This is a genomic window from Pseudomonas sp. 91RF (assembly GCF_003576265.1).
Taxonomy (GTDB): Bacteria; Pseudomonadota; Gammaproteobacteria; order Pseudomonadales; family Pseudomonadaceae; genus Aquipseudomonas; species Aquipseudomonas kribbensis.
The window spans coordinates 342,405-382,795 of sequence record NZ_QWFC01000048.1; the positions used below are offsets into that span (position 1 = coordinate 342,405).

At 60.3% G+C, this 40,391-nt stretch carries 39 protein-coding genes and 2 rRNA genes (1 of these 41 only partly in view); 19 read left to right on the top strand and 22 right to left on the bottom strand.

The genetic code is table 11. The annotated features are described in order from the left end of the window. Positions 1 to 1,883, top strand: the 3' portion of a protein-coding gene (locus DXT77_RS26445; protein ID WP_119429773.1) for a response regulator. Its footprint begins 871 nt before the window's first position; the window shows 1,883 of its 2,754 coding nt (coding positions 872-2,754); the start codon falls outside the window, past its left edge; the stop codon is at positions 1,881 to 1,883. Between the two features lie 83 nt (positions 1,884 to 1,966). After that, positions 1,967 to 2,956, top strand: a complete 990-nt coding sequence (locus DXT77_RS26450) for a 2-hydroxyacid dehydrogenase (protein ID WP_119429774.1) — start codon at positions 1,967 to 1,969, stop codon at positions 2,954 to 2,956. 13 nt (positions 2,957 to 2,969) lie between these two features. On the opposite strand, the gene DXT77_RS26455 is transcribed toward DXT77_RS26450, so the two are convergent. Further along, positions 2,970 to 3,413, bottom strand: a complete 444-nt coding sequence (locus DXT77_RS26455; RefSeq protein ID WP_119429775.1) for a hypothetical protein — start codon at positions 3,411 to 3,413, stop codon at positions 2,970 to 2,972. Between the two features lie 133 nt (positions 3,414 to 3,546). Here DXT77_RS26455 and DXT77_RS26460 point away from each other — a divergent pair, with 133 nt between their 5' ends. Next, positions 3,547 to 3,981 carry a hypothetical protein gene (locus DXT77_RS26460; RefSeq protein ID WP_064598653.1) on the top strand — a complete coding sequence of 145 codons (435 nt, stop codon included), beginning with the start codon at positions 3,547 to 3,549 and terminating at the stop codon, positions 3,979 to 3,981. Beyond that, positions 3,981 to 4,385, top strand: coding sequence for an META domain-containing protein (locus tag DXT77_RS26465; RefSeq protein ID WP_085710985.1), 405 nt, complete (start codon positions 3,981 to 3,983; stop codon positions 4,383 to 4,385). The genes DXT77_RS26460 and DXT77_RS26465 overlap by 1 nt, the downstream gene beginning before the upstream one ends. Positions 4,386 to 4,424: 39 nt before the next feature. Here the strand turns inward: DXT77_RS26465 and DXT77_RS26470 are convergent, their stop codons facing one another. After that, the gene (locus tag DXT77_RS26470; RefSeq protein ID WP_114884832.1) at positions 4,425 to 4,892 is read right to left on the bottom strand and encodes a TlpA disulfide reductase family protein; all 468 of its coding nucleotides are present in this window, start codon (positions 4,890 to 4,892) and stop codon (positions 4,425 to 4,427) included. A 114-nt stretch (positions 4,893 to 5,006) separates the two neighbouring features. On the opposite strand from DXT77_RS26470, the gene arsC reads away from it, so the two are divergent. Genes arsC through DXT77_RS26485 form a run of 3 tightly spaced genes read left to right on the top strand, consistent with a single transcriptional unit; the run spans position 5,007 to position 6,380 of the window. Next, positions 5,007 to 5,360 carry an arsenate reductase (glutaredoxin) gene (arsC, locus tag DXT77_RS26475; protein WP_119429776.1) on the top strand — a complete coding sequence of 118 codons (354 nt, stop codon included), beginning with the start codon at positions 5,007 to 5,009 and terminating at the stop codon, positions 5,358 to 5,360. Further along, entirely contained in the window at positions 5,357 to 5,953 is a 597-nt protein-coding gene (gene wrbA, locus DXT77_RS26480) for an NAD(P)H:quinone oxidoreductase (RefSeq protein WP_114884836.1), read from the top strand. Before arsC ends, wrbA begins: the two co-directional genes overlap by 4 nt. A gap of 1 nt (position 5,954) precedes the next feature. After that, the gene (locus tag DXT77_RS26485; protein WP_119429777.1) at positions 5,955 to 6,380 is read left to right on the top strand and encodes a DUF2069 domain-containing protein; all 426 of its coding nucleotides are present in this window, start codon (positions 5,955 to 5,957) and stop codon (positions 6,378 to 6,380) included. Between the two features lie 99 nt (positions 6,381 to 6,479). Here the strand turns inward: DXT77_RS26485 and DXT77_RS26490 are convergent, their stop codons facing one another. Both DXT77_RS26490 and ttcA read right to left on the bottom strand, forming a co-directional pair. Further along, positions 6,480 to 7,154 (bottom strand): DNA-3-methyladenine glycosylase I, encoded by a 675-nt coding sequence (locus DXT77_RS26490; RefSeq protein WP_119429778.1) that lies wholly within the window; start codon positions 7,152 to 7,154, stop codon positions 6,480 to 6,482. 132 nt (positions 7,155 to 7,286) lie between these two features. Next, positions 7,287 to 8,111: a tRNA 2-thiocytidine(32) synthetase TtcA gene (gene ttcA, locus DXT77_RS26495; protein ID WP_064598661.1), complete on the bottom strand. Its 825-nt coding sequence runs from the start codon at positions 8,109 to 8,111 to the stop codon at positions 7,287 to 7,289. Between the two features lie 289 nt (positions 8,112 to 8,400). Here ttcA and DXT77_RS26500 point away from each other — a divergent pair, with 289 nt between their 5' ends. Together DXT77_RS26500 and DXT77_RS26505 are read left to right on the top strand one after the other, a co-directional pair. Beyond that, positions 8,401 to 9,003, top strand: a complete 603-nt coding sequence (locus tag DXT77_RS26500; RefSeq protein ID WP_085710991.1) for a Yip1 family protein — start codon at positions 8,401 to 8,403, stop codon at positions 9,001 to 9,003. 157 nt (positions 9,004 to 9,160) lie between these two features. Then, positions 9,161 to 9,655 carry a SprT family zinc-dependent metalloprotease gene (locus tag DXT77_RS26505; protein ID WP_007957760.1) on the top strand — a complete coding sequence of 165 codons (495 nt, stop codon included), beginning with the start codon at positions 9,161 to 9,163 and terminating at the stop codon, positions 9,653 to 9,655. Position 9,656: 1 nt separating this feature from the next. On the opposite strand, the gene DXT77_RS26510 is transcribed toward DXT77_RS26505, so the two are convergent. Both DXT77_RS26510 and DXT77_RS26515 read right to left on the bottom strand, forming a co-directional pair. Beyond that, positions 9,657 to 10,838, bottom strand: coding sequence for a CaiB/BaiF CoA-transferase family protein (locus DXT77_RS26510; RefSeq protein WP_119429779.1), 1,182 nt, complete (start codon positions 10,836 to 10,838; stop codon positions 9,657 to 9,659). A gap of 158 nt (positions 10,839 to 10,996) precedes the next feature. Beyond that, positions 10,997 to 12,331, bottom strand: a complete 1,335-nt coding sequence (locus tag DXT77_RS26515) for a dicarboxylate/amino acid:cation symporter (protein WP_085710993.1) — start codon at positions 12,329 to 12,331, stop codon at positions 10,997 to 10,999. Positions 12,332 to 12,684: 353 nt separating this feature from the next. Between DXT77_RS26515 and DXT77_RS26520 the strand changes: the two genes are divergently transcribed. Next, on the top strand, positions 12,685 to 13,683 hold the full coding sequence (locus DXT77_RS26520) for an AraC family transcriptional regulator (RefSeq protein ID WP_119429780.1): 999 nt from the start codon (positions 12,685 to 12,687) through the stop codon (positions 13,681 to 13,683). Between the two features lie 4 nt (positions 13,684 to 13,687). Here the strand turns inward: DXT77_RS26520 and DXT77_RS26525 are convergent, their stop codons facing one another. Both DXT77_RS26525 and DXT77_RS26530 read right to left on the bottom strand, forming a co-directional pair. Then, entirely contained in the window at positions 13,688 to 15,034 is a 1,347-nt protein-coding gene (locus DXT77_RS26525) for an ATP-binding protein (RefSeq protein ID WP_119429781.1), read from the bottom strand. Beyond that, positions 15,031 to 15,708, bottom strand: a complete 678-nt coding sequence (locus tag DXT77_RS26530) for a response regulator transcription factor (protein ID WP_085710996.1) — start codon at positions 15,706 to 15,708, stop codon at positions 15,031 to 15,033. Before DXT77_RS26530 ends, DXT77_RS26525 begins: the two co-directional genes overlap by 4 nt. A 207-nt stretch (positions 15,709 to 15,915) precedes the next feature. Here DXT77_RS26530 and DXT77_RS26535 point away from each other — a divergent pair, with 207 nt between their 5' ends. Together DXT77_RS26535 and DXT77_RS26540 are read left to right on the top strand one after the other, a co-directional pair. Beyond that, positions 15,916 to 16,707 (top strand): dienelactone hydrolase family protein, encoded by a 792-nt coding sequence (locus DXT77_RS26535; RefSeq protein WP_119429782.1) that lies wholly within the window; start codon positions 15,916 to 15,918, stop codon positions 16,705 to 16,707. Between the two features lie 84 nt (positions 16,708 to 16,791). Next, the gene (locus tag DXT77_RS26540) at positions 16,792 to 17,517 is read left to right on the top strand and encodes a 4'-phosphopantetheinyl transferase (RefSeq protein ID WP_119429783.1); all 726 of its coding nucleotides are present in this window, start codon (positions 16,792 to 16,794) and stop codon (positions 17,515 to 17,517) included. A gap of 6 nt (positions 17,518 to 17,523) precedes the next feature. Here the strand turns inward: DXT77_RS26540 and DXT77_RS26545 are convergent, their stop codons facing one another. Together DXT77_RS26545 and DXT77_RS26550 are read right to left on the bottom strand one after the other, a co-directional pair. After that, complete coding sequence (locus tag DXT77_RS26545) at positions 17,524 to 19,134, bottom strand: ATP-binding protein (protein WP_119429784.1); 1,611 nt, start codon at positions 19,132 to 19,134, stop codon at positions 17,524 to 17,526. After that, positions 19,131 to 19,853, bottom strand: a complete 723-nt coding sequence (locus DXT77_RS26550) for a response regulator (protein WP_085711000.1) — start codon at positions 19,851 to 19,853, stop codon at positions 19,131 to 19,133. Before DXT77_RS26550 ends, DXT77_RS26545 begins: the two co-directional genes overlap by 4 nt. Positions 19,854 to 20,587: 734 nt before the next feature. Here DXT77_RS26550 and DXT77_RS26555 point away from each other — a divergent pair. Then, on the top strand, positions 20,588 to 23,482 hold the full coding sequence (locus DXT77_RS26555) for a ribonucleoside-diphosphate reductase subunit alpha (protein WP_119429785.1): 2,895 nt from the start codon (positions 20,588 to 20,590) through the stop codon (positions 23,480 to 23,482). A 736-nt stretch (positions 23,483 to 24,218) separates the two neighbouring features. Here DXT77_RS26555 and flgE read toward each other — a convergent pair. The 6 genes from flgE to DXT77_RS26585 form a co-directional block, all read right to left on the bottom strand. Further along, positions 24,219 to 25,532, bottom strand: a complete 1,314-nt coding sequence (gene flgE / locus DXT77_RS26560) for a flagellar hook protein FlgE (RefSeq protein WP_119429786.1) — start codon at positions 25,530 to 25,532, stop codon at positions 24,219 to 24,221. A 30-nt stretch (positions 25,533 to 25,562) separates the two neighbouring features. Continuing rightward, entirely contained in the window at positions 25,563 to 26,291 is a 729-nt protein-coding gene (gene flgD, locus DXT77_RS26565; RefSeq protein ID WP_119429787.1) for a flagellar hook assembly protein FlgD, read from the bottom strand. A 15-nt stretch (positions 26,292 to 26,306) separates the two neighbouring features. Further along, positions 26,307 to 26,750, bottom strand: a complete 444-nt coding sequence (flgC, locus tag DXT77_RS26570; RefSeq protein WP_054593596.1) for a flagellar basal body rod protein FlgC — start codon at positions 26,748 to 26,750, stop codon at positions 26,307 to 26,309. Between the two features lie 3 nt (positions 26,751 to 26,753). After that, positions 26,754 to 27,161 (bottom strand): flagellar basal body rod protein FlgB, encoded by a 408-nt coding sequence (gene flgB / locus DXT77_RS26575; RefSeq protein ID WP_025112931.1) that lies wholly within the window; start codon positions 27,159 to 27,161, stop codon positions 26,754 to 26,756. Between the two features lie 242 nt (positions 27,162 to 27,403). Continuing rightward, positions 27,404 to 28,231 (bottom strand): protein-glutamate O-methyltransferase CheR, encoded by an 828-nt coding sequence (gene cheR / locus DXT77_RS26580; RefSeq protein ID WP_007960327.1) that lies wholly within the window; start codon positions 28,229 to 28,231, stop codon positions 27,404 to 27,406. Between the two features lie 47 nt (positions 28,232 to 28,278). Continuing rightward, positions 28,279 to 29,211: a chemotaxis protein CheV gene (locus DXT77_RS26585; protein WP_065258844.1), complete on the bottom strand. Its 933-nt coding sequence runs from the start codon at positions 29,209 to 29,211 to the stop codon at positions 28,279 to 28,281. Between the two features lie 82 nt (positions 29,212 to 29,293). Between DXT77_RS26585 and flgA the strand changes: the two genes are divergently transcribed. The 4 genes from flgA (at position 29,294) to DXT77_RS26605 (ending at position 31,922) form a co-directional block, all read left to right on the top strand. Beyond that, positions 29,294 to 30,055, top strand: a complete 762-nt coding sequence (gene flgA, locus DXT77_RS26590) for a flagellar basal body P-ring formation chaperone FlgA (RefSeq protein WP_119429788.1) — start codon at positions 29,294 to 29,296, stop codon at positions 30,053 to 30,055. A gap of 194 nt (positions 30,056 to 30,249) precedes the next feature. Next, complete coding sequence (flgM, locus tag DXT77_RS26595) at positions 30,250 to 30,576, top strand: flagellar biosynthesis anti-sigma factor FlgM (protein ID WP_085711005.1); 327 nt, start codon at positions 30,250 to 30,252, stop codon at positions 30,574 to 30,576. Positions 30,577 to 30,624: 48 nt separating this feature from the next. Beyond that, positions 30,625 to 31,092 carry a flagella synthesis protein FlgN gene (locus DXT77_RS26600; RefSeq protein ID WP_114884859.1) on the top strand — a complete coding sequence of 156 codons (468 nt, stop codon included), beginning with the start codon at positions 30,625 to 30,627 and terminating at the stop codon, positions 31,090 to 31,092. 95 nt (positions 31,093 to 31,187) lie between these two features. After that, complete coding sequence (locus tag DXT77_RS26605; RefSeq protein ID WP_119429789.1) at positions 31,188 to 31,922, top strand: flagellar brake protein; 735 nt, start codon at positions 31,188 to 31,190, stop codon at positions 31,920 to 31,922. A 75-nt stretch (positions 31,923 to 31,997) separates the two neighbouring features. Here the strand turns inward: DXT77_RS26605 and DXT77_RS26610 are convergent, their stop codons facing one another. From DXT77_RS26610 to DXT77_RS26625, 4 genes are all read right to left on the bottom strand, one after another. Continuing rightward, the gene (locus DXT77_RS26610) at positions 31,998 to 33,368 is read right to left on the bottom strand and encodes an MFS transporter (protein ID WP_119429790.1); all 1,371 of its coding nucleotides are present in this window, start codon (positions 33,366 to 33,368) and stop codon (positions 31,998 to 32,000) included. 68 nt (positions 33,369 to 33,436) lie between these two features. Then, positions 33,437 to 34,678, bottom strand: a complete 1,242-nt coding sequence (locus DXT77_RS26615; RefSeq protein ID WP_178083498.1) for a glutamine synthetase family protein — start codon at positions 34,676 to 34,678, stop codon at positions 33,437 to 33,439. Positions 34,679 to 34,897: 219 nt separating this feature from the next. Continuing rightward, a complete protein-coding gene (locus DXT77_RS26620; RefSeq protein ID WP_119429792.1) occupies positions 34,898 to 35,590 on the bottom strand; it encodes a sensor histidine kinase KdpD in 693 nt (230 codons plus the stop codon). After that, positions 35,587 to 37,191 carry a tetratricopeptide repeat-containing response regulator gene (locus DXT77_RS26625; RefSeq protein ID WP_085711011.1) on the bottom strand — a complete coding sequence of 535 codons (1,605 nt, stop codon included), beginning with the start codon at positions 37,189 to 37,191 and terminating at the stop codon, positions 35,587 to 35,589. The genes DXT77_RS26620 and DXT77_RS26625 overlap by 4 nt, the downstream gene beginning before the upstream one ends. A gap of 227 nt (positions 37,192 to 37,418) precedes the next feature. Between DXT77_RS26625 and DXT77_RS26630 the strand changes: the two genes are divergently transcribed. Together DXT77_RS26630 and DXT77_RS26635 are read left to right on the top strand one after the other, a co-directional pair. Next, positions 37,419 to 38,300, top strand: a complete 882-nt coding sequence (locus DXT77_RS26630; protein WP_256663046.1) for a lysozyme inhibitor LprI family protein — start codon at positions 37,419 to 37,421, stop codon at positions 38,298 to 38,300. A 377-nt stretch (positions 38,301 to 38,677) separates the two neighbouring features. Beyond that, positions 38,678 to 39,883, top strand: coding sequence for an ISL3 family transposase (locus tag DXT77_RS26635; RefSeq protein WP_119429793.1), 1,206 nt, complete (start codon positions 38,678 to 38,680; stop codon positions 39,881 to 39,883). A 127-nt stretch (positions 39,884 to 40,010) separates the two neighbouring features. Here DXT77_RS26635 and rrf read toward each other — a convergent pair. Together rrf and DXT77_RS26645 are read right to left on the bottom strand one after the other, a co-directional pair. Beyond that, a 5S ribosomal RNA gene (gene rrf / locus DXT77_RS26640) occupies positions 40,011 to 40,126 on the bottom strand. Between the two features lie 154 nt (positions 40,127 to 40,280). Beyond that, positions 40,281 to 40,391 (bottom strand): 23S ribosomal RNA (locus DXT77_RS26645); the annotation flags it as partial.

Below are 40,391 nucleotides of genomic sequence, written 5' to 3' on the forward strand. Positions count from 1 at the left end.
ACATGAGCCACGAAATCCGCACGCCGCTCAATGGCATTCTCGGTTTCACCCACCTGTTACAAAAAAGCGAGCTGACCCCGCGCCAGCTCGACTACCTGGGCACCATCGAAAAGTCCGCCGACAGCCTGCTGGGGATCATCAACGAAATTCTCGATTTCTCAAAGATTGAGGCCGGCAAACTGGTGCTCGACCATATTCCGTTCAACCTGCGCGACCTGTTGCAGGACACCCTGACCATCCTCGCTCCCGCTGCCCACGCCAAACAGCTGGAACTGGTGAGCCTGGTTTATCGCGACACGCCGCTGTCGCTGGTCGGTGATCCGCTGCGGCTCAAGCAGATCCTCACTAACCTGGTGAGCAACGCGATCAAGTTCACCCGCGAGGGCACCATCGTCGCCCGCGCCATGCTCGAAGAAGAACACGAAGACAGCGTGCAATTGCGCATCAGCATTCAGGACACCGGTATCGGCCTGTCGAACCAGGACGTGCGCGCGTTGTTCCAGGCGTTCAGCCAGGCTGACAACTCGCTGTCGCGCCAGCCCGGCGGCACCGGTCTCGGTCTGGTGATTTCCAAGCGCCTGATCGAACAGATGGGCGGCGAGATCGGCGTCGACAGTACCCCGGGCGAAGGTTCGGAATTCTGGATCAGCCTGAGTCTGCCCAAGACCCGCGACGATGCCGAAGACCTGCCCGCCGCGCCATTGCTCGGACGCCGGGTGGCGGTGCTGGAAAACCACGAATTGGCGCGTCAGGCGCTGCAGCATCAACTGGAAGACTGCGGGCTCGACGTCACGCCGTTCAATACCCTGGAAAGCCTGACCAATGGCGTCACCGGCGCCCATCAGACCGATCAGGCCATCGATCTGGCGGTGCTCGGCATCACCAGCAACGACATGCCGCCGGAACGCCTCAACCAGCACATCTGGGACCTCGAACACCTCGGCTGCCGGGTACTGGTGCTGTGCCCGACCACCGAACTGACGCTGTTCCATCTCTCGGTGCCCAACCCGCACAGCCAGCTCCAGTCCAAACCGGCCTGCACCCGCAAGCTGCGCCGGGCACTGTCCGACATGGTCAACCCGCGCCAGACGCGCAGCGAACCCGGCGAACCGCTGTCGAGCCGCGCGCCGAAAGTGCTGTGTGTCGACGACAACCCGGCCAACCTGTTGCTGGTGCAGACGCTGCTTGAAGACATGGGCGCCAAGGTACTGGCCGTCGAAAGCGGCTACGCGGCGGTCAAGGCCGTGCAGAGCGAAACCTTCGATCTGGTACTGATGGACGTGCAGATGCCGGGCATGGACGGGCGCCAGAGCACCGAGACGATCCGTCAGTGGGAAAGCGAACGGCATTGCACGCCGCTGCCGATCGTCGCCCTTACCGCCCACGCCATGGCCAACGAAAAACGCGCACTGCTGCAAAGCGGCATGGACGACTACCTGACCAAACCGATCAGCGAACGGCAACTGGCGCAGGTGGTACTGAAATGGACGGGACTGGCACTGCGCAATCAGGCACCGGACCGTGGCGGTGAAAGCCTCGTGGGGCATCAGGACCTGCCGGTACTGGATCACGAGGAAGGCTTGCGCCTGGCCGCCGGCAAGGCGGATCTGGCGGCGGACATGCTGGCCATGTTGCTGGCTTCGCTCGAGGCCGACCGTGAAGCCATTCGCACGGCCCGCGACAATCAGGATCAGAACGGTCTGCTCGAACGGGTGCATCGTCTGCACGGTGCCACCCGCTACTGCGGCGTTCCGCAATTGCGTGCGGCATGCCAGCGCAGTGAAACCCTGCTCAAGCAGGAAGACCCCAAGGCTGCCACCGCTCTGGATGAACTGGAGCGGGCGATCAATCGTCTGGCGGCGCAGGCGAAGATCAGCGCCTGATCCACGGCAATGCCGGTCAACGCCGACGCGGCTAAAGTGGTCGCGGGTGATTCACGCCCGCGTCGATGCTTCAGGAGGATTGCATGCGCACGATCGTTTTCAGCAGCCAGACCTACGACCGCGACAGTTTCCTTGCCGTCGACTGCCCGGCCGGCATCGAACTGCACTTTCAACCGGCCCGACTGAGTCTCGACACGGCACCGCTGGCCGACCGGCACGAAGTAGTCTGCGCCTTCATCAACGACGACCTCGGCGCTCCCGTGCTGGAACGTCTGGCGGCCGGCGGAACCCGGCTGATCGCCTTGCGCTCGGCGGGTTACAACCATGTCGACCTGAACGCCGCCAAACGCCTGGGGCTGGTGGTCGTGCGCGTTCCGGCCTACTCGCCCCACGCGGTGGCCGAACATGCAGTGGCACTGATTCTTGCGCTCAACCGCCGACTGCACCGGGCCTACAACCGCACCCGCGAAGGCGATTTCAGCCTGCACGGCCTGACCGGATTCGATCTGGTCGGCAAGACTGTCGGCATTGTCGGCACCGGCCAGATCGGCGCCACATTCGCGAAAATCATGCACGGTTTCGGCTGTGAGCTGCTGGCTTTCGACCCGTATCCGAACCCGGCCGTCGAAGCCCTGGGCGCGCGCTACCTGAGCCTGCCACAACTGCTGGAGCAATCGCAGATCATCAGCCTGCACTGCCCGCTCAACGAGCAGAGCAAGCACCTGATCAACCGTGATTCGCTGGCGCACATGCAGCCGGGCGCGATGCTGATCAACACCGGCCGCGGTGGCCTGGTGGACACGCCGGCGCTGATCGACGCCCTGAAGGACGGTCAGCTGGGTTATCTGGGGCTGGATGTTTACGAAGAAGAGGCGCAGCTGTTTTTCGAAGACCGCTCCGACCTGCCGTTACAGGACGACGTACTGGCGCGACTGCTGACCTTTCCCAACGTGATCATTACCGCGCATCAGGCGTTCCTGACCCGCGAAGCATTGGGCGCGATTGCCGCGACTACCCTGCATAACATCGCGACCTGGGCGGCGGGATCACCGCAGAACCAGGTCGAGGGTTGAAGCATCGGTTTATTCAGGACGGGGACAGGGAAGACGCGAGGATCAGCAGCCCCAGCCAGCCGAACCCGAAAAGCCGCTGCTTGAGGGAATGACCGCTGCGCAGCAGGAACCAGACAAAGATCATCGGCATCAGGAACGCCATGATCTTCAACCAGCCCTCGACCGGACGCACACCGTCGGCATTCAACCGAGGTTCTGCCGCTCGCCCGGCCTGTTGCCGGCGCCGGCGACCGGCTGCAGCGGGCATGATCTTGGGTTCCGGGGCAGGCGCGGGGGTTGCGACGAAAGCTTCGGGAACCGCCTTGTTCCGGGGCAGACTGCCAAAGGAAATCGTTGATCCACCGGAGTTCGCCCTGGCCGGCGCCTGCGCCTCCGTCAACGGAGCCCCGCAATGAATGCACGCCGTCGCTTCGGAGCTCACGCTCCGCTTGCATTCATAACATTCGATCAGCGCCATGTTCCGTTCCTTAGAGATGAAGGCGGCAGTTTGCCACGACTGTGGTGTCGATTTGAACCGGATCGAAGGTCGCACGTGCGCGTTAATCTGCAATCAAGCCCGTGCTAGCATGTCGCGCATATTTGGAGGACCCATGGTCGAACACGATTTCCGCTATACCCTGATGAACCCGCAACACACCCTCACCGAATGCCGCGCGCTCGTACCGGGCCGTTATCAGGTCACCGGCAACGGTGGCTCGATCCGTATCGGTGACGTGCTGGTCGTGACCCTCAAAGGCAGCAAGGACCTGTCCATGCGCCTGACCGTCGACACCGTCCGCCATCTGATCAACCCGCCAGGTCAATGGACCGCGATGACCACCGGCCCGGTGTTCGGCGAACTGGCAATCCACACCTGGCAGGTCAACTGCGACAGTTGCGCCAGGGAACTGAGCTTCGAATTCGCCGTGGACGCCAAACTGGGCAAGCCTGCGGAAAAACCGGCTGCCACCGCACGCATCGCAGAACTGGGCTGGAAAGCCGTCGGTGACAAGCACCTGTGCCCGAAATGCCAGGAGCCTGCATGATGAAACACCTGGCCCTGACCGCCGCTGTCGGCGCCGGCCTGATGGGCTGCGCCGCGGAGCCCGTGCAACTGCAACAGGACCGCAGCTACATTCTGGAATGGATCGGCGAGCGGCCACTGATGGATTACAGCCACCTGACCGTGACCCTCGGCGAAGATGGCCGGGCCTATGGCAATGGCGGCTGCAACCACTGGTTCGCGCCCTACACCCTCGATGGCGACAAGCTCAGCTTCGGCAAGATCGGCAAGACCCGCAAACTCTGCGCTCCCGCGCTGATGGAGCAGGAACAGCGTTTCCTGCAGGCTCTGGAGAAAGTCGAGCGCTGGGACGTTTCGCCCATCGAGCAGATGCGCTTCTGGCCTGCCGAAGGCAAGCCGTTGCGTTGGTGGCTGGAAGAAGGCTGAGCCTTCTGATCGTTCCCGCGCACCGCGTGGGAACGATCCTCAATTGGTTGCCTTCAACGCCTCAAGCTTCGCCATCACCCCCGCCGCCGTCTGCTCACCCATCAACTGTTCCCGTACCTTGCCCTTGTTGTCGATGATGTAGGTCACCGGCAAGGCCTCGCTGCGCGGCAGTTCGAACAGATCCGCCGGATCCTGCGCCAGCACGGTGAACTTGATGCCGAGCTTCTCGCTGGCACCTTTCAGTTCTTCACCCTGCACATTGTCGAAGTTGACCCCGAACACCCCGATTTTCTTGCCCTTGAGCTCTTCAGCCAGATGATTGAGTTCCGGGATTTCCGTGCGGCACGGACCGCACCATTCAGCCCAGTAATTGAGTACCACCCATTGCTTGTCCAGGCGCTCGGACGCGACTTTCTGCCCGTTCTGATCGATGCCGTAGTCGTTACCGCAGCCCCCCAGCATCAACGCCCCGATGATCGTCAATGCTGCTGCCAGTCGCCGTGTCATGTCGTGTTCCTTGTGAAAAATTGAATGCGCCTGCGACCCATCGCCTCCCAAGGTTCTGGATTGCGCGCTGCACAGTTAGAATAGCCGCCACTCTACGCAAGAAGCGACCCGCCCATGACCGATCTGACGCTTTATCACAACCCGCGCTGCTCGAAATCCCGCGGTGCGCTCGAACTGCTCGAAGCCCGTGGCCTGACGCCGAACGTGGTGCGCTACCTCGAAACGCCGCTGGACGCCGCGCAAATCAAGGCGTTGCTCGGCAAGCTGGGGATCAGCGCCCGGCAACTGCTGCGCACCGGCGAAGACGAATACAAGACTCTGAACCTGGCCGATGTCAGTCTCACCGAGAAACAATTGATCGAAGCCATCGCCGCACATCCGAAGCTGATGGAGCGCCCGATTCTCGAAGCCGGCGACAAGGCCGTGATCGGCCGCCCACCGGAGCAGATCCTGGAGCTGTTGCCGTGAGTGCGCCGTACATTCTGGTTCTGTATTACAGCCGCAGCGGTTCAACCAACGAGATGGCCCGGCAGATTGCCCGGGGTGTCGAACAGGCCGGCCTCGAAGCGCGCCTGCGTACCGTGCCAGCGATTTCGACCGAGTGCGAAGCCGTGTCGCCGGACATTCCGGATGAAGGCGCGCTGTACGCCACGCTGGATGACCTGAAGAACTGCGCCGGCCTGGCCCTCGGCAGTCCGACCCGTTTCGGCAACATGGCCGCGCCGCTCAAGTACTTCCTCGACGGCACCAGCAACCTGTGGCTGACCGGCGCGCTGGTCGGCAAACCGGCCGGCGTGTTCACGTCCACCGCCAGCCTGCACGGCGGTCAGGAGACCACCCTGCTGTCGATGATGCTGCCGCTGCTGCACCACGGCATGTTGATCACCGGCCTGCCCTACAGCGAATCGGCGCTGCTGGAAACCCAGGGCGGCGGCACGCCGTACGGCGCCAGCCATCACGCCGGGGCCGACGGCAAAAGCGGTCTCGATCAGCACGAAGTGGCGCTGTGCCGCGCACTGGGCGCACGCTTGGCCAGGACGGCCCAGAAGCTGGGGAACTGAGATGGCCAGAAAGCCGAAAGTCCTGCCCGCCGTCGAATGGCTGGAGCCCCGGGTGCGGGCAATGCGGGTGATCAGTCTGCTGTGCTTTTTCGGCCTGGCCGGACTGCTCGCCGCGTATTACCTGGTGTTCGCCGACCTGCATGGCGCACGGCCGTGGGTAATTCTGCTGATCGAGCTGATCCCGTGGCTGGTGCTGGCACCGGGCATGATCATGGGCAGCGCCCGCGGGCATTCGTGGATGTGCTTTGTGGTGAACCTGTATTTCATCAAGGGCGCACTGGCGGCGTATGACCCGAGCCGCCAGTTGTTCGGCGTGCTGGAGATGATCGCCAGTCTGGCGGTGTTCTGCTCGGCGCTGCTGTATGTGCGCTGGCGGTATCAGTTGAACCGCAAGCTGGCCGGCGAAGGCGAAGTCTCCGTCGCCTGACAGACCGCTATCGCCAGCAGGCTGGCTCCCACACTGGATCTGCGACGTTCACAAATCTTCTGTGGGAGCTAGCCTGCTAGCGATGCGGGCGACACGGTCTTAGTGATTGACGGTGTAGGCCAGCATCATCGAAATCTGGCTCATCGGCCGTCCGCCGCTTTCTTCATGCCACTGGTTGAACGCGTTCTGCACCGTCGCCAGATCCCGCAGACTGCTCGGCACCTTTTCGACGATCTTCTGTGCATTCAACGCCGCGACCACATCGTAACTCGGCACGAACGTGTCCTTGCCGACCATGCGCAGGAAGCGTGGCGCCGACAGCCCACCCAATTGATGGCCGTGCTTTTTCAGGTAGGTCCACAGGCCGACGATATCGGTCACCGGCCAGTCCGCCAGCAATGCGCCGAAACTGCCCTTCTCTTTCTCGACATCCAGAATGAACTGCGCATTGCGCGGCACGCTTTTGAGTTTGCCCAGGTGGCGGATGATCCGCGCGTCCTGCATCAACCGCTCAAGGTGTTCGGCGCTCATCAGCACGACTTTTTCCGGGTCGAACTTGAAGAACACTTCCTCGAAGGCCGGCCACTTGGCGTCCACCAGACTGTGCTTGAGCCCGGCCCGGAAAACCCGCAGGGCCATGGTCGAGAGATAACGGTCGTCGCTGATCTGGCGCAGTTGCGCCGGGGTCTTGGGAACGGGCAGATGGGCTTCCAGTTCAGCCGCCGAACCGAAGCGGTTCAGACAGTATTCGTGCAGCCACTTGTAATCGCGCATGCCCTCTCCTTTTGAATGAAACGAAAAACCAATGTGGGAGCCAGCCTGCTGGCGATAGCACAGTGTCAGTCACCCCTGTAGGGGCTGGCACACCGCAATCGCCAGCAGGCTGGCTCCCACAATGGGTACGACTTACAGGTTTACGACGTTGACGAAACGCGAAGCGGCGGTTTCATCAATCTTCAGGCTGGTGAAGTCGAACAGATTACGGTCAGCCAGTTGCGACGGGATCACGTTCTGCAGGCTGCGGAAAATGCTCTCGGTACGGCCCGGGGTCTTGCGTTCCCAGTCCACCAGCATTTCCTTGACCACCTGACGCTGCAGGTTTTCCTGGGAGCCGCAGAGGTTGCACGGGATGATCGGGAATTGCTTGAAGTCCGAGTAGGCCTGAATGTCTTTCTCGTTGCAGTAGGCCAGCGGACGGATCACCACGTTGCGTCCGTCGTCGGCGCGCAGCTTCGGTGGCATGGCCTTGAGGCTGCCGTTGAAGAACATGTTGAGGAAGAACGTCTCGACGATGTCGTCGCGGTGATGACCGAGGGCCATTTTGGTCGCACCGATTTCGTCGGCGAAGGTGTACAGCGTGCCGCGACGCAGGCGCGAGCACAGCGAGCAGGTGGTCTTGCCTTCCGGGATCAGTTCCTTGACCACCGAGTAGGTGTCTTTCTCGACAATGTGGTACTCGATGCCCAGCTCTTTCAGGTAGGCCGGCAGCACGTGCTCGGGGAAGCCCGGCTGCTTCTGGTCCATGTTCACGGCGACGATCTCGAACTTGATCGGTGCAACCTTCTGCAGGTGCATCAGCACGTCGAGCATGGTGTAGCTGTCCTTGCCTCCGGACAGGCAGACCATGACCTTGTCGCCGTCTTCGATCATGTTGAAGTCGGTGACTGCTTCGCCGGCCAGGCGGCGCAGGCGCTTTTGCAGTTTGTTCTGGTTGACCGTAAGAGTGCCCATGACGCGAAATCCGTGAGGTGTGACGAAAGGCGGGCATTTTACGCAAAAACACCGGGGTTGTGGCCACAGGTTGTCGCCCCCTCGAATGCCCGCCTGCACAGACCCCGACGCGATTACCCCGCCGGTTTACAGCGCGATTTGCTCTAAGACCCCAATACCTGTGCGGTTAAGACCTTCCTATACTGCGACATAAGGTCGCACGCAATCTGAAGACCTGTATTTGCTCGGCCACATTGGCCCGTAGGCGCTCCGCTGGGGGGCGATGGCAATAACGAGAGGAGTGACTGGCATGATCCATCACGTAGTGGGACTTTTTACCCACCCCGATCAGGAATGGAAGGAAATCCGTGGCGACCAAGAGGAAAGCATCAGCCACATGTACCTGACGCACACGCTGATTCTGGCGGCGATCCCCGCTGTTTCGGCGTTTATCGGTACGACTCAGGTCGGCTGGGTGATCGGCAGCCGCGCCCCGGTGATGCTCACCGTCGAAAGCGCGTTGTGGATGACCATCATGTCGTACCTGGCGATGCTCGGCGGGGTCGCGGTCATGGGTGCCTTCGTGCACTGGATGGCCCGCACCTATGACGCCAACCCGAGCCTGGCCCGATGCGTGGCGTTTGCCACCTATACCGCGACACCGTTGTTCGTCGGCGGGCTGGCAGCGCTGTATCCGCACATGTGGCTGGGGATGATCGTCGGCACGGCGGCCATCTGCTACACGGTGTACCTGTTGTATGTGGGCTTGCCGACCTTCATGAACATTCCGTCTGACGAGGGATTCCTGTTTTCCAGCTCGGTGCTGGCGGTGGGCCTGGTGGTGCTGGTGGCCATCATGGCGTTTACCGTGATTGTCTGGGGACTGGGCGTGGGGCCCGTCTACACAAACTAGCTGGCTGCAACGCCGAGAAGAACAAGATCCGCCAACACAGGCCGCCGCAAGGCGGCCTTCTCATGCCAGGGAAAAGCGCCACGACCATTCGGCAGTTCGGCGATACGCAAGGCCGGACGGTTGCGGCATACTCCGACTCTCTGGAGATCCATCAAGCATGCCCGAGCAACTCAATACCCGCGTCGAAGACTGTTTCCAACTCGCTGAATCCTTTTTCAAACGTCCTTTCAAACGCCCCGTGGTGAGCCTCAAGCTGCGCGGGCAAAAAGCCGGGGTCGCGCATCTGCACGAGAACCTGCTGCGCTTCAACCCGCAGCTGTACCGGGAGAACACCGAACATTTCCTCAAGCAGACCGTGGCCCACGAAGTCGCGCACCTGATCGCCCATCAACTGTTCGGCGACCGCATCCAGCCCCATGGCGAGGAATGGCAACTGATCATGCGCGGCGTCTACGAGCTGCCGCCGGATCGCTGCCACACCTACGAAGTCAAACGCCGCAGCGTGACCCGCTATATCTACAAATGCCCGTGTGCCGACAGCGATTTTCCGTTTTCGGCCCAGCGCCATAGTCTGGTGCGGCAAGGCCGGCGCTATTTGTGCCGACGCTGTCGCAACACCCTGGTGTTCAGTGGCGAGATGCGGGTCGAGTGAGTCAGGCGATCACTTTGGCCCGTCGCAATTCGGCAATGCGCTCAAAACTCAAGCCCAACTCCCCCAACACCTGATCCGTATGCTGCCCCAGCGCCGCGCCGATATGTCGCGGCGCCGGCAAGGCTTCGGAAAATTTCAGCGGGCAGGCAATCTGCGCCTGCGCCGAGCCATCCCCACGGGGCACCTGAGTCACCAGTTCCCGCGCCTGCAACTGCGGATGCTGCACCGCTTCGCTCAGGCTCAATACCGGTTCGACACAGGCATCGATCCCGGCGAACAGCTCGCACAGTTCGGCAAAGTCATGCTTCTCGAACTCGACCTTCAACGCGTCCTTGAGCCCACGTTGCTGCTCAGGCTTGGGTGACAAACCCTGGGCCGCCAGTTCCGGCCGCCCCAGCGCCGCACACAGTTGCTGCATGAAGGCCGGCTCCAGACTGCCCACCGACATCCAGCGCCCGTCGCGGGAACGGTAGCAGTCGTAGAAGCTGCCGCCATTGAGCATCTGATCCTCCCAGCCCGGCTCCTCGCCGCAGGCCAGATACCCGGCGCCAGCCATGGCGTTCAGGCTGAAGGCGCAGTCGGTCATGCTCACGTCCAGGTGCGTGCCTTGCCCGGTTTGCTGGCGAGAAATTACCGCTGCCAACAGGCCGATCACCCCGTGCAGCGAGCCGCCCGCGATATCCGCCACCTGCATGCCCAGCGGCAACGGCCCGCTGTCGGCGCGCCCGGTGTAACTGGAGAGACCGGCCAGCGCCAGATAGTTGATGTCGTGTCCGGCGCGATCCTTGTACGGCCCGGTCTGGCCGTAACCGGTGATCGACACATAAATCAGCTTCGGATTGACCGCCTTCAGCGCCTCGTAGCCCAGCCCAAGCCGCTCCATCACGCCGGGGCGGAACTGCTCCAGCACGATGTCGTAGTCCGCCAGCAACTGCTTCACCAGCTCCAGCGCCTCGGGCTGCTTGAGGTCCAGCGCCAGACTGCGTTTATTGCGATTCAGGTAGGCGTGGCTGGCCGAGATCCCGTGATCATGGGGCGGCAACACCCGCAGCAGATCGAGGCGGGTCGGCGATTCAATGCGCAGCACCTCGGCGCCCATGTCCGCCAGCAACAGCGAGGCGAACGGCCCCGGCAGCAGGGTCGAGAAATCCAGAATCTTCAGTGAGGCCAACGGTGCAGACATGGGCGATCTCCATCAACGATGCATGCAGCCTAGGCAGCCATGAACGATGGGGCAATTACCGGATGCGCCAGTTGCGCTGACCGTTGTGCTCAAATCGTGCACTTAAATCGCAGACATGAAAAAACCCGCCGAAGCGGGTTTTTCCATTCAAGCGATGCTTACTTCACATTGCTCGGGGTCGGGCCTTCGGCCACACCCAGGTCGTCTTCGTGACGCTGGTCGACAATACCGCGACCGCCCGAGGCCAGCTCGGCGTCCAGTACGTCGGTGTCCAGTTCCTTGACCCACTTGGCCACAACGATGGTCGCAACGGCGTTGCCGACCAGGTTGGTCAGGGCGCGGGCTTCGGACATGAAGCGGTCGATACCCAGGATCAGTGCCAGACCGGCCACCGGCAGGTGACCTACCGCCGACAGGGTGGCGGCCAGCACGATGAAGCCCGAACCGGTCACACCGGCGGCGCCTTTGGAGGACAGCAGCAACACCACCAGCAGGGTGATCTGGTGAGTGATGTCCATGTGGGTGTCGGTCGCCTGAGCGATGAACACGGCCGCCATGGTCAGGTAGATCGCGGTACCGTCGAGGTTGAACGAGTAACCGGTCGGGATCACCAGACCCACTACCGATTTCTTCGCGCCCAGACGCTCCATCTTGATCAGCATGCGTGGCAGTACCGACTCCGACGAGGAAGTGCCCAGCACGATCAGCAGCTCTTCACGGATGTAGCGGATCATCTTCAGCACGCTGAAGCCGTGCATGCGGGCGATGGCACCCAGCACGATCAGGATGAACGCCAGGCAAGTGATGTAGAAGCACGCCATCAGTTGACCCAGCTGCACCAGCGAGCCGACACCGTAGGCGCCGATGGTGAAGGCCATCGCACCGAAGGCACCGATCGGCGCGAGCTTCATGATCATGTTGATGATGTTGAACATCACGTGGGCGAAGCGATCGATGAAGTCCAGGATCGGCTTGCCGTAGGCACCCAGGCGGTGCAGGGCGAAACCGAAGATCACCGAGAACATCAGCACTTGCAGGATGTCACCGGTGGCGAACGCGCCGACGATGGTGGTCGGGATCACGTTGAGCAGGAAGCCGACAACGCTCTGGTCAGCGCCTTGCTGCACGTAGGTGGCGACTTTCGAGGCGTCGAGGGTGGCGACGTCGATGTGCATGCCATTGCCCGGCTGCACGATGTTGACCACGATCAGGCCGACCAGCAGGGCGATGGTCGAAACGATTTCGAAGTACAGGAGTGCATAACCGCCGGTCTTGCCGACCGACTTCATGCTCTGCATGCCGGCGATACCGCTGACCACGGTGCAGAAGATGATCGGAGCGATGATCATTTTGATCAGTTTGATGAACCCGTCACCCAGTGGCTTTACGGCCACGCCGAACTGCGGGTAGTAGTGGCCGAGCGCAATACCGATACAGATTGCGACGATCACCTGGAAATACAGGGATTTGTACAGTGGCTGACGAGTCGTCATTGCAAAGTTCCTCAAGAGTCCCGCGTGGCAACATCCATCTGTTGAACGCGACACTTGAATTGCGAACCCTCCTGCACTGGAGGGATTTGTTGTGTCGAACGGCGCTTGCCCGGACCGGCTCGGCGCACGCTTCTGTCGCTCTTATCGCAAACGCCGTGCCACTTTGGTGCAAATCGCTGCAAGCCTTTTGATATCAGGGGATGCAGGTTTTTCTGTGTCACCATTCGGTTACCCAAGTGTGGCGGATTTCCGCCAACGCACCTGCTCTCGTCCTACAATTTGGCGGAAATCCGCCTTGTTGCCGATCGGAGCCGCCGGCTACCATCGGTCGCCAGAGGAAGGATTTGCCACCCATGCGCGAACGCACCATCGCCAGTCACTTCGCCCGTGCCGCCCTCGTCGGCGCACACCGTCGCGGGTTCGATTATTCGGGCCTGCTGCTGCAACTGGGCATCAGTCCCGAACTGCTCGACGAGCCCCGGGCGCGGATCGCCCCCGAACTGTTCACCCGACTGATCCAGAACCTGTGGCTGGCCCTGGACGACGAATGCCTGGGTTTCGGCAACGCGCCCAGCAAGACCGGCAGTTTCGCCATGATGTGCCACGCCATCATTCATTGCCGCAACCTGGAAAAGGCTCTGCAACGCGGCTTATTGTTTTATAGCCTATTCCCCGAGGCCCCGCGCCTGAGCCTGAGCCATGAAGACGAATGGGTGCGCCTGAGCCTCGACGATTTGCAATTGTGGGACCCGGATCACTTTCTTTCCGAGAGCCTGCTGGTGATCTGGCATCGCCTCGGCAGTTGGTTGATCGGTCAGCGGATTCGCCTGGAACAAGCGACGTTCAGCTACCCGAAACCAGCGCACGGGGCGGAGTACGATTTGTTGTTCTCGTGTCCGCTGGAGTTTTCTGCATCACAAAGCAGTCTGGTGTTTCACAGTCGCTATCTGCACATGCCGCTGTTGCAGGACGAGCGCACCCTCAAGCACTTTCTCGAACGTTCCCCCGCCGACCTGCTGTCTCGCCCGGACGACGGCAACAGCCTCAGCAGCCGATTGCGCCGCCTGCTCAGTCACGACAGCGCGCGCTGGCCGGACCTGGAAGCCGTGGCGGCGCACCTGCACATCAGCCCGCAAACCCTGCGCCGGCATTTGCGCGAGGAAGGCACCAGTTTTCAGGAATTGAAGGATCAGTTGCGCCGGGACATTGCGATCTATCACCTGGGGCGGGCCGATCTGTCGTTGCAACAGATCGCCGAACAGCTCGGGTTTTCCGAGCCATCGGCGTTTCACCGGGCGTTCAAGAAGTGGACGGGGCTGACGCCGGGGGCTTATCGGGCGCAGGAACAGTAGGCGATCACAGCGCCGGAAAATGAATCCTGAACGCCGCCCCGCCCATCGGCGAATCGCCCAGGGTCAATTTGGCGTTGTAGCTCTCGATGATGTCCTTGACCACCGCCAGACCGATCCCCTGCCCAGGGTGCTGGCGATCCAGACGCTCACCGCGCTCAAGAATCCGCGCCCGCTGATGCTGCGGGACACCGGGGCCGTCGTCTTCGATGCACAACTCGCTCCCGGCCAGGGTTTCGCGCACGCTGATGCGCACTTCGCCCAGGCACAGGCGATAGGCGTTTTCCAGCAGGTTGCCCAGCATTTCCAGCAAGGCCCCCTGCTCGATCGGCAGGTAGCAGTGTTCCGGCAGGTCGAATGCCACCCGCACGCGCTTGTCGCGGTAGACCTTGTCGAGGGTGTCGCACAGGCTTTTGAGCACCGGGCGCAGTCGCACTTGATGGCGCACCAGACCGCTTTTGCGCAAGCTGGCGCGTTGTAACTGGTAGCTGATCTGCTGGCTCATGCGTTCAATCTGGGCTTGCAGCACCCAGGCCTGATCGCGATCTTCTGGACGCTGGGCCATGTCTTCACTGACGCCCTGCAACACCGCCAGCGGGGTTTTCAGGCTGTGGGCCAGATCGTCGAGGGAATCGCGATAGCGGCTGCGTTGCTGACGCTCGCTGTGCAGCAAGCGGTTGAGCGAGCCGGTCAGTCGCAACAGTTCACGGGGGTGTTGTTCGGTGAGGCTTTCGCGGGTGCCGCTTTCGATTTCGTCCAGCTCCTGGCTCAGCCGGCGCAGGGCTTTCAGGCCCCAGGTCAGGCCGATCCACAGCAGCGAGAGCAGCACCAGCAACGCAGCGCCGAAGCCGAGGTAGAGGTTTTCCCGCAGGCCTTCGAGGGTGGTTTCGTATTCGCGTACCGGTTGCAGCGCGACGATGCTGAACGCCGCATTCTTGCCGCCGAGCAGTTTGACTTCGACGTCGTAGACGAAGAACTCCTGACCGCTGGCTTCGCGAATCCGCGCAAACTCGCTGCCCATCCCGTCGTAACGCGGTTTGTAGTTGATCTGCTCTTCCTGGGTCGCTTTCGAGCGCCAGACCAGATGACCTTCGCGGTCGTAGATGTAGCCGAGCAGACGGAAGTCGGCGAGGTTGAAACGCTCGTCCGGCAACTGCACCGGCATCACCAGCCGACCGTTTTCAATCCGTGCAGCAGAAATCAGTGTGGTGACATCCGAGGCCAGGCGCTGCTCGATGGAATCCTGCAGTGCCAGGCTGAACGCCCCTTGCATCGCCGGAAGCAAGGCGAGCATGAACAACACCGCCAGCGTCGTGGCGGCCAACATCAAGCGAACACGAAGCGAACGGATCAAGTGCAGCGCTCATTGAACAGATAGCCCAGCCCACGCACCGTGTCGATCGGCTTGAACCCGGCCGGGCCTTCGAGCTTGCGCCGCAGACGCCCGACCAGCACTTCGATCACGTTCGGATCACGCTCGTCGTCGTCCGGGTACAGCTGTTCCATCAGGCGATCCTTGGGCACCACTTGCTGGTGGTGGCGCATCAGGTACTCGAGAATCCGGTATTCGTAGGCGGTCAGCGCCAGCGGCTGTTCATCGAGGGTCGCCTGCTTGCGATTGAGGTCGAGCAGCAGCGGCCCGGCAACGATAGACGACTGGGTAAAACCGCTGGAGCGACGCAGCAGCGCATTGAGCCGTGCTTCCAGCTCTTCGAACTGGAACGGCTTGACCAGGTAATCGTCGGCGCCGGCGGCCAGGCCTTCGACCTTGTCCTGCCAGTTGCCACGGGCGGTGAGGATCAGGATCGGAAAGCTCTTGCCGTCCTGGCGCAGCTGGCGGATCAGATCGAGCCCGCCCATGCCCGGCAGGCCGAGGTCGATCACCGCCAGGTCAAAATTGAATTGCCCGGTCTGGTACAGCGCCTCTTCGGCATTGGCCACGGACTCGACCACGTGACCGCTTTCCGTCAGGCGGGTTTGCAGGTGATGGCGCAACAGCGCTTCATCTTCGACGACCAACAGTTTCATGACACTCTCCCGGGCCAATCAGCATCTCCAACAGCATACCTGCGACAACGGTGTACTGCCGCTTTTGAGGGTCCTGTTCATTTCATCCCTCGGACGTGGTTCAAGATTACTGAACCCGGCCTGTACCTGCCCTGAACGCACCCTGAACCCGGGCGCAATCAAATGAACTAGGCTGTCTTGACCTTTTATTGTCAGGAGACCCCGATCATGCGCCTGTTCCTTGCCCTCACCCTGCTCGCCTTCAGCAGCCTCAGCGCGGCTGCGATCAAAACCGAGGAAATACCTTACCAGAGCGCCGACGGCACGAAACTGATCGGTTATTACGCCTATGACGACGCAATCAAGGGACCTCGCCCCGGTGTGGTGGTGGTCCATGAATGGTGGGGCCTGAACGACTACGCCAAGCGCCGCGCACGGGATCTCGCCGGCCTCGGCTACAGCGCCCTGGCGATCGACATGTACGGTGACGGCAAAAACACCGAGCACCCGAAAGATGCGATGGCGTTCATGCAGGCGGCCACGCAGAACGCCGATGCCGCCAGCAAACGCTTCGAGGCCGGCCTCGCCCTGCTGAAAAAACAGCCACAGACCGACACCGGCAAACTGGCCGCCATCGGTTACTGCTTCGGCGGCGGCGTGGTGTTGAATGCGGCGCGTCAGGGTGTGCCACTGGCCGGCGTGGTGAGTTTCCACGGCGCACTCGCCACCAAGACCCCGGCGACGCCCGGCAGCGTCAAGGCGAAGATCCTCGTCGAGCACGGCGCGCTGGACAGCATGGTCACCGCCGACAACGTCACGGCGTTCAAGTCTGAAATGGACAAGGCCGGCGCCGACTATAAATTCGTCAGCCTCGACGGCGCCAAGCATGGTTTCACCAACCCCGATGCGGATCGTCTGAGCCACGGCGATCACGGCGGCCCGGACATCGGCTACAACAAGGCTGCGGATGAAAAATCCTGGGCGGACATGCAGGCCTTCTTCAAGAAGATCTTTGGCTGAACCCACTCGTTCCCGCGCCCTGCGCGGGAACGTTCCACACCTGCGCACTATCCAGCCTCAAAGCAACCCGGCAAAATGCCCGCCATGAATTCCAGCCCCCTCCTCCCAGCTTGCTGCACCCCGCTCGATGCCCACTGGCCATTGCCGAACGTGCTGCCGGACACCGTGCTGCTGAGCACCCACTTCGATCCGTCGCAACTGCTCGGCGATGACTTCCGTCGCAGCGCCATCGAGCCGCCGCCGAGCATCCAGCGTTCAGTGGCCAAGCGTCAGGCGGAGTTTCTCGCCGGGCGGATTTGCGCCCGGGCCGCGCTGCAACAGCTGGAAGGTTCAAGCAGTGTCCCGGCGATTGGCGAGGATCGCGCACCGGTGTGGCCGGCCCATATTTGCGGCTCGATCACCCACAGCACCGGCCGGGCAGCGGCGATTGTCGCCAACAAGCAACACTGGCGCGGGCTGGGCATGGACCTGGAAAACCTGCTCAACGCCGAACGGGCCGAACGCCTGGCCGGGGAAATCCTCACGCCAGCGGAGATGCAGCGCATGGCCGCCGGCGCCCGCGATCAACTGGCGTTGTGGGTGACGCTGACTTTTTCGGTGAAGGAAAGCCTGTTCAAGGCGTTGTACCCGATCGTCCAGAAACGCTTCTATTTCGAGCACGCCGAAGTACTCGAATGGACCGAGCAAGGTCATGTAAGGCTGCGCCTGCTGACGGACCTGTCCAGCGAATGGCGCAACGGGACCGAACTGGATGCACAGTTCGGGGTGCACGACGGGCAGTTATTGAGCTTGGTCAGCATCCAGGCTTGAGCGGCTTCAGCGCCGCTCCTGATTCCTCGGCCAGCTCAGGCTGAAACACGCCCCGCCCAGACTCTTGCTCTTGCCGATCAGCGCCCGGCCGTCATGCCAGTGAATGATCCGCCGCACAATCGACAATCCCAACCCGTGTCCGCCAGATGCCCGGGTACGGCTGTCGTCCAGCCGCAGGAAGGGCGTGAAGATTTTCTCCCAGGCACTTTCCGGCACGCCGGGGCCATCGTCTTCGACATCCACCCGACAACGCATCTGCCCGACCTGATAACTGACCGTGACCCTGGAGCGCGCATGGCGCATGGCGTTGCCCACCAGATTCTGCAAGGCGCGATGCAGGTAGCGCGGTTCGGCCTCGACCCAGGCATCGTCGCAATCAGCCGCCGACAAGCACAAACCACGTTGCACCGTGACGTCGGCGCGCAGTGGCGCCAGTTCTTCGATCACCTGATTGACCAGTGCATCGAGGTCGATGCGCTGGAAGGTCAGCGCCGGCGAGCCTTGCTCCAACCGCGCGTAGGTGAGCATTTCGTCCACCAGCTTATCGAGGTCCTCGATGTCGTGGTCCATGCCCTCGCGGTACTTTTCCAGTGCTTGCGGGGTGGTGGCCGAGCCGATCATTTCCAGACCGAATCGCAGGCGCGCCACCGGCGTGCGCAACTCATGGGACACCGCGCGCACCAACTCACGCTGGATCGCCAGCAACTGTTGCAGGTGCTCGGCCATACCGTTGAACGCCGCCGCCAGTTTGCCCACCGAGTCGGCACCGCGTGCCGGAACACGGGTTTCCAGGCTGCCCTTGGCGATGCGCGTGGCTGCCGCTTCGAGGCCGCGCAATCGCCGTTCGAGCTGACGCACCAATAAATAGACGATGAGGCCGATCAGGGTCAGACCCAACGCGGCAATCAGTACCAGCCATTGCGGCGGGTACGGATTCATCTGATAGAGCGGACCGATTTCCAGCACCCACGGCGTGCCAACCATCCCGGCGAACACCCGGATCGAATCGCCGCCCTTGCCCAGCGCCATCACCGTATCGCCTTCCGACACGCGACGGCTCTGGTCTTCATCCATGTCGGCCTCGTTCACGGTGACCAACCGCAGATCGAAGCCGAATCCCTTCTCTTCCTTCAATTGCGCGAGGCGTTTGGGCTGCTCGCCCACCGGCACCCGCACCAGTTCATCGGCCAGCAGGTAGATGGTCGCCCGGGCCAGTTGCTCGCTGATCTGCTGCACCTCGCCCACCAGCACCAACTGCTCCTTGTCGCTGACCAGACGGTAGACCTTTGCCGCGTGCGGCCCGGTCTGCTCGACCAAGGCCTGGCCGCGCTGCACGCGGGTGCGCTGGGTCAGATCGAGATCGGTCTGAGTGAACGTCTGCAACGTCAGCGGAATCCCCAGCAGCCGTTCCCAGACCAGCAAGGCGCGGTGGCGCTCGGTCTCGTTCATCGGTTGCAGGTTGTCGGCCATCAGGGAAAACGTGCCGTGGGCCAGGCGCTCGCGGTATTGCTCGCTGCGCACCTGGTTGAGCAGGTGCAGCGCCAGCACGCCGAGCACCGCCACCAGAATCAGCGCCGCGCACATGCCGCCATAGATGCGCAGGAAGATCGAGTTCACAGCGGCAGTTCTACGCAGGCTTCAGGCACGAACAGATAACCTTTGCTGCGCACGGTCTTGATCAGACGCGGGTGATCGGGGTCATCGCCGATCTTCGGGCGGATGCGCGAGATGCGCACATCGATCGAGCGGTCCTGACCGTCGTAGCCGATCCCGCGCAGTGCAGTGAAAATTTCTTCCCGCGACAGGATCCGTCCGGCGTTGGACACCAGCAGCCACAGCAGATCGAATTCGGCGCTGGTCAATTCGATGCCGCTGTCGCTCAGCCAGGCTTCGCGCAAGGCGTTGTCCACCACCAGCGGGCCGAATTGCAGACGGCGTGGTTTGCCCGCCGCCGGCTCCGGTGCGTCACTGCGTCGCAACAACGCCTGGATGCGCGCCAGCAACAGTCGTGGGCGAACCGGTTTGCACACGTAATCATCGGCGCCGATGTCGAGGCCGAGGATCTGGTCGGCGTCGTCGGTGCGCGCGGTCAGCATGAGGATCGGCCCGTCGTACTGGTCGCGCACCTTGCGGCAGATGCTCAGGCCATCTTCACCGGGGAGCATCAGGTCGAGGATCACCAGGTCCGGCTGTTCCTTGATGATCCGCGCCGCCGCCAGCGCCCCGTTGCCTTCGATCTCCACGCGCAATCCGTTGGCTTGCAGGTATTCGCGGGTCAGTTCGGCCAGACGCTGGTCGTCCTCGACTATCAATACCTGCCAGGCTTCTTGCTCCACGGGTGACCTCTGCTTGCCGATGCTGCGAATAAAGGAAGGATCCTCCCGTCTTTTTGTCATCTTTAAGGAGGATAAGAATGCGTGCGTCAGGGCCGATTGTATAAACGGCGTACAGCGAGAACACAAGTCGGTAAATGCGTTCGGACAAGGCCGTTTTTTGTGATAGGGTTCGCGCCCTTAAAAATCCGCTGAAGCGTTTTTCCCGGCGAAAAAACAGTGACAAACGGTCTAGCTCAGCAGGTTCACGGCCTACAAAGGTTTTCCCTGTTTCGCACACAATTTACGCACAGGGTTATCCACAGGCTGTCCGTTGCAATCGCCCCCCAAAACGCATTATCTTGTAGCCCGCGCTCAAAAAAACCCTACATGTAGGGGTTCGCGCCAAAAACCAAACACAAACCGGACAGTGAATTCAAGGCTTTTTATTGCCATTGTCGGGTTGAACCAAACGTATTTTCAGAAGCCCAAACCGCGCCTGCGGATGGCTACCGTTTTTCAGCCGATCACGGCGTAAACGGTACGGGTGTTGCAGTCCGAAACTGCTCCCCGAAAGGAATGCGGTTTCACGCGTATCGCGCGAACCGAAGACTTCGGCATGGAAGCGGCGCCCACAAGGCCCACTTCCTGAACTGTCCCGAAGTCGTTACCCGGCGCTGGCCGGTCGTAGTGCTTCAGGACGGAACGGTGGGCACCGTGATGGTGCCCAAACAAACATAGAGAACGTGGAGACACCCATGCAAACCGACACAACTCGCGAGAACCCGCAGGGCACCTTGCCGCAGGCCGCCGATTCGAATTCGGATCTGGCTGCCACCGCGCCTGGTCAACTGCGTGTGATCAAGCGTAATGGCACTGTCGTTCCTTACACCGATGACAAGATCACCGTCGCTATCACCAAAGCGTTTCTCGCAGTTGAGGGCGGCACCGCTGCCGCTTCGTCGCGAATCCACGACACCGTTGCCCGCCTGACCGAACAGGTCACCGCAACCTTCAAGCGTCGCATGCCTTCGGGCGGCACCATCCACATCGAAGAAATCCAGGACCAGGTCGAACTGGCCCTGATGCGTGCCGGCGAGCAGAAAGTGGCTCGCGACTACGTGATCTACCGCGACGCCCGTTCCAAGGAACGCGCCACCCGCACCACCGCCGACGCACCGGTACAAGCGCACCCGTCGATCCGCATCACCCGCGCCGACGGCAGCCTCGCGCCGCTGGACATGGGCCGCCTGAACACCATCGTCACCGAAGCCTGCGAAGGCCTGGCCGAAGTCGACGGCGACCTGATCCAGCGCGAAACCCTGAAGAACCTGTACGACGGCGTGGCCCTGAACGACGTCAACACCGCTCTGGTAATGACCGCCCGTACCCTGGTCGAGCGCGAGCCGAACTACTCGTTCGTGACCGCCCGCCTGCTGATGGACACCCTGCGTGCCGAAGGCCTGGGCTTCCTGGGCGTCGCCGAGAGCGCGACCCACCACGAAATGGCCGACCTGTACGCCAAGGCACTGCCGGCCTACGTCGCCAAAGGTATCGAGTTCGAACTGCTGAACCCTGTGTTGGCCGACTTCGACCTGGAAAAACTGGGCAAGGCGATCAACCACGAGCGCGACCAGCAATTCACCTACCTGGGCCTGCAGACCCTGTACGACCGTTACTTCATCCACAAGGATGGCGTGCGCTTCGAACTGCCACAGATCTTCTTTATGCGTGTGGCCATGGGCCTGGCGATCGAAGAGAAGCAGAAAGAAGACCGTGCGATCGAGTTCTACAACCTGCTGTCCTCGTTCGACTACATGGCTTCGACCCCGACCCTGTTCAACGCCGGTACCCTGCGTCCACAGCTGTCGAGCTGCTACCTGACCACCGTTCCGGATGACCTGTCGGGCATCTACCACGCGATCCACGACAACGCCATGCTGTCGAAATTCGCCGGCGGCCTGGGCAACGACTGGACCCCGGTTCGTGCACTGGGTTCGTACATCAAGGGCACCAACGGCAAGTCCCAGGGCGTGGTTCCGTTCCTGAAAGTGGTGAACGACACCGCCGTTGCCGTTAACCAGGGTGGCAAGCGCAAAGGCGCTGTGTGTGCCTACCTGGAAACCTGGCACATGGACATCGAAGAGTTCATCGAACTCCGTAAGAACACCGGTGATGACCGTCGTCGTACCCACGACATGAACACCGCCAACTGGATCCCTGACCTGTTCATGAAGCGTGTCTTCGATGACGGCAAGTGGACCCTGTTCTCGCCGTCCGAAGTACCGGACCTGCACGACCTGACCGGCAAGGCCTTCGAAGAGCGCTACGAGTACTACGAAGCCCTGACCGAGTACCCGGGCAAGGTCAAGCTGTTCAAGACCATCCAGGCCAAAGACCTGTGGCGCAAGATGCTGTCGATGCTGTTCGAAACCGGCCACCCATGGCTGACCTTCAAGGACCCGTGCAACCTGCGCAGCCCGCAGCAGCACGTCGGCGTGGTCCACAGCTCGAACCTGTGCACCGAGATCACCCTGAACACCAACAAGGACGAGATCGCGGTCTGCAACCTGGGCTCGATCAACCTGCCGAACCACATCGTCGACGGCAAGCTGGACACCGCCAAGCTCAAGCGCACCATCGACGTCGCCGTGCGCATGCTCGACAACGTGATCGACATCAACTACTACTCGGTACCGCAGGCGAAGAACTCCAACTTCCGCCACCGTCCGGTCGGCCTGGGCATCATGGGCTTCCAGGACGCGCTGTACCTGCAACACATCCCTTACGGTTCCGACGCTGCCGTCGAGTTCGCCGACAAGTCGATGGAAGCGGTCAGCTACTACGCGATCCAGGCTTCCTGCGACCTGGCTGACGAGCGCGGTTCGTACGAGACATTCCAGGGTTCGCTGTGGTCCAAGGGCGTACTGCCACTGGATTCGCAACAGATCCTGATCCAGGCCCGCGGCGAGAAGTACATCGACGTCGACCTGACCGAGTCCCTGGACTGGGCACCGGTTCGCGCCCGTGTACAGAAAGGCATCCGTAACTCGAACATCATGGCCATCGCACCGACCGCAACCATCGCCAACATCACCGGCGTATCGCAGTCGATCGAACCGACCTACCAGAACCTGTATGTGAAATCGAACCTGTCGGGCGAATTCACCGTGATCAACCCGTACCTGGTTCGCGACCTGAAAGCTCGCGGTCTGTGGGACTCGGTCATGATCAACGACCTGAAGTACTACGACGGTTCGGTTCAGCAGATCGAGCGCATCCCGCAAGAACTCAAAGAGCTCTACGCGACCGCGTTCGAAGTGGACACCAAGTGGATCGTTGACGCCGCCAGCCGTCGTCAGAAATGGATCGACCAGGCCCAGTCGCTGAACCTGTACATCGCCGGCGCATCGGGCAAGAAGCTGGACGTGACCTACCGCATGGCCTGGTACCGTGGCCTGAAAACCACCTACTACCTCCGTGCCCTGGCCGCAACCAGCACCGAGAAGTCGACCATCAACACCGGCAAGCTGAACGCTGTTTCCAGCGGCGGCAACCACGGTGACGATTCGGTCCTGGCAGCGCCAGCCGGCCCTGCTCCAGTACCGAAGGCTTGCGCCATCGACGAGCCGGATTGCGAAGCTTGCCAATAAGCTGAGCTGAATCAGGCGTTGCGAAACGCCTGATCCGAGAGCCCCCGACAGGCTTCTGGTTTGTCGGGGGTTTTCTTTTGCCCGCGACAAAAAATCAAAAGCCCCCTCACCCTAGCCCTCTCCCCTAGGGAGAAGGAACCGACCGAGTTGTTTGGTAGAGGTACGCCGACGTGAAATACCGAGGTGAACTCGGGGTTTAAAACACATGCCATGCAACTCAGCTTCTTCTGCCTCCTACTCCTACTCCTACTCCTACTCCTACTCCTACTCCTACTCCTACTCCTACTCCTGCCTCGGCTTTGGCTTTGGCTTTGCCTTTGGCTTTCGCTCTCCACCACTCAACACGATGAGCGTTAGCTCGAGTACCGCTTTTGATCGCAGGGCCCGTCGGCAGGCTGAGTGGAGGGATTGATCCGGGGGTGGGAGCGCAGCGACCGTGCGGCGCAGCCGCATGCATCGAGAGGAGGTGCAGCGAAGCAAACCGTAGGCGATGCTCCCGGATCAATCCCGGAGCGAAGGAACCCGAGCCACAGCGAGGGCCGAACGTCAGGGTAAAGACTTTTTGGTTACTTTTGAGGCGTTTGTCAAAAGTGACTCGCAGTAAGGGCGAAACCGCCAGCCGCAACACCCGAAGCAACGGATATTCACCCAATCAACCAAAGCATGGTCGTCTCCAAGGACGCCACGCCAAACAAAAAAAGCCCCTCAAAAGAGGGGCTCCTTGAACAACCAAAAATCAGGTCATCTGAATGATGGTCTGCATGATGGTGCTCTGGGTCGAGATGGTCTTGGCGTTCGCCTGATAGTTGCTTTGGCCCTTGATCAGATCCACCAGCTCGTTGGTCAGGTTAACGTTCGACTCTTCCAGCGAGTTGGATACGACCGAACCCAGGGTACCGGTTTCCGGCGCATCGTAGCCCGGGATACCCGAAGCGAAGGTTTCTTTCCAGGCAGTACCGCCTACAGGCTGCAGACCCTGTTCGTTGGTAAAGCTGGCCAGAGCAACCTGGCCGATGGCCTTGCTCTGGTTGTTGCTGAAGTTGGCGAACAGGGTACCGGTACCGTCGATGGTCAGGTTGGTGATCTGGCCGGTGGCATAACCATCCTGGGTCGGAATCGAACGCGCAGTATCGGCGTTGTACTGAGTGGTCTTGGCCATGGAGATGGTGATGCCGGCCGGGTTCGCCGAAGCACCGTTGGCAGCCCAGACACCATTGGTCACAGTCCCGGGCACCCAGCCAGTGAGCTTCAGGTCACTGCTGATCGTGGCTGGTGGAGTGCTGACCTGAGTCAGCTTGCCAGTGGAGTCGAAGGTCATGGTGGAAGCCACTGGCGCGGTGACCTTTGGATCACTGCCGGTAGCATCCGGGTTACGACCGTCCACCAGGGTGTAGACCTTCCAGGTGTTGGCACCGGTCTTGACCATGTATTGATCCATGGTGTGCTGGTTGCCCTGGCTGTCATAGATCGGAGTACTGAACGACTTGGTGTAGGTCGCCGTGTTGGTCGGGTCGAATTTACCGGCTGCCACAGTATCGTCGATCACCGGAGCGGTCGAGTTCAGGTTGATGGTCGAAGTGACCAGCGAGGTGGACTTCGGCGCCAGGTTCGAGGTATCGATCTTCAGGTCGGTCAACACGCCGTTGATGATCTTGCCGTTGGAATCCACACCATAGCCCTGCAGACGCGAGGTGTAGTCGGTGTTGGTGATGAAGCCGTCCTTGTCGACCTTGAACGTACCGGCACGGGTGTAGGTGATCGAACCATTGTCGCTCAGGGTGAAGAAGCCCGAGCCGTTGATACCCATGTCGAGCACGTTGCCGGTGTTGTTGATGTCGCCCTGGGTGAACTGCTGGGACACGTTGGCCAGGCGCACACCGTTACCGATGACCTTGCTGCCGCTGCCCAGGCGAGTCGCCGAATAGACGTCCGCAAACTCGGCACGGGACGATTTGAAACCGGCTGTCGCGACGTTGGCGATGTTGTTGCCGGTCACGTCCAGTTGCTTGTTGGCTGCATAGAGACCGCTAAGGCCGATATTGAAAGACATATTCCACTCCTTTGTGCCGGTTAGTCGGCTCTATATACCAATGGTTTGTACTTTGGACAGGGCGACGGTGCCCTTGCCGGACAGGTTGAGCATCAGCTCGCCACCGGTCTGGCTGATCGTCACGCTGGTGACGGTGGCCGGCAGATAAGTTGCCAGGTCGGTCGCGGTGCCATTGATCGAGGCGTTGGCCTTGACGGTATAGGTACCGGTCTTCACCAGGTTGCCGTCCTTGTCCTTGCCGTCCCAGGTGAAGCTCGCATTGCCGGCGGCGCGACTGCCCAGATCGATGGTGCGAACGACCGTGCCGCTGCTGTCGGTGATGCTGACGGTGCCGCCGGCAATCGACGACGGAACGGTGACCGAACCGGTCATGCCTTTGCTCGGATCGTCGAGCTGGACCGAGTTGGTCTGCACGATCACGTTGCGGCCGACCAGCGACGAAGCCTGCAGGGCTTGCGACGAGTTGTAGTTGCCGGCCAGCGAACTCACGGTGCTGTTGAGGGTGGTGATCCCCTCGAGGCTGCTGAACTGCGCGAGCTGGGCAACGAATGCACTGTTGTCCTGCGGGTCGAGCGGGTTCTGGTTTTTCAGCTGGGTCACCAGCAGTTGCAGGAACGCATCCTTGCCCAGGGCCTGGCCGCCGGTGGCGCTGTTGGTAGCCGAAGCGATGCCGCCGGTGGTCGTGCTACTGGTCTTCTTCGAAGAGTTGGCCAGTATGTCGTTCATCGTCAGGCTGCTGGTGGTATCGGTAACACTCATGGCAGTCGCCCCTTATTACTGACCGAGGGTCAGTACCTTCTGCATCATGGTTTTGGCGGTGTTCATCATTTCGGCGTTGGTCTGGAAGGACCGGCTCGCGGAAATCATGTCGGCCATTTCTTCCACCACGTTGACGTTCGGGTAGTAGACGTAGCCCTTGGCGTCGGCGGCCGGATGGTTCGGCTCATAGCGCGCTTCGAGGTTGCTCTGGTCTTCGACCACGCCGAGCACCTGCACGCCCTGGCCTGCGGCGTCCTGGTTCTGGAACAGCGAGTTGCTGCCGCCGCTCTGGCCGCCCTGGAACATGGTGGCGAACACCGGGTGACGGGCGCGATAGGTCTGGTCGATGCTCGACGAGACGGTTTCGGCGTTGGCGATGTTCGAAGCCACGGTGTTCAAACGCGTGGTCTGGGCGCTCATGCCGCTGCCGGCAATGTTGAAAACGCTGGACAGGGACATGGATTACTCTCCGCGCAGGGCTGACACCAGCCCTTTGAATTTGCTGTTGAGCAGCGTGAAGCTGGCCTGGAAGCCGACGGCGTTTTCCGCGTAGTTCGACTGTTCAAGCTGAGCGTCAACGGTGTTCTGGTCGATCGACGGCTGCATCGGCGTGCGATACATCAGCGACTCGTCGCCATTGCCCAGGCCTTCAGCTTCGATGTGACGGCTGTTGGTCATGTTCAGGGCGATGGTGCCGTTGGCGTTCTTCTGGCTCTGTGCTTCGAGCACCTTGGAGAAATCCAGATCCCGAGCCTTGTAGTTCGGGGTGTCGGCGTTGGCGATGTTGTTGGCCAGGACTTCGGCACGCTGGGCGCGGAAGCCCAGGGCTTTTTCGTGAATTCCGAGCGCTTTATCGAAGCTGATGCTCATGTCGGGAACCTTCAGGTGACCGGGTTTTTCGTAACAGGGTTATAGCAAGCGTCGTGCCAGTTTTAAAAAGCCCCGGTTTCCGGGGCTTTGCAGGGGGTCGGCAAGGCGGCAATGCCAGAAAAGCGGCAACGGGTTTCCGCCGGATGCCGCTTTTCTGCCGCTTGCCGCCACCGCAAAAAACCTCAGGCATAAAAAAACGGGAGCCCCCGAGGACTCCCGTTTTTTTGTGTTGCCGGTGCCGGTCACTTCGCCTGGTAAATGATCCCCGGGCTGCACTGGACCATCTGGTAATGGTCCGGCAAACCGTTCAGCGCTTCGGAAGCGCCGAGGAACAGATAACCGCCCGGCTTCAGCGTGCTGTGAATGCGCAACAGGATGTCTTTCTTCACCTCGGCAGAGAAGTAGATCAGCACGTTGCGGCAGAACACGATGTCGAACTTGCCAAGACTGGCGTAGCTGTCGAGCAGGTTGAACGAGCGGAATTCCACCCGGTTCTTGATCGGCGCCTTGATCACCCAGCGCCCCGGCCCTTTCGGGTCGAAGTAGCGCTGCAGACGATCGGCGGACAGACCGCGACCGATCGCCAGGCTGTCGTACTCGCCGGTCTTGCAGTTGGTCAGCATGCTGCCGGACAGATCGGTGGCAACGATCTGCACGCCCATCTTCAACTGACCGATGTTGGTCCGCTCGAACTCGTCGATCGACATCGACAGCGAATAGGGTTCCTGACCCGACGAGCAGGCCGCCGACCAGATCCGCAGACGCTGGTTGGGAGCGGCCTTGATCGCCTCGGGCAGCACCTTGTTCTTCAAGACTTCAAACGGATAGGTGTCGCGAAACCACAGGGTTTCGTTGGTCGTCATGGCATCGACCACCTGCTCGCGCAAACCGCTGCGCGGCTGGGTCTGGATGCGCTGTACCAGCTCACCCAGGGACTTGATGCCTTGCTGCTCCATCAGTTTGTTGAGACGGCTCGACACCAGGTACTGCTTGTTTTCACCGAGCAAAATGCCACAGGCTTTTTCCAGGAAGACCCGGAACTGTTCGAAATCCAAATTACCCGTAGACAAATGATGCCGCCTCTTAAATCGTGTTGAACGCCAGGGGCAGAAGGCCCTTAGCTGATATCTGCTGCTTTGATCCGGTCGACTACCCGGGATGCCAGGTCATCAGGACGGAATTTGGCCAGGAAGTCATCGGCACCGACCTTCTTGACCATCGCCTGGTTGAACACACCCGACAACGAAGTATGCAGGATGATATGAAGCTTTTGCATGCGAGGATCGCCGCGGATTTCCGCCGTCAGGGTGTACCCGTCCATCTCCGGCATCTCGATGTCGGAGATCATCATCAGGAACTCTTCTTCCGGCTTCTTGCCCTCGTCGACCAGCTTGCGCAGGTAATCCAGCGCCTGCTTGCCGTCGTTCAGCGCCACCACTTCGACACCGACCGTCTGCAGGCAACGCGTCACCTGCTTGCGCGCCACCGACGAGTCATCGACCGTCAGCACACGCAATGACAATGCCTTGCTCTGGGTCTCGACATCCACCACGCCGACCGAAATCGCTTCCGGTGTCGGTGCGACTTCCGCCAGCACCTTCTCCACGTCGATGATTTCGACTAACTGATTGTCCACCCGAGTCACAGCAGTCAGGTAATGATCGCGACCGGTCCCCTTGGGTGGCGGATGGATCTCTTCCCAGTTCATGTTGACGATACGTTCCACCGAGCGCACCAGGAAACCCTGGGTCTTGGTGTTGTATTCCGTGATGATCACGAACGGACTGTTCTTGTCTTTCAACGCCCCGGAGCCGGTCGCCATTGCCAGATCGAGGATCGGAATGGTCGCCCCCCGGATATTCGCCACCCCGCACACGACAGGACTGGACTTGGGCATCAACGTCAGTTGCGGGCACTGCAGCACTTCCCGAACCTTGAACACGTTGATCCCGTAGAGCTGCTGGCCGTCGAGACGGAACAACAACAGCTCCAGGCGATTCTGCCCCACCAGTTGCGTGCGCTGGTTCACCGAATCCATTACACCAGCCATGCCCAGACTCCTACACCAACGCCAAGTGTTGTTGCGACGCACATTCATTGCTAAACGGCACGGCGCTTGCTTTTTAACTCGTATGAACATTCAAACGACATTTTTCCGACGCCTGACATCCCCTATCCGCAGAGGACTTTGCGCGGTGTCTGCCGCTTGCCTGTTTTTCGCGGGCAGCCCTGCCAGTGCTGATGCGGTTACCTTGCCTGACATGCTTATCGGCGTCACTCAGGGCTTTCTTGAATTCACCGTAGAAGACTATCTGGCTACCAGTCAAACAGAAGGGCGTTATGAAATCGAGGTCAAGCAGCTCGATCCGCGCATGCGCATGCCTATGTGCGACAAGGAATTGACAGCGTCCCTGGAGAGTCCCGGGCGTCCTTTGGGTCGTGTGACCGTCAAGGTCCGCTGTGAAGGCGCCTCCCCCTGGACCGTGTTCGTACCCGCTCAAGTCCGCCTGTTTCGCCCGGTCGTGACCACCACTCGCCCGCTCAAGCGCGCCGGCATCATCGAGCCCCAGGACGTGACCCTGCGCGAGCATGATGTCAGCCTGATCAACCAGGGCTTTCTGACGTCGGTGGATGAGGCGATCGGGCAGAAATTGACCCGACCAACGGTCGCCGATCAGGTGATTACCCTTGTGCATCTGGAACAGGCGGAAGTCGTTCGCAAAGGTGATCAAGTGGTGATTACCGCCCGCAGCGGCACGCTGTCCGTGCGCATGCCGGGCGAGGCGCTGTCCAACGGCGGCCTGAAAGAACAGATCCGAGTGAAAAACCTCAATTCCCAGCGGGTCATCAAGGCGCAGGTCATGGCGCCGGGCCAGGTGGAAGTGGCAATGTGAGCAGCGACTGGAGCAATGACAGGAAAGCCTCGTGAGTGATCGCGCAGAAAACTGGCGCCAACCTGAGCTGTTCCCTAAACTGTGCCGCAGCAGGATCTGTGCGGCGCATGCAGGCTCATTGGTAAAAGAGCCTAAAGTTTTCCAGGGGATGGCCGAGAACATGGCAAGCGTCCAAATTCCCAGAGGTTTTTAACATGGTCATCGATTTCAGCCGTTTGAACAGCTCCTCGTCACTTACGGGCAGTACACGTACCAGCGCGCCCAAGGAAACCGCCGAAACCGGCACCTCCGCGCCGCTGAATACCCCGGCCGAACAGGCCAGTACCGCAAAAAGCGGGGAATCGGTACACCTCAGCAATGAGGCTCAACAGTTGCAGAAGGTCACTGACAAGCTGCGCGATCAGCCTGCCGTCGACAAAGCCCGCGTGGCCGAGTTGAAAGCAGCGATTGCCGATGGCAGCTACAAAGTCGACAGCAACCGTGTAGCCAGCAAACTGCTCAACTTCGAAGCCCAGCGCTAGGCCTCGGCCTGCGCCAGGCTTTTGGACGCTTAAAACCCAAGGCCAGCCATGCACGACACTACTTTATTGCAACTGATCACCGACGACTTTGCTCCAGCTCAACAACTGCTGGAGTTACTGCATACCGAGTCCCTCGCCTTGCACGGTCGCGACATGCCCCTGCTGGAAGAAATTCTGGCGCGCAAACAGGCATTGATCATTCTGCTCGAGCAGCATGGCCGCAAGCGCAGCGAAATCCTCGCCAGCCTCAATCTGTCGCTCGACCGCCAGGGCCTTGAACAACTGGCCAGCCAGTCGAGCATCGGCGATCAGTTGCTGAGCCAGAGCGATGTCCTGACTGACCTGATCGCCCAGTGCCAGGCGGCCAACGTCAAGAATGGCCAGTCGATCGTTATGCAGCAGGCCGCCACGGCCAATCAGCTGAAAATCCTCACCGGTGGCGAGCCTCCCGCGCTCTACGATGCCAGCGGCACCTTCTCCAAACTGCAGAAACCGCGCGCGCTCAGCCAGGCGTGATGCTTTCTTCCATGCTTGCGCCCTATCAACGCGCGATACATGCTGGCAAAATACTGGCCAGCCGTAGTCAAAATTTGTCTGGAGATTGATTTAACGTGTCCAATGATGACGCTCCGCAGCCCCCAAAGGTGCTTACCACGCCCCTGGAGATCTCCAGCAATCTGCGCCAGCTGCAAGAGAGCCACGATCCGCTGATCATCACCTTTCACGAGCGCAGCCAGCGCTTCCAGAGCTACCTGATCAAGGTCGACCGGGAAACCGCGACCATTGCCCTGGACGAAATGATCCCGCGCGATGGCGAGCGCTTCCTGCTGGCTGGCGAACCCTTCAAGGTCGAAGGCTTCCACGAAGGCGTGCGCATCGCCTGGGAATACAACGGCACGCTGGAAATCAAGGAATCTGACGGTGATCGCTTCTATGTCGGCGAGATGCCCACCGAAGTGGTCTATCACCAGCGCCGCAACGCCTTCCGCGCCGCACTGAAGCTGACCGATCTGGTGAGCGTCGAACTGGGCGGCGAAAAGCTCAAGTCGCCGATCGGTGGCAAACTGCTGGATATCTCCGCCACTGGCTGCAAGCTGCGTTTCGAAGGCGACATCACCGACCGCCTGCAACTGGGCCAGGTCTACGATCGCCTGATCGCCCCGCCGCTGTTCGGCAACCAGCCAGCGGCAGTCGAGCTGCGCTACCTGCACTTCGAAGAAAAACTCAACATCACCTTCGCCGGCCTGCGCTTTCACAACATCAGCGGCCCGGCAGCGCGCAACGTCGAGCGTTTCGTCTATCAGTTGCAACGTGAAGCACGGCGCTTCGACAAAGACGATCTCTGATTCGTACGCACCCTGAATAACGGGCAGTCCCTTGCGGTGACTGCCCGTTTTTTTATGCCTGGTGTTTTTAAAGGATCAAGGCCTGGCGCCACTGATGTCCGGCGCAGGATTGTCCTTGCCAACATCCGGCTCCACAGGTGATTCAGGTTCAGTGGCAGGCTCGGGTGCCGGTTCAGGTGCGACCGTGGTCTGCATCTGCTCCTGCACCACTTGCTCGTCGACCCGTGGATCGAGCGCCGCCACCAGCGGCGAACTGGACATGCTGTCCGGCATCGCCACGTGATGCAGCGGTGCGTCGTCGACCTGGTGCAGGTTGGTCACGGCTTTCGGCCGGATGCGCCACACCAGCACCAGCGCGAAAAAGGTGAAGAACGCATACAGGCTCTGGCTGCCGAACATTTTCATCAACACACCGGCCAGCAGCGGCCCGATGCTGGCACCGACCCCGTAGGTCACCAGCAGCATCGCCGTCAGCGACACCCGCCGATCACCTTCGACATGGTCGTTGGAGAACGCCACGGCCAGCGGGTACAGGCAGAACTGCACCAGCGAACACAGGAAGCCGACGACGAATAAAATCTCCAGCGGCACCTGCGGCATGATCGCCAGCGGCAACGCGGCCACGGCCAGAAACCCGGCAAAGCAACGGATCAGCAGGGCCCGGTCATAACGGTCGGACAACCAGCCCAGCGGCCACTGCACCAACAGCCCGGCAAAAATGCAGGTACCCATGAACAGACCGACCTGCTCGGTGGACAGCCCCTGCTGCGACGCATACAGCGGTGCCAGACCGTAGAACGAGCCGATGATCAGCCCTGCCCCGAGCACCGTACTCAACGACTGCGGCACGCGCTTGATAAAGAAGCGCGGCTCCATCGGCGCCGGATGCAACGGTGCCGGGTGAATCCGCCGGGTCAGCGCCACCGGCACCAGACACAGGGCAAAACACAGGGCGACCAGCATCAGCAGTTCCAGGCCCAGGCCCGGGTGCATGACCAGAATCAGCTGACCGAGCACCAGCCCCAGATACGAGGCAATCATGTAGCCGCTGAACACCACGCCGCGCTGGTTGGCGTCGGCCTGCTCGTTCAGCCAGCTCTCGATCACCATGTACTGGCACATCATGCCGAGGCCGACGATGGTCCGCAGCACCAGCCAGGCCGGCAGCCAGTCCACCAGACCATGACCGAGCACCGCCGCGCCGACGATCCCGGCACACGCCGAGTAGGCGCGGATATGTCCGACCCGGGCAATCAGGCGGTGCCCGATCTTGCCGCCCAGAACCAGACCGAAATAGTTGGCCGCCATCAACGCACCGACCCACAGTCCGTCGACATGGTCGGCCGCCAGGCGCAAAGCCAGATAAGTGGAAAGAAGGCCCGAGCCGATCAACATCATCAGCGAGGCGAAATACAGCGCTCGAAAGGATTTCCAGATTTGGCGCATCGGCGTTCCGAGCGGCTCCTTGCGGTGAGTGTCGGGCTATCGAACGATAGCCCGATGACGACATTTCGTCAGGCCTGGGCTGCCAGAACGCGCCGTTCCCAGGGAGTGATCTCATCAAAGAAACTGGTCAGCTCCATGGACTTCGAAGCGATGTAGCCTTCGACGAACTCCTTGCCGAACAGTTCCTTGGCCAACTGGCTGCGTTTCAGACGCTCGAGCGCGGCGTGCAACGTACACGGCAGCGAAAGATTGTCTGGCACTTCGAATTCACCCTGGATCGGCGCAGTCGGCTCCAGCTCATGCTCGATACCGTGCAGGCCGGCCGCCAGGCTCGCGGCAATCGCCAGGTAGGGGTTGGCATCGGCGCCCGGCAAACGGTTCTCGACCCGACGGGCGACCGACGAACTGGCAGGAATCCGCAGACCCGCCGCGCGATTGTCGTGGGACCAGCAAGCATTGTTCGGCGAGGCAAACGGATGGCACAGGCGCTGGTAGGAATTGACGTTCGGCGCAAACAGCGCGGTGAAGTCCGCCATGCCCGCCTGCTGCCCGCCGATGAAGTGGCGGAACATCGCGGTTGGCTGACCGTTCTCGTCGCTGAATACATTCTTGCCGCTGCCGATCTCGACGATGCTCTGATGGATGTGCATCGAACTGCCCGGCGTGTGCGCCAAAGGCTTGGCCATGCAGACCACGGTCAGGCCATGCTTGAGCGCGACTTCCTTGAGCAGGTGCTTGAACAGGAATGTCTGGTCGGCGAGCAACAGTGGATCACCGTGCAACAGGTTGATCTCGAACTGGCTGACGCCCATTTCGTGCATGAAGGTATCGCGCGGCAGGCCCAGGGCCGCCATGCATTTATAGACTTCACTGAAGAACGGTCGCAGACCGTTGTTGGAGCTGACGCTGAACGCCGAGTGACCGTCCTCGCGACGACCGTCAAGGCCGACCGGTGGCTGGAACGGTTGCGTCGGATCGGTGTTCGGGGCGAACACAAAGAATTCGAGTTCGGTTGCCACTACCGGCGCCAGGCCGAGGGCGGCGTAGCGGGCGATGACTTTTTTGAGCTGGCCACGGGTCGACAGGTTGGAGCTCTCGCCGGTCAGCTCATCGGCATCACAGATGGCCAGCGCGCGCGGCTCCTGGCTCCACGGTAGAGGATGGATCTGCGCAGGATCGGCCACCAGCGCGAGGTCGCCGTCATCGCTGCCGTAGAACCGTGCAGCGGGATAGCCCCCCATGATGCATTGCAGCAGCACCCCCCGGGCCATCTGCAAACGCCGCCCTTCGAGGAAACCCTCGGCGGTCATTACCTTGCCCCGTGGCACGCCGTTCAAATCCGGCGTGACACATTCAATTTCATCAATGCCCGTCAATCGCTGCGCGAGTGAACGCTGGCCATCGGTTGTCATGACGCAATCCTTGTTATTGTGCGAGCCGCGAACGGCGACCCGGACAAAATAGGCTTCAGCTGTTCGGAATATCAAGCAGCGGCCAACAAAAAGAATGTCAGTCGATGAATTGGTGAATCAGGGCAGGTAAATACTGAACACACCGCCACCCAATGGCCCGCCATTGCGGATCTCGGTACGACCGCCGACACCGTTGCGCTGATGCAATGCCGCGATGCGCCCGGCGAAGTACAGACCGAGGCCGGTACTGCCACTGCTGTGATTGATGCCCTGCACATAATCGGCCTGACGCTCGAGCATCTCGACCGGGTAACCGTCACCGTCGTCGTTGATGCTCAACACCAGTTGCCCGGCCTCATCGCTGACGGTGATCAGCATCGATTCACGGGCGTAGCGGATCGCGTTGTTGATGCAATTGCCGAGCACCGAGGCGATCAGTTCACGATCGAAGAACCCCAATGGACTGAGCGGGTCGACTTCGTAAGTAGCGACGATGCCGCGACTGGCGAAAACCTCTTGATGAGCCGCCAGTTGCGCCTCGATGAAATCGTCCAGTTCATGATAGGCCGGCTGCAACGGCATCTGGTTGACGCCGAGCTTGTACAGCCCGAGCAACTGCACCAGCATGCCGTTGAGGTGGGCGAACTCGAAGTCGATCACGCCCTGCTCCGGCACCTGACGCTGGTCCTCGGGCAGGCGCGCCAGCCATTGGCTGTGGGCCTGCATCAGCATGGCCAGAGAGTTCTTCATGTCGTGCACGGTGGAGGCGATCACCGTGGAAAAATCCAGTGCCTGCTCGTCTTGGTTCATTCGCCAAACGCCTTGCTTTTCAGCTTCTGATAACGCGGATAACGCGCGTCGGTGTCGGGCATCAGGCCAACCATTTTCAGGCAGGCCCGACATTCTTCCAGCTCCGCTGACGGCACACTGGTGTCGGTGCCGTGCAGCAGCGACTGCGCCATGTTCAGTGCAATGCTGATGTTCTTCGGTTGCATCTTCAGTGCCTTGCGGAACACTTCGCGGGCCTCCACCAGGTTGCCGGTCTTGTACACGCGCACGCCCTGACGGTTGAGGTCGGCGGCGGCATTACTGGAGCTGAGAATAGTCGGGTCGTCGGTGAGCTTGGCGATGTCTTTCATCACCGTCGGGTCATCGCCGTAGATTTCCGCACAGCTCTTGAGCATCGACGTGCCCGCCTCGGCCTGCCCCAGCATCTGCAATTGCTTGGCGACCAGCAGCGCGGCCTCGGGGCTCATGAACTGCTCCATACCGTCGAGACGCATCAGCGCTTGCTCAGTGAGCTTCTCTGCGGTCTCGGCGTCGTTGAGCAACAGACTGGTAGCTTTCATCAGGCGCGCTCGAATCTGCAGGCCCGGATCGGTCGGGTTTTCCTTGGCCACGGCACTGAGGGTGGTATTGATCTCCAGCCGCGTGCGGGTATCGAGGCCCTTTTCGCTGCCCTTGCTGATCAGCGCATGGGCAAGACCCAGGTTGCTTTCCGGATCCTTGAAGCGCGACTGCGCCCCCTGCGCCACAGCCTGACGGTAAGCCCGCGACGCCGTGTCGAAATCCTCGTTGGCCATTGCCAGTTTGCCGAGCAACGCTTGCCGGCGTACCGCCAGTGGCGACAGGCGAATCGCCTCTTCCAGCGTCCGCTGTGCGCCTTTGGTATCACCTTCGGCCACAAGAACATCTGCCATGCCGTCGTACAGCGCCGGCATCATCGGAAACACTTTCAGGGCTTTTTCATACACGCCTTTGGCCTGGGCCACCTGACCGCGCTTGAACAGCAACTTGCCCAGTCCGGCAAAGGCCCACGGCAACGGCCGGTCGGCGATGATGCTGTCATACAGACGCTCAAGCGCTTCATTCTGATTCATGTCGCGCAAGGCATCGGCGCGGTAGCGCAGGCACAGCGGCGAATAGCGGATATCCTGCTTGCACAGGGCGATACAGGCGTTGAGCACCTCGACCGGTTTGCCACGATCAAGGGCCTGCAGAATCGGCTTGAGCAGGGTTTTGCGCTGCTCCAGACGCTCCAGACGTTGAGCCAGGCCAATCCGGTTGAACGGTTTGGTCAGATAGGCGTCCGGCTCATGCTCCAGGGCACTGAGTACCATCGCCTGGCTAGTCTCGGCGGTGACCATCACAAACACGGCTTCGTGGCTGATCAGCTTTTCCATCATCAGGTCTTCCAGCACCTGCTGACCGTTTTTCTTGCCGTCACCCAGGTGGAAATCCTGAAGGATGAAATCGTAGGACTTCTGCGCGCACATTTTCAGCGCCTGCTCACCGGTGTCAGCGGTGTCCACGTCCTTGACGCCCAACTCGCGCAACATCGAGCGTACGGAACTGCGGAAATCCGAGAAATCATCGACGATCAGAAAACTCTTTTGGTGATACGACAGCATCGAGGATTTCCAGACAATTGAAGTAGAAGAACCGAGGGCTTTCACAAGCGCGCAGATGATAACTGGAGGCTAAATGCTATCAAGCGATTTCATGCACAGCCGATGAGATTGCAAGTGCCGATCGGGTTATCGGCCAGAAGTGACGTTCTCTGAAGCAGACACTTCAAGATTCCTTATGCAACAGCTGACCTGTTCGGCTGCTCACTCCCTCATAAAAGGCTTGGATCGTGTACATCAAAGGACGCTACATCGTGTCCGCCGGCGTTCTGCTGTTTCTCCAGCAGGCAATGGCGACCGGAATGGACTGCACAAAAGCGGTAAACATCGTCGAAAACACTATTTGCGCCGATAAAGGGCTATATGAACTGGATGCGCAGATGGGAGTGGTTTATCGGGGATTGATGAAGAGCCCCACTGATAGACTGCCGGACCTCAAGCGTACTCAACGGCTTTGGCTGAAAGCACGGAGCGAGTGTGCCGACGACATTTCGTGCCTCGGGCAAAGCTATCGCGAACGCTTGCAGTTGTTGCAGGCGCAGTGGAAGGAAGCTGTTGTCTACAAACCGAGTGAGATCGACCAAGAGGTTCTGGAGGATCTGCAAAAGAACATCCGTGCGACAAGCAAAACTGATCCGGAGTTTGCGCTGGAGCGAACACTCGACGCCCTGACGATCAAAAATGGCCAGACCTCATTTTCTGCTGAGCCTGATGATGATCAATACTCCGAAAAAACGCACTTCCCCAAGACCACTCCCAAAGGCGTTAGCCAGAGTGAATGGAGCGCCTTGCAAGCCTCGAACCTTGATGCCGACACCGAACTCGGTCAAACCTCGTTTACCTTGCTTGATCTGGATGGCGACGGTCATCGCGATCTGATTGTTCAGATTTATACAGGCGGTACGGGGCTGTTCACCTTCATCGAAACCTACCGCCGTAATGGCGATAGATTTATCCGCAGAACAGCCGCGCGCGGTCAGGAATCAGTTGCCGGCAGATGGATGAAGAGCCGCCCGTTTCCGGGCAGGAGAGACAGCCCATTTGTCCTGTTCCTCCATCAGTCAACGACAGTGAGGAGTATTACAGCTATGGCGCGGGCTATTACGCCATAGAGTCAGTGACCGACTTCCCGGTCATTATTGACACAGAATGCTTTATTGCTCGATTGAACAATTGGTTCGGAACCTACAGCGAAAAACGTGGCTTGTTTGCGCAACTGACCTTGCGTAAGCCAGGCGGGGGAGACGAGGAGCGTAGCTACGAGGTCAATGGCCGACGACGCATTATCGAGATCAGTACTTCGATTGGCGAAGTCGGAGGCCGCGCCGCAGAATAATCTGTGAAACGCACAATAAAAAGCCCCGCCAGGTCACCCTGCGCGGGGCTTTTTTAAGGTTCTTCACGGAATCCCGGGAAACACAGAAACAAGAACGCCGATTTGATTGATGATGTTCGTGCGAGCAAACACATCTAACAAACCGGCGTTCTTATGCACGATATTAATACTTTCCTTCCTTTTTGGGAGGGCTTTTCTGTCGTCAACATCAAGCCTGATGGTGACGCCCTCCAGATTGATCTAACACCCCACGCCACCCGATTCCCTTCCTGTGGCGGCTGCAAAAAAACCTGTTCAACCACTCATGAGTATTGCGAGCGAGTCGTTCGTGATTTGCCCATTGTTGGCCGTGCGGTACGCCTCAACGTTTTGCTCAGGCGAGTTGGCTGCCGCGATTGTGGCAAACGCATGGAGGCCGTCAGTTGGCTGGATCGCTATGCGCGTATGACGCGCCGCCTGGCCGATGCGGTTATTCGGGCTTGCGAGCGCCTTCCCACCCTGCACGTGGCCCAAATGTTTGGCCTGCATTGGGACACGGTTAGACTGCTGGAACGTCGCGCTTTGCAGGCGTTATTGAGCGAACTGCCAAAGGCGCAACCACGACGTTTGGTGATGGATGAGTTCGCGTTGTTCAAAGGCCATCGCTACGCCAGCGTTGTGCTGGATGCCGACACACGACGGTTTCTGTGGATCGGCGAAGGCCGCAGCCCGGCGGCGATCAGGCCGTTCTTTGAAGAGCTTGGGCCAGAAGGTTGCGCCAAAATCGAAGCGGTGGCGATGGACATGAACACCGCTTTTGACCTGGAAGTTCGTCAGCACTGCCTGAAAGCACGAGTGGTCTACGACCTGTTTCACGTAGTGGCCAAATACGGCCGAGAGGTCATTGACCGGGTCCGCGTCGACGAAGCCAACCGGCTACGTCACGATAAGCCGTCTCGCAAGGTCATCAAGCAAGCGCGATGGCTGTTGCTGCGCAATCCGCAGAATCTGAAAACACCTGAACAAGAGGTTCACCTGCAGGATTTATTGGCAGCCAACCAATCACTGATGACGGTCTATTTGATGAAGGCTGAACTCAAAACACTCTGGGCACCGAGTACCGCCTGGGCCTGGAGATCGGCCTGGAAGCAATGGCTGCGCCATGCTCATGAAAGCGAAATTCCGGCCCTGATCCAGTTTGCCAAACGGCTAAAGGGTTACTGGCGGGGAATCGTGAGTCGGGTTCGCTGGCCGATGCACACCGGTCAGTTGGAAGGAATAAACAATCGAATAAAGGTCATCAAACGGATGACGTACGGTTACCGGGATAGCGAATTCTTTTTCATGAAGATCAAGAGCGTCTTTCCCGGTAATCCGTGAAGAACCTTTTTTAAGCGAGCAAACTTTAGCCAGGTCTTGCGTGCTCAATGGATAAGCAGAAATAGAAACTTTCCTGCGGGCAAAACAAAACCCCAACTGCTTTCGCAATTGGGGTTTCGGAATTTAATCTTGACGATGACCTACTCTCACATGGGGAAACCCCACACTACCATCGGCGATGCATCGTTTCACTTCTGAGTTCGGGATGGGATCAGGTGGTTCCAACGCTCTATGGTCGTCAAGAAATTCGGGTACTGACTCGTGGCCGGATGGCCTCGCTTCAGCAAATTGGGTATGGATAGTTTTCGGTGTTTTGTAAGCGTCGAACTTTCGGTTCTTTCGTCTTCACACACCGCAATCTGGTCTCTTTCGAGTCTACAGATTGCTTGGGTGTTATATGGTCAAGCCTCACGGGCAATTAGTATTGGTTAGCTCAACGCCTCACAGCGCTTACACACCCAACCTATCAACGTCGTAGTCTTCGACGGCCCTTCAGGGAACTCAAGGT

Excerpts from the sequence above, each read along its gene's own strand:
- DXT77_RS26450 (WP_119429774.1), top strand. The coding sequence starts at position 1,967 with ATGCGCACGATCGTTTTCAGCAGCCAGACCTACGACCGCGACAGTTTC.
- DXT77_RS26455 (WP_119429775.1), bottom strand. The coding sequence starts at position 3,413 with ATGGCGCTGATCGAATGTTATGAATGCAAGCGGAGCGTGAGCTCCGAA.
- DXT77_RS26460 (WP_064598653.1), top strand. The coding sequence starts at position 3,547 with ATGGTCGAACACGATTTCCGCTATACCCTGATGAACCCGCAACACACC.
- DXT77_RS26465 (WP_085710985.1), top strand. The coding sequence starts at position 3,981 with ATGAAACACCTGGCCCTGACCGCCGCTGTCGGCGCCGGCCTGATGGGC.
- DXT77_RS26470 (WP_114884832.1), bottom strand. The coding sequence starts at position 4,892 with ATGACACGGCGACTGGCAGCAGCATTGACGATCATCGGGGCGTTGATG.
- arsC (WP_119429776.1), top strand. The coding sequence starts at position 5,007 with ATGACCGATCTGACGCTTTATCACAACCCGCGCTGCTCGAAATCCCGC.
- DXT77_RS26485 (WP_119429777.1), top strand. The coding sequence starts at position 5,955 with ATGGCCAGAAAGCCGAAAGTCCTGCCCGCCGTCGAATGGCTGGAGCCC.
- DXT77_RS26490 (WP_119429778.1), bottom strand. The coding sequence starts at position 7,154 with ATGCGCGATTACAAGTGGCTGCACGAATACTGTCTGAACCGCTTCGGT.
- ttcA (WP_064598661.1), bottom strand. The coding sequence starts at position 8,111 with ATGGGCACTCTTACGGTCAACCAGAACAAACTGCAAAAGCGCCTGCGC.
- DXT77_RS26500 (WP_085710991.1), top strand. The coding sequence starts at position 8,401 with ATGATCCATCACGTAGTGGGACTTTTTACCCACCCCGATCAGGAATGG.
- DXT77_RS26505 (WP_007957760.1), top strand. The coding sequence starts at position 9,161 with ATGCCCGAGCAACTCAATACCCGCGTCGAAGACTGTTTCCAACTCGCT.
- DXT77_RS26510 (WP_119429779.1), bottom strand. The coding sequence starts at position 10,838 with ATGTCTGCACCGTTGGCCTCACTGAAGATTCTGGATTTCTCGACCCTG.
- DXT77_RS26515 (WP_085710993.1), bottom strand. The coding sequence starts at position 12,331 with ATGACGACTCGTCAGCCACTGTACAAATCCCTGTATTTCCAGGTGATC.
- DXT77_RS26520 (WP_119429780.1), top strand. The coding sequence starts at position 12,685 with ATGCGCGAACGCACCATCGCCAGTCACTTCGCCCGTGCCGCCCTCGTC.
- DXT77_RS26530 (WP_085710996.1), bottom strand. The coding sequence starts at position 15,708 with ATGAAACTGTTGGTCGTCGAAGATGAAGCGCTGTTGCGCCATCACCTG.
- DXT77_RS26535 (WP_119429782.1), top strand. The coding sequence starts at position 15,916 with ATGCGCCTGTTCCTTGCCCTCACCCTGCTCGCCTTCAGCAGCCTCAGC.
- DXT77_RS26540 (WP_119429783.1), top strand. The coding sequence starts at position 16,792 with ATGAATTCCAGCCCCCTCCTCCCAGCTTGCTGCACCCCGCTCGATGCC.
- DXT77_RS26555 (WP_119429785.1), top strand. The coding sequence starts at position 20,588 with ATGCAAACCGACACAACTCGCGAGAACCCGCAGGGCACCTTGCCGCAG.
- flgE (WP_119429786.1), bottom strand. The coding sequence starts at position 25,532 with ATGTCTTTCAATATCGGCCTTAGCGGTCTCTATGCAGCCAACAAGCAA.
- flgD (WP_119429787.1), bottom strand. The coding sequence starts at position 26,291 with ATGAGTGTTACCGATACCACCAGCAGCCTGACGATGAACGACATACTG.
- flgC (WP_054593596.1), bottom strand. The coding sequence starts at position 26,750 with ATGTCCCTGTCCAGCGTTTTCAACATTGCCGGCAGCGGCATGAGCGCC.
- flgB (WP_025112931.1), bottom strand. The coding sequence starts at position 27,161 with ATGAGCATCAGCTTCGATAAAGCGCTCGGAATTCACGAAAAAGCCCTG.
- DXT77_RS26585 (WP_065258844.1), bottom strand. The coding sequence starts at position 29,211 with ATGGCTGGTGTAATGGATTCGGTGAACCAGCGCACGCAACTGGTGGGG.
- flgA (WP_119429788.1), top strand. The coding sequence starts at position 29,294 with ATGAACATTCAAACGACATTTTTCCGACGCCTGACATCCCCTATCCGC.
- flgM (WP_085711005.1), top strand. The coding sequence starts at position 30,250 with ATGGTCATCGATTTCAGCCGTTTGAACAGCTCCTCGTCACTTACGGGC.
- DXT77_RS26600 (WP_114884859.1), top strand. The coding sequence starts at position 30,625 with ATGCACGACACTACTTTATTGCAACTGATCACCGACGACTTTGCTCCA.
- DXT77_RS26610 (WP_119429790.1), bottom strand. The coding sequence starts at position 33,368 with ATGCGCCAAATCTGGAAATCCTTTCGAGCGCTGTATTTCGCCTCGCTG.
- DXT77_RS26615 (WP_178083498.1), bottom strand. The coding sequence starts at position 34,678 with ATGACCGCCGAGGGTTTCCTCGAAGGGCGGCGTTTGCAGATGGCCCGG.
- DXT77_RS26620 (WP_119429792.1), bottom strand. The coding sequence starts at position 35,590 with ATGAACCAAGACGAGCAGGCACTGGATTTTTCCACGGTGATCGCCTCC.
- DXT77_RS26625 (WP_085711011.1), bottom strand. The coding sequence starts at position 37,191 with ATGCTGTCGTATCACCAAAAGAGTTTTCTGATCGTCGATGATTTCTCG.
- DXT77_RS26635 (WP_119429793.1), top strand. The coding sequence starts at position 38,678 with ATGCACGATATTAATACTTTCCTTCCTTTTTGGGAGGGCTTTTCTGTC.